A 57,671-nucleotide genomic window follows, 5' to 3' on the forward strand; every position below is an offset into this window, starting at 1 on the left:
CTCTTCATTGGCGTCTTTGGTGCGGCCAATCATCATCTCCTGATCATGCACGCTCATGCGGTTGAGCTGCCTGAGGTTATGCTCCCAGCGCTGAACGAACACGTAGCTGCCGCCCGCGTCCACGCCATCCATGATTACAGCCACCTCGCGACGCGTCTCTTCCCCGGCCGGGTTTTCGGTGCCGTCGACGAAGCCGCTCAAATCGCGCTCTTCCACCCAGCGGAAACCGTGGATCTCTTCCTGCACGTCGATGCTGTCACCAAAGGCCTCAATCGCTGCCTGAGCGACGGAGAAATTCACGTCATGCCGCAGGGAGAGGATATGGATCAGGACGTCATACTGGGTGGCGGGCGCAAGACCTTTGCCATAAGGAATAAAGTCTTTCAGCTCTTCTGCGCCTTCGCCGCCGCTCAGCTGACGCCAGACGGTATTGCCAAAGGCAACCACCGCGCCCAGATGGGCTTCGGAGAATTTGGCCTGAAAGGTGGCCAGTTTATCAACGAAAATTTTGCTGGCCGCGCGCAGGGCATCCACGTCCCCTTTGACGTTGGCTTCAATCCAAATCGCCGCGCGGCAATGTTCTGGCAAAATGCCACTCTGAACCTGAGACATCGCTCCTCCTGAAAAAAAGATGCCACGACAGCGTGGCATTGATGGCGGCTATTATACCTGGATTTCAGCGAGGCGGCTTGCTCAGGCGCAAATTACTGCTTCCAGATAATTTTGCTCACTTTCCACTTTTTCAGGGTGTCGTCAGAGGGCATTAACCCTTCCGGACCGTTCCAGGCACCGCTGAATACATAGCTAATGTGCTGGCTGCCGTCGGCCTTACACTCGACCGCCACACTATCATCCGACGGCACGCTGGCGCAGTGGCCAAACGCTTTCTGGTAGAGCTCGCCAAACGGCGTACCTACCTTCACGCCACCTGAGGTCGGGATCTCTTCATCCATCACCGCAATGCGGTTGACCGTACCTTTATCGCCGTTGATGACCATCGCCACCTTGTCGTCTTTCAACGCTTCGAAATAGCGCACGATGTTGCCGTTCTCGGTTTTCATGCCGCTGCGCAGGCGATAATCACTGCCGATGGCCTCCTGAATGACATCCTGATCCAGCGCCGTCGAGGCGGTGATTTTGCCCACGCCCTGCTCGGTCACTTCCGTTGAGGAGCCAAACCAGTTCCACGGATAGGCCGCAGACCAGTTGATGGATGAGAGCGTGGAACAGCCGGTTAACGCCAGCGGGAGAGCGCATAAAAGTAAACGCAGCGATTTCATTGAGACGTCCTTACGTAATAAATCAACGCTTGTTGGAGTGCAGTATCGGCAAAAAGTGCCGTTTTAATCTGACTCTTGCGTAAAACAGGCGCGTAAACGGGGGTTCGTGACCAGCCACAGCAGCGCGACAATATCCGCCACCACCAGCGCAATCCCGATACCGGAAAGCGGCTCGCCGTACAGCCAGAGCACGGGCTGCCAGACCAGGAGCACAACCTGCGCCAGAATCAACAGCCAGCGAAGCGCGCGCCAGAAGCGCGGGAGGAACTGCCGCCGACCGCTGCACAGGAACGCCAGCACCGCCGGTACACCGGGCAGTAACCCCAGCCAGAACGCATCGTGATCGGGATAAAAGAGATTCAGTAGCGTATCGCCCTGCCCGCGTGACGCGCCAGCCATCACGAACAGCACCCAGGTGCGGGCCTGCAACAGCAGAACGCACCAGAATAAAAAAGGCAGACGCAGACGACCGTGAACATCATAGTCGCCAGGGTGGAACTCAGTACTCTTCATCTTCGATCAGGCGCTTACCCAGCGTCAGTACATCCGCGTGCTCGTAGCCCAGACGTTCATACATGCCCAGCACCACGTCGTTATCTTCCCGCACCATAATCTGGATTTTCGGGCAGCCACGGGCGATCAGTTTCTTTTCCAGACGGTTAAGCAGCGCGTTGGCGATGCCGCGCGCGCGATATTCCGGGTGCACGCCCAGATAGTAGGCCGACCCGCGGTGGCCGTCGTACCCGCCCATTACCGTCCCGACCACCTCGCCGTTGACCTCAGCGACCAGAAACAGACTGACGTCGTGATTCACCTTCCGTTCGATGTCCATTTCCGGATCGTTCCACGGACGCAGCAGATCGCAGCGCTCCCAAAGGGTGATCACCTCTTCGAAATCTTCCTGGCGAAAAACGCGTATCTCCATGGTATTAACCGCCTTTTCGGGTTTAAAAACAGTGATTATGGCGTGAACAGGGCATTTAGCCAATAACCGGGGAAAAACTCGCCAAAATTTGGCATAATGTCACTTTGTCACGTATTGAAATGAAAAGTAAAACAATTCTCAATAAGGAATGTCGTCACGCAAAACGCGATACGATATAACACCAGGACCCCAATTTTTACAATTCAGGCCGCATGAGCACATTCAAACCATTAAAAGCACTCACATCGCGTCGTCAGGTTCTCAAAGCGGGGCTGGCGGCCTTAACGTTAACAGGCATCGCAAAGCAGGCTCAGGCAAAAGAAGAGAGCTCGCTTAAAACCAGTAACGGACACAGCAAGCCGAAAACCAAAAAAGCCGGCGCAAAGCGTCTGGTCATGCTCGATCCGGGCCACGGCGGGATCGACACCGGCGCCATTGGCCGAAACGGGTCGAAAGAAAAACACGTCGTGCTGGCAATTGCAAAAAATGTGCGCGCAATTTTACGCAGCAACGGCATTGACGCCCGCCTGACGCGCACGGGCGACACGTTTATCCCGCTGTACGATCGCGTGGAAATTGCCCATAAGCACGGCGCCGACCTGTTTATGTCCATTCACGCGGATGGCTTCACAAACCCTTCCGCCGCAGGCGCATCGGTGTTCGCCCTCTCCAACCGTGGCGCCAGTAGCGCCATGGCGAAATACCTCTCCGATCGCGAAAACCGGGCGGATGAAGTGGCCGGGAAAAAAGCCACCGACAAAGACCATCTGTTGCAGCAGGTTCTGTTTGATCTCGTGCAGACCGATACCATCAAAAACAGCCTGACGCTCGGCTCGCATATCCTTAAACGGATTAAGCCCGTGCACCGTCTGCACAGTAAAAGCACCGAGCAGGCCGCGTTTGTGGTGCTGAAGTCCCCGTCCATTCCGTCCGTGCTGGTGGAAACCTCGTTCATTACCAACCCGGAAGAGGAGCGTTTACTCGGCACCACGGCGTTTCGTCAGAAGATCGCGAACGCTATCGCCTCCGGGGTCATCAGTTATTTCAACTGGTTCGATAATCAAAAAGCGCACTCCAGGAAACGTTGATGAAACCGAATGCACAGCTGGTTAAAACTTTCCTGATGCAGCTACAGGACGCGATTTGCCAGAAACTGGCCGCCGCAGACGGCGGTGAATTCCAGGAAGACACCTGGCAGCGCGAAGCGGGCGGCGGCGGGCGCAGCCGCGTGCTGCGTAACGGTGGCATTTTTGAACAGGCCGGGGTCAACTTCTCCCACGTCCACGGTGATGCAATGCCGGCGTCCGCCACGGCGCATCGGCCTGAACTGGCGGGCCGCAGCTTCGAGGCGATGGGCGTCTCGCTGGTGGTGCATCCGCATAACCCGTTTGTGCCAACCAGCCACGCCAACGTGCGCTTTTTCATCGCGGAAAAACCGGGGGCCGATCCGGTCTGGTGGTTTGGCGGCGGTTTCGACTTAACGCCTTACTATGGCTTCGAAGAGGACGCCGTGCACTGGCACACCACCGCGCGCGACCTCTGCCTGCCGTTTGGCGAAGACGTTTACCCGAAATACAAAAAGTGGTGCGATGATTATTTCTATCTGAAGCATCGCGACGAGCAACGCGGCATCGGCGGGCTGTTCTTTGACGATCTCAACACGCCGGATTTTGATACCGCGTTCAGCTTTATGCGCGCAGTGGGTGAAGGCTTTACCGATGCCTATCTGCCGATTGTCGAACGCCGCAAAAACACCGACTACGGCGTTCGCGAGCGTGAGTTCCAGCTGTACCGCCGCGGGCGTTACGTGGAGTTTAACCTGGTATGGGATCGCGGGACGCTGTTTGGCCTGCAAACCGGTGGGCGCACGGAGTCCATTCTGATGTCGATGCCGCCGCTGGTGCGCTGGGAATACAGCTTTGAACCCAAAGAAGGCAGCCCGGAGGCTGCCTTGCGTGATTTTATTCGGGTTCGGGACTGGGTGTAACCCCCTCACCCCTGCCCTCTCCCAAAGGGAGGGGGAGTATAAATTCCCTCTCCCTTTGGGAGAGGGTTAGGGTGAGGGTAAAAATTACAGCGGCTGCGTCTGTGCCTCAACCACCGCCAGCGCCACCATGTTGACGATACGACGCACGGAGGCAATCGGCGTTAATACATGTACCGGTTTTGACACCCCCATCAGCACTGGCCCTACGGTCACCCCTTCAGAACTCGACACGCGCAGCAGGTTATAGCTGATACGCGCCGCTTCTACGTTCGGCATAATCAGCACGTTCGCGGAGCCTTTCAGCGGGCTGTCCGGCATACGTTCATTACGAATGCTCTCCACCAGCGCGGCGTCGCCGTGCATCTCGCCGTCGATCATCAGTTCCGGCGCACGCTCGCGCACCAGGTCCAGCGTCTGGCGCATTTTGCACGCCGCCGCGGATTTGGATGACCCGAAGTTAGAATGCGACAGCAGCGCCACTTTCGGCTCGATACCAAAGCGGCGCACGGTTTCCGCCGCCATCACGGTGATTTCCGCCAGTTCGTCCGGGGAAGGATCGTCGTTGACGTAGGTATCGGCGATAAAGGTGTTACCGCTTGGCAGCAGCAGCGCGTTCATTGCGCCGGCAGTATGGACACCCTCGCGATAGCCGAAGATCTCCTGCACCACGCTGAAATGCTCATGGTACTCGCCGATGGTGCCGCAGATCAGCGCATCCGCCTCACCGCGGTGAACCATGATCGCGCCGATCACCGTGGTGTTGCTGATCACCGCCCGCTGCGCCTGCTCCTGGGTGATCCCGCGACGCTTCATGATCGAATAGTATTCGTTCCAGTACTCTTTGAAGCGCGGATCGGATTCGTTATTGACGATCTCAAAGTCGACGCCCGGCTTAATTTGCAGGCCCAGCTTCTGGATACGCATCTCGATCACGCTCGGACGACCAATCAGGATCGGTTTCGCCAGCCCTAAGGTGATCAGCTCCTGCGTGGCGTGCAGCACGCGCGCCTCTTCCCCTTCCGCCAGCACCACGCGCTTCGCGTCAGCGCGCGCCTGGGAGAAGATCGGCTTCATAAACAGGTTGGTTTTGTAGACGAACTCGGTGAGTTTATCGACGTAGGCATCGAAATCTTCAATTGGCCGCGTCGCCACGCCAGAGTCCATCGCCGCTTTGGCCACCGCTGGCGCGATCTTCACGATCAGACGCGGGTCAAATGGTTTAGGGATAATGTAGTCCGGGCCGAAGCTCAGATCCTGATCGCCGTAGGCGGAGGCCACCACTTCGCTCTGCTCGGCGTGCGCCAGCTCTGCGATAGCATGAACGGCGGCGAGCTTCATCTCTTCGTTGATTGCCGTAGCGCCGACGTCCAGCGCACCGCGGAAGATGAACGGGAAGCAGAGCACGTTGTTCACCTGGTTCGGGTAGTCCGAACGTCCGGTACAGATGATCGCGTCTTCACGCACTGCCTTCGCCAGCGGCGGCAGAATTTCCGGCTCCGGGTTCGCCAGGGCCAGGATCATTGGCGCGCGCGCCATCTTCTGCACCATCTCCTGGGTCAGTACTTTCGGGCCTGAACAGCCGAGGAAAATGTCGGCACCTTCAATGACGTCTTCTAGCGTGCGCTTGCCGTCGTCTTCCACCGCATAGGCCGCCTTGGTTTCCGCCATGTTTGGCTCGCGGTCTTTGTAAATCACGCCTTTGGAGTCGCAGACCACGATGTTGTGTTTCTGCATGCCCAGCGCCACCAGCAGGTTCATACAGGCGATGGCCGCGGCGCCAGCGCCGGAGACCACCATGCGCACGTCGGAGAGGTTTTTCTCCACCACACGCAGACCGTTCAGAATGGCGGCGGTACTGATAATCGCCGTGCCGTGCTGGTCGTCATGGAACACGGGAATGTTCATACGCTCGCGCAGCTTCTGCTCGATATAGAAACATTCCGGCGCTTTGATGTCTTCCAGGTTGATGCCGCCGAAGGTCGGCTCCAGCGCCGCCACCACGTTGATGAATTTATCCGGGTCCAGTTCGTCCACTTCGATATCGAAGACGTCGATACCGGCAAATTTCTTAAACAGAACGCCCTTCCCTTCCATCACCGGCTTACCGGCCAGCGCGCCAATGTTCCCTAACCCCAGTACCGCCGTACCGTTAGAGATAACGGCCACCAGGTTGCCACGGGCGGTGTATTTGTACGCTGCCAGCGGATCTTTTTCGATTTCAAGGCACGGGGCAGCTACGCCTGGCGAGTAGGCCAGCGCCAGATCGCGCTGGGTCGCCAGCGGTTTGGTCGGGGATACCTGGATTTTACCCGGAACAGGAAACTCGTGAAAATCGAGAGCGCTTTGTTTTAACTGATCATCCATCTTGTTATTCCTTTCACGTTTCGGTCAAAAAGGGTGATGTTGACGTTCCTATGCACACCCTGGTGTGCCGCATAGTATCGCCGCAGGCAGGCTCCTAAACTTTGAAGGCTGCCAAACTCTCACCATTGCAGAATAAAAATTGTTATCAATTTATAACAGCCATGTTACCCGTCTCAGACAGCAATGCCTCCCCCGTCTGCTATGCTTTTTTGTTAAGTCCATCATGATTTTCTCAGAAGTGTGACCTGACGCACTCGACTAACTCTTTTATTTCCAAGGAGTAATTATGAACCAGCTAGACGGCATCAAACAATTTACCACCGTGGTTGCAGACAGCGGCGACATCGAATCGATTCGTCACTACCAGCCGGAAGACGCGACCACCAACCCCTCGCTGCTGCTCAAGGCGGCCGGTCTTGCGCACTTTAGTCATCTGATTGATGACGCCCTTGCCTACGGCAAACAGCGCGGTAAAACGCAGGAGCAGCAGGTCGCCGAAGCCAGTGACAAGCTGGCGGTCAATATCGGTGCGGAAATTCTTAAAAGCATACCGGGACGCGTCTCCACCGAAGTGGATGCCCGCCTCTCATTCGACCAGGAAAAGAGCATTAGCAAGGCTCGCCGCCTGGTGGAACTCTACCAGGAGCAGGGGATCGATAAATCACGCATCCTGATCAAGCTTGCCTCCACCTGGGAAGGCATCCGCGCGGCGGAAGTGCTGGAGAAAGAGGGGATCAACTGTAACCTGACGCTGCTGTTCTCCTTCGCCCAGGCGCGTGCCTGCGCCGAAGCGGGCGTGTTCCTGATTTCACCGTTTGTCGGGCGTATCTACGACTGGTATCAGGCAAAACAGCCGATGGATCCGTATGTGGTGGACGAAGATCCCGGCGTGAAATCGGTGCGTAATATCTACGATTATTACAAGCAGCACCGCTACGAGACCATCGTGATGGGGGCCAGCTTCCGCCGCACCGAGCAGATCCTCGCGCTCGCGGGCTGCGACCGGCTGACCATCTCCCCTGATCTGCTGAAAAAGCTTCAGGAGAGTGAAGAGACGGTGATCCGCAAGCTGGTGCCAACCTCCACCGTTCTGCCAAAACCAAAACCCATGACCGAAGCGGAATTCCGCTGGGAGCACAATCAGGATCCAATGGCCGTGGAAAAACTGGCGGACGGCATCCGTCAGTTCGCCGTCGACCAGCGCAAACTCGAAGATCTTCTCGCCGCCAAACTTTAACCTTGCCACGGAGTGAACTATGTCTCGTAAAGAGCTCGCCAACGCCATTCGCGCCCTCAGCATGGATGCCGTACAAAAAGCCAATTCCGGCCACCCTGGCGCCCCCATGGGTATGGCTGATATCGCCGAAGTGCTGTGGAACGACTTCCTGAAGCACAACCCTACCGATCCGACCTGGTACGACCGCGACCGTTTTATTCTTTCCAACGGGCACGCCTCGATGCTGCTCTACAGCCTGCTGCACCTTTCCGGCTACGATCTGCCGCTTGAGGAATTAAAAAACTTCCGCCAGCTGCACTCCAAAACGCCGGGCCACCCGGAGATCGGCTATACGCCGGGCGTTGAAACCACTACCGGCCCGCTGGGCCAGGGGCTGGCGAATGCCGTTGGCCTGGCGATTGCCGAACGTACGCTGGCCGCGCAGTTCAACCAGCCCGACCACGAGATTGTCGATCACTATACCTATGTCTTTATGGGCGACGGCTGTCTGATGGAGGGGATCTCTCACGAGGTCTGTTCTCTGGCGGGCACCCTGGGGCTGGGCAAGCTGATTGGCTTCTACGATCACAACGGTATCTCCATTGACGGGGAAACCGAGGGCTGGTTTACCGACGATACGGCGAAACGCTTTGAAGCCTATCACTGGCACGTGGTGCACGAGATCGACGGTCACGATCCAGAGGCGGTGAAAAAAGCGATTCAGGAAGCGCAGAGCGTGAAGGACAAACCGTCTCTGATCATCTGCCGCACCACCATCGGCTTTGGCTCGCCGAACAAAGCGGGCAAAGAGGAGGCGCACGGCGCGGCGCTGGGTGAAGAGGAAGTGGCGCTGACCCGCCAGAAACTGGGCTGGAAACACCCGGCCTTTGAGATCCCAAAAGAGATCTACAAGGCCTGGGATGCTCGCGAAACAGGTGAAAAAGCGCAGCAGGCCTGGAACGAGAAGTTTGCCGCCTACAAAAAAGCGTATCCGGAGCTGGCGGCTGAGTTTACCCGCCGCATGAGCGGCGGCCTGCCGGAAGACTGGGAAGAGAAAACTCATGCGCTGATTGAGAACCTGCAATCCAACCCGGCGAAAATTGCCACCCGTAAGGCATCACAAAACACCCTGAACGCGATTGGCCCAATCCTGCCCGAACTGCTGGGCGGCTCGGCGGATCTGGCGCCAAGTAACCTTACCATCTGGTCCGGCTCTAAATCCCTGAAGGAGGACATTGCCGGGAACTACATCCACTACGGCGTGCGCGAGTTTGGGATGACCGCCATTGCCAACGGCATCGCCCACCATGGCGGCTTCGTGCCGTACACCGCCACCTTCCTGATGTTTGTCGAATATGCCCGTAACGCGGCGCGTATGGCGGCCCTGATGAAGGCGCGGCAAATCATGGTGTACACCCACGACTCTATCGGGCTGGGTGAAGATGGGCCGACGCACCAGGCGGTAGAGCAGCTGGCGAGCCTGCGCTTAACGCCAAACTTCAGCACCTGGCGTCCTTGCGATCAGGTGGAAGCGGCAGTGGGCTGGAAGCTGGCCGTAGAGCGTCATAACGGACCCACGGCGCTGATCCTGTCGCGCCAGAACCTGGCGCAGATCGAGCGCACGCCGGAGCAGGTGAAAAATATCGCCCGCGGCGGGTACATCCTGAAAGACAGCGGCGGCAAGCCAGACGTGATCCTGATCGCCACCGGTTCCGAGGTGGAAATCACGGTAAAAGCGGCGGAGAAACTGACCGCCGAGGGTCACGCGGTGCGCGTGGTTTCACTCCCTTCAACGGATATCTTTGATGCTCAGGATGAGGCGTACCGCGAATCGGTGCTGCCTTCAAACGTCGCGGCGCGCGTGGCGGTTGAAGCTGGCATTGCCGACTACTGGTACAAATACGTGGGCCTGAAAGGGGCAATTGTCGGGATGCATGGTTACGGTGAATCCGCCCCGGCCGACAAGCTGTTCCCATATTTCGGCTTTACCGTTGAGAACGTGGTGGAGAAGGCGCTAAGCGTGCTGTAGTGCTTTTGCCGGGTGACGCTGTCGTTTACCCGGCCTGCGGTTCGAGGCTTTGTAGGCCGGGTAAGGCGTAGCCGCCACCCGGCTTTTTCACACCACTCTTACCCCTGCCGCCATCACCCGCTCCGGCGTTAATAACACACTTTCTCGGGCGTCATCGGTTTCCGCGCAGAGCAACATGCATTCAGATGTTTCACCGCGCATTTTAGCCTTTGCCAGGTTACACAACACCACCACCGTTTTGCCCATCAGCTCCTCTTCCCGGTAATACGGCACCAGGCTGGTGACGGTTTGCAGCATTCTGCCTCCCACCTCTATCTGCGCAATATAGAGCTTGTCCGCATTGGCGTGACGTTTAACGTCAACAATCTTTCCCACGCGGATCTCGAGCTTTGCAAAATCATCGTACGCTACCGTTTCCACTTTTGCCTCCTTGGTAAAATTTTACTAAATACTAGCACGATAACTGGCGAGGGCAACAGGGATGTTATTTACTAAAAATTAATGCATGTCCGAACGCATCCTTTACAATAAGCTATCTCGTGGGGAATAAGGACAAACATGGCAACGCTGAAAGACATCGCGACGGAAGCTGGCGTCTCGCTGGCAACGGTATCCCGGGTTTTAAACGATGACCCGACGCTGAATGTGAAAGAAGAGACGAAACACCGCATTCTGGAGATTGCCGAGAAGCTGGAATACAAAAGCACGACCTCCCGTAAAATGCAGTCTGTCGCTGCCGGTCAGCAACATATTCTGGCGCTCTACAGCTACCAGCAGGAACTGGAGATCAACGACCCTTACTATCTTGCCATTCGCCACGGCATTGAGACGCAGTGCGAAAAACTGGGGGTCGAACTGAGTAACTGCTACGCTAATGCCACCCTGCCGGAGCTGAAAAAGCTCACCGGGGTGTTGATTGTAGGCAAACCCTCCCCTGCGCTTCGACGTGCGGCAATGTCGTTGACCGACAACGTCTGTTTTATCGACTTTCACGAGCCAAGCAGCGAGTACGATTCTGTCGATATTGACCTTTCGCGCATCAGCAAGCAGATAGTGGATTTCTTTATTGCTCAGGGAGTTAAGCGGATTGGCTTTATCGGCGGCGAAGATGAGCCAGGCAAGGCTGATATTCGGGAAGCCGCCTTCGTGGAGTACGGGCTCCTGAAAGGGGTGGTATCGGAACAGGACATCTGGCGCGGCGGTTTTTCCAGCTCGTCCGGTTATGAACTGGCAAAAATCATGCTGGCACAACAGTGCTGGCCTTCCGCCTTGTTCGTGGCCTCCGATTCCATCGCCATCGGGGTGTTACGCGCCATTCACGAAAAAGGGCTGGCGATCCCGGAAGATATTTCACTGATCAGCGTGAACGACATCCCAACCGCCCGCTTTACCTTCCCGCCTCTTTCCACCGTGCGCATTCACTCTGAAATGATGGGCAGCCAGGGCGTTAATCTGCTGCTGGAAAAGGCCCGCGATGGCCGCGCGCTACCGCTTCAGGTCTTTGTCCCGAGCGTACTGAAGCTGCGCGGCACCACCCGCTGATTTCCACCTGTTAACTCTCCCGCCGGGCACGCCCGGCTTTTTTAATTTCGTGATCGAGTTAAAGCAAATCGGTTTTACTGATTTTATTTAGTAAAATATTTACTAAAATCTCCAGCAATGATGTTTTACCCCTACAGGGAGATCACATGAATCGCTGGGAAAATATTCAACTCACGCATGAAAACCGGCTCCCGCCACGTGCGTACTTCTTCTCTTATGACACCGTTTCCCGGGCGCGCACGTTTGCGCGTGAAGCCAGCAGCCACTTTCTGTCGCTAAGCGGAAAGTGGAACTTTCGCTTCTTCACGAACCCGCTGCTTGTCCCGGAAAACTTTACCTCAGAATACATGGCCGACTGGGGCGATATTACCGTGCCGGGCATGTGGCAGATGGAAGGTCACGGTCAGTTGCAGTACACCGACGAAGGCTTTCCTTTCCCGGTGGACGTACCATGGGTGCCGTCAGACAACCCGACCGGGGCATACCAGCGCTGGTTTACGCTTTCTGAAAGCTGGCAAGAGAAACAGACCCTTATCAAGTTTGACGGCGTCGAAACCTATTTCGAAGTCTACGTGAATGGCCGCTATATAGGCTTTAGCAAAGGCAGCCGACTGTCTGCCGAGTTTGATATCAGCGATGCGGTACACAGCGGTCAAAACCTGTTGTGCGTGCGGGTTATGCAGTGGGCAGATTCCACCTACATTGAGGATCAGGACATGTGGTGGACGGCGGGGATATTCCGCGACGTCTACCTGCTGGGAAAATCACTCACGCATGTCCGCGATTTCACGGTTAAAACCACCTTCGACGAGGCATACCGGGATGCCACCCTCTTCTGTCAGCTTGAGCTGGAAAACCTTGCAGCACGCCCTGGCTGTGTTCAACTGGATTATACCCTGTACGACGGCGAGACAGTGCTGCACCAGGGAACAACCGACAACCTGACCGTCAGCGAGCGTGCGGAAACCGCCTTCAGCATTGAGGTGAGGCAACCCCGCCAGTGGTCCGCTGAATCGCCGGATCTTTATCATCTGGTCATGACTTTAAAAGATAACCATGGCCAGACGCTGGAAATCATCCCGCAGCGCATCGGGTTTCGGGATATCAAGGTGAAAGACGGCCTGTTCTACGTTAACAACCGTTATCTGAAGCTGCACGGCGTCAATCGTCATGACAACGATCATCTGAGGGGCCGCGCGGTGGGGATGGATCGCGTGGAGCGCGACCTGATCCTGATGAAGCAGCACAATATCAACTCGGTACGTACCGCCCACTACCCGAACGACCCGCGCTTTTACGAGCTTTGCGACCTGTACGGCCTGTTTGTAATGGCTGAAACGGATGTGGAGTCTCACGGCTTCGCCAACGTCGGCGACCTGAGCCGCATTACGGACGATCCGGTGTGGGAGCCGGTCTACGTTGAGCGCATCGAACGCCATATTCACGCGCAGAAAAATCATCCGTCGATCATCATCTGGTCGCTCGGAAACGAGTCCGGCTACGGCTGTAACATCCGCGCGATGGCCCGTGCGGCAAAAGCGCTGGATGATACTCGCCTGCTTCACTACGAAGAAGATCGCAACGCCGAGGTGGTGGACATTATCTCCACCATGTATACCCGCGTACCGCTGATGAATCTGTTTGGCGAATACCCGCACGCCAAACCGCGCATTATCTGCGAATACGCCCATGCGATGGGCAACGGTCCCGGCGGGTTGACCGAGTATCAGAACGTGTTCGATCGCCACGACTGCATTCAGGGGCATTATGTCTGGGAGTGGTGCGACCACGGTATTCAGAAAACAGACGCCAGCGGCAACATCTGGTACGCCTATGGCGGCGACTTCGGTGATTACCCCAATAATTACAACTTCTGCCTCGACGGGCTGATCTACTCCGATCAAACGCCCGGGCCAGGTTTGCGTGAGTACAAGCAGGTGATCGCCCCGGTCAAACTGCGCTGGCAAAACGGTGAGCTGCACGTTGATAACCGCTTATGGTTCACCAGCCTGGATGATTACACCCTGCTCACGGAGGTGCGTGCGGAAGGTGAAACGCTGCACAGCGAGCCACTGAACATCACCGGGTTGGCCCCCAACAGCTCCCGCAGCGTCAGCCTGCACGTGCCGGAACTGGACGAGCGCGAAGCATTCCTGACTGTACGTATTATCAAAAACAGTCCCACGCGCTACAGCGAGGTCGGGCACGAGATCGCGGTGTATCAGTTCCCGTTAAAAGGCCGCACGGCACGCCCGACACCGTTTATCAACACCAGTGCCACTCCGCTGCGTCTGGAGGAAGATCGCCTGAGCTGCACCGTGACCGGGCATAACTTCCGCGCGAGCTTCTCTAAAGTATCGGGAAAACTCAGCGCCTGGCAGGTGAACGGTGAGGAATACCTTACCCGTGAGCCGAAGATTAACTTCTTCAAGCCCATGATTGATAACCATAAGCAGGAGTATGAAGGGCTGTGGCAGCCGTATCATTTCCAGATCATGCAGGAGCATCTGCGCGGTTTCGAGGTTGAGCAGCATAACGATGCGGTCATCGTCACCACCCGTACCCTGATTGCCCCGCCAGTGTTTGATTTTGGCATGCGCTGTACCTATCGCTGGCGCATCGCCGCCGACGGGCAGATCAACGTTGAGCTATGCGGTGAGCGCTACGGCGAGTACCCACACATTATTCCGTGCATCGGCTTTACGCTTGGCATCAACGGCGGTTTCGATCAGGTGAGCTACTACGGGCGAGGGCCGGGTGAAAACTATCCGGACAGCCAGCAGGCCAGCACCATCGACCTGTGGCACACCACGGTTGATAAGATGTTTGAAAATTATCCGTTCCCGCAAAACAACGGCAACCGTCAGCAGGTGCGCTGGGCCTCCCTCGCGGATCGTCATGGCAGCGGCGTGCTGGTCGTACCGCAACAGCCTCTCCACTTCAGCGCCTGGCACTACACGGCTGAGAATATTCACGCCGCACAGCACTGCAACGAACTGCGCCGCTGCGATGACATCACGCTTAATCTTGACCACCAGGTGCTGGGCTTAGGCTCCAATTCCTGGGGAAGTGAGGTACTGGAGAGCTGGCGCGTCTGGTTCAGTCCGTTCCGCTACGGCTTCACATTGCTCCCGCTCAATGGCGGCCGCATCGCCTCGATGGCGCTGGCACGCCAGCAATTCGGCACCGGTTTCTTCTCCATGGATTTGCACAGCGAGGCAGACAAATGATCGTTCTTGAGAGCCTGGAACAGTTTCAACAGCATTACCGCACGGGTCGCAAATGGCAGCGCTGCTCAGAAGCCATTAACAATATCGATAATATCTCGCCCGGCGTAGCCCATTCGATTGGCGATTCGCTGGCCTACCGTGTGACCAATGATGCCAGCACCGACGCGCTGTTTGTCGGGCATCGCCGCTATTTCGAGGTGCATTACTACCTTCAGGGCGCGCAGAAAATTGAATATGCCGCCAAAGATGCGCTTCAGACAGTGGAGTGCTACCGCGATGAGACCGATCGAGAATACCTGAAAGGCGTGGGTACCACCGAACAGGTGCGCGAGGGGCAGATCGTAATTTGTGAGAACCATGAGGCGTATCGCTTTATCAGCGAGGAGCCGGTCAAAAAAGTCATTCTCAATGTGACCATCGAAGACGGTTATTTCCATAACAAATAAAAAAACGAGCGGTGCCAATGAAGCACCGCTAGCCTCTTACCCGGAGAAACGTTATGTCTGAAACCACCAAACGCAATACCATCGGCAAATTCGGCCTGCTGTCGCTGACCTTTGCCGCCGTGTTTAGTTTTAACAACGTGATCAATAATAATATCGAACTCGGACTTGCCTCCGCGCCGATGTTCTTTTTAGCAACCCTGTTCTATTTTATCCCGTTCTGCTTAATTATCGCTGAGTTTGTCTCGTTGAATAAAAACTCAGAAGCTGGAGTTTATGCCTGGGTAAAAAGTTCACTCGGCGGGCGCTGGGCATTTATTACCGCTTATACATACTGGTTCGTGAATTTATTCTTCTTCACCTCGTTATTACCGCGCGTCATTGCCTATGCCTCTTATGCCTTTCTTGGCTATGAGTACATTCTCACACCATTTGCCACAACGGTGCTAAGTATGGTGCTGTTCGCCTTCTCAACGTGGGTCTCCACCAACGGGGCGAAGATGCTGGGGCCAATTACGTCTGTAACCTCCACGCTGATGCTGCTGCTGACGCTCTCTTACATTCTGCTGGCGGGCGCGGCGCTAATGGGTGGGGTGCAGCCCGCTGATCCGATTACCGTCGACGCGATGATCCCGCATTTTAACTGGGCATTCCTCGGCATTACCACCTGGATATTTATGGCTGCCGGGGGCGCGGAATCCGTCGCGGTGTACGTAAACGATGTGAAAGGCGGTTCGAAATCTTTCGTTAAAGTGATCATCCTGGCGGGGATCTTTATCGGCGTGCTGTACTCCATCTCCTCGGTACTGATCAACGTCTTTATCAGCAGCAAAGCGTTGAAGTTTACCGGGGGTTCGGTGCAGGTGTTCCACGGTCTGGCGGTGTGGTTTGGCCTGCCGGAAGTGTTGATGAACCGTTTCGTCGGTCTGGTTTCCTTTACCGCCATGTTCGGCTCCCTGCTGATGTGGACGGCGACGCCGGTCAAAATCTTTTTCTCGGAGATCCCGACCGGCATTTTTGGTCCGAAAACCGTGGCGCTGAACGAAAACGGCGTACCGGCGCGCGCGGCCTGGATCCAGTATTTGATTGTGATCCCACTGATGATTATCCCGTCCATGGGCTCCAGTACCGCGCAGGAGCTGATGAACACCGTCATCAATATGACCGCTGCGGCCTCCATGTTACCGCCGCTGTTTATTATGCTGGCCTACCTCAACCTGCGTCGTAAGCTCGATCACCTGCCGCGCGATTTCAGGATGGGTTCACGAACCACGGGTATAACCATAGTGTCGATGCTGATTGTTATTTTCGCCATTGGTTTTGTGGCATCCACTTTCCCTACCGGTGCCAATATTCTGACAATTATTTTCTATAACGTCGGTGGCATTGTTTTATTCCTCGGATTTGCCTGGTGGAAATACAGCAAATACGTAAATGGATTATCAAAAGAACAACAAAAAATTGAAGCATCACCTGCCTCGAATATTAACTGAAATAAAAGGCATGGATTTTATCTCATTGGGATGAGTTTATGAAAAGTAAACAAAAAACATTGTGGGCACTCGCTGCCCTCTCTTTCTGCTGCCCTGCTATTGCCGCAGAAGATGCCCGGCCCGCTGAACATGACGATACCAAAACACCGGCAATAACCTCCCCGTCATTTCGTTTTTATGGCGAGATGGGCGTCGGTGGGTATATGGATTTAGAAGGTCAGGATAAACATAAATACAGCGACGGCACTTATATTGAGGGCGGTCTGGAGATGAAACAGGGGAACTGGTTCGGCCTGATTTACGGCGAAGGCTGGACCGTACAGGCGGATCATCAGGGCAACGCCTGGGTGCCCGATCACAGCTGGGGCGGGTTTGAAGGTGGGATTAACCGCTTCTACGGCGGTTACAAAACTGATAACGACACCGAGATCATGCTCAGCCTGCGCCAGGACTCGTCTCTCGATGACCTGCAATGGTGGGGCGATTTTACGCCGGATCTAGGCTATGTGATCCCCAACACCCGCGACATCTTGTACGCACTAAAGGTGCAAAACCTCTCCGGCAACCTGCGCTATAGCGTCACCGCCACGCCAGCGGGTCACCATGACGAAAGCAAGGCCTGGCTGCACTTCGGCAAATACGATCGTTATGACGACAAATATACCTATCCGGCAATGGCGAATGGCTATATTCAGTACGACATCCTGAAAGATGTCACCTGGATGAACGGTCTTGAAATTACCGACGGCACAGGCCAGCTCTTTTTAACAGGCGTTTTGACACCCAACCTGGCGGCACGCGCGTGGCATCATACCGGACGGGCAGATGGACAGAACGTCTCCGGCACGGAGAGCGGATTTATGGTCAGCGCCATGGTGGAAGCCCTGAAAGGCGTTTATCTCTCCACTGCTTACAGCTACGCGAAACATCGTCCGGACGATGCGGCTGAAGAAACTACCTCGTTTATGCAGTTCGGGATCTGGTACGAGTACGGCGGCGGGCGTTTTGCCACCGCTGCCGACAGCCGCTTCTATATGAAAAATGCCTCCGGCGACCCGAGCGATCAGGTCTTCCTGATGCAATACTTCTACTGGTAAAAAGGATCTATCACCATGAAATACGTCCTCACGCCGCTGGCCTGCGCGCTGGCGCTCAGTTTTTCGGCTCACGCCGCCACCGCAACTGACTTCAAAAACGTCATCAACCGTACCGGCGCGCCGCTCTTCATGCAGGATTTCGACTACGACGACCACCAGCGGTTTAATCCCTTTTTTGATATGGGTGCCTGGCATGGGCATTTGCTGCCGGACGGGCCGCAGACCCAGGGCGGATTTCCCGGCGTAGCGCTGCTCACCGAAGAGTACATCAACTTTATGGCGACGAATTTTGATCGCCTGTCCGTTTATCAGAACGGTAAAAAAGTGGATTTCACCCTTGAAGCCTACAGCCTCCCTGGCGCGTTGGTGCAGAAACTGAGCGCCAGGGATGTTCAGATCGTGATGACGCTGCGCTTTGCTTCTGCGCGTACTTCGCTGCTTGAAACCCGTATTACCAGCAAAACGCCGTTGAAGCTGGTGTGGGACGGCGAGCTGCTGGAAAAACTGGAGGCCAAAGAGGGCAAGCCGCGTTCGGATAAAACCATCGACAGCGCATATCCTGATTATCAGCGTAAAATTGTAGCCACGCGCGACGGCCTGAAGGTGACCTTCGGCAAGGTACGCTCTACCTGGGATCTGCTCACCTCCGGCAGTTCCGAATATCAGTTACACCGCTCTCTTCCTGCCGAGACCACCGTTGACGGACATCGCTTTACCAGCCGGGCACAGATTTCCGGCAGCACCACGCTGTACACTACCTACTCCCATCTGCTGAACGCCGATGACGTCGCGCGTGAACAGCCGCAGATCCGCGACATTCTGGCGCGTCCGGCCTACTTTATGGCCGCCTCGCAAGCGCGCTGGGAGAGGTATTTACAAAAAGGGTTAACCAACCCGCACGCGACTCCAGAACAAACGCGCGTGGCGGTGAAAGCCATCGAGACGTTGAACGGTAACTGGCGTTCGCCAGGCGGCGCGGTGCGTTTTAACACGGTGACGCCCTCCGTAACCGGACGCTGGTTCTCCGGCAACCAGACCTGGCCGTGGGACACCTGGAAACAGGCATTTGCCATGGCGCATTTCAACCCGGAGATCGCCAAAGAGAACATCCGCGCGGTCTTCTCCTGGCAGATCAAACCCGACGATCCGGTGCGCCCGCAGGATACCGGATTTGTGCCGGATTTAATCGCCTGGAACCTGAGCCCGGAACGAGGCGGCGACGGCGGTAACTGGAACGAGCGTAACACCAAGCCGAGCCTGGCGGCATGGTCGGTGATGGAGGTGTATAACACCACGCAGGATAAAGCCTGGCTTGCCGAGATGTATCCAAAACTGGTTGCCTATCACGACTGGTGGCTGCGTAACCGCGATCATAACGGCAACGGCGTGCCGGAGTACGGTGCGACGCGTGATAAGGCCCATAACACCGCTACCGGCGAGATGCTGTTCACGGTGAAAAAAGGTGATAAAGAAGAGTCGCTTTCCGGCCTGAATAACTACGCACGGATAATCGATAACGGCCAGTACGACAGCCTGGAGATCCCCGCGCAGGTGGCCGCCTCGTGGGAGTCCGGGCGCGATGATGCCGCCGTATTCGGATTTATCGATAAAGCGCAGCTGGATAAGTACGTTGAAAACGGCGGGAAACGCAGCGACTGGACGGTGAAATTTGCCGAAAACCGGAGTAAAAAAGGCGATCTGTTAGGGTATTCCTTATTACAGGAGTCCGTTGACCAGGCAAGCTATATGTACAGCGACAATCACTATCTGGCGCAGATGGCGAGCCTGCTGGGTAAAGAGCAGGAGGCCAGCCACTATCGCCAGCTGGCAGATAAACTCGCAACCTATATCAACACCTGCATGTTCGATGCGAAAAGCGGGTTTTACTATGACATTCGTATCGAGGATAAGCCGCTGGCGAACGGCTGTGCGGGCAAACCTATCGTCGAGCGTGGTAAAGGGCCGGAAGGCTGGTCTCCGCTGTTTAACGGTGCCGCGACGCAGGAACATGCGGATGCCGTGGTCAAGGTGATGCTGGATCCGAAGGAGTTCAATACCTGGGTACCGCTCGGCACCGCCGCGCTGACAAACCCGGCGTTCGGCGCAGACATATACTGGCGCGGCCGGGTCTGGGTCGATCAGTTCTGGTTTGGACTAAAAGGCATGGAACGTTACGGCTATCGTGAGCAGGCGCAAACCCTCGCCGAAACCTTCTTTAAGCATGCGAAAGGGTTAACCTCGGACGGCCCGATTCAGGAGAACTATAACCCCCTGACCGGAGCACAGCAGGGCGCACCTAACTTCTCCTGGAGCGCGGCGCATTTGTATATGCTGTATAACGACTTTTTCCGTAAGAGCGATCGGTGATGCCCTCGTGCCCGGTGGCGGCTACGCCTTACCGGGCCTACGGTTCTAAAAAGTAGGCCGGGTAAGCGACAGCGCCACCCGGCAAAACCCTACCTTGTGATCCACAGCGTGGGCCAGGCATCTGGCCCATTCCAGTTATCACAGCTTGGCTCTTCCGCGTAGCGTACCAGGCGGAAGCGCTGGCCGTTAAAACGCCAGCGGGTCTGGATCCCACAGTCGCCAATCCCGCGTCCCAGCGCCAGCGTGGTCAGCTCGCGCGTTTTTTCGTCGAAGCTGGCATTCATCAACTCCATGTCGCTACTCTGGCTGGAAGGGGTAAACGGCAGGCGCAATCTCACGCTCCTGGCCGAAAATGGTTTTTTACGCGACACCAGCCACGCCAGGTCGACGGTGTTGTACGCCCCCGCCTCACAGCTGATGATCATCAGCGCTTTGTCATCGGTCAGCGCGGTCACGCGCACTTCACGCCGGTTCGGATCGAGAGAGCACTGGCTGTGGTTCATGCGCCAGGTACCGTAATCCAGCAGATCGTTGAGTTCGTTATGCGTCAGCGGCGTTGGCGTGGGGTTCACCACCGCCACCTTTTTTAATGCCGGCGCAGGCGGCACGCTTAGCGGTGGACTATCCCCTTTTTTAATCCACGCCGTTTCACTTCCGACGCGTTTTTGCTGGGCATCGATAAACAGCAGCGCCGCTTTCAGACCGGCCAGAGAAATTGTCTGCTTCCCCCCGCGCAGGGTCAGCGCCTGCCCTTCCTGAATGGTTTTCAGAAACGTGGTGATGGTGGCCGTATCGTCTGTTTTAAGATGCCAGGGGGCTAACTGCCAGTGTTGCGACGTGAGTTTAAGCGGCACATTGTCGAGCAGCAGGCGCGGGGCGATGTCAGGCTCTTTCACCGGAGGCGCCGAAAGCCCGCCGAGATCGATGCGCAGGCTGGCGTCCGTTTTTGCCCCCGCACTGCGGCTCAGCGTCATGACCAGACCGCGATGCTCGCCGGTATTGCGCGCTACGCAGAAGTTCTGGTTATTGCAGGTCACCTGCCAGTCTGAAAAAGACTGCTGCGCAGGCGCAGCCCACACCAAAGGCGCGGGAAGCACGCAAATGAAGAAGAGAAGATAAACGCAGTAGCGCATGAACGGCACAGCCCCGGAAACGAATAGGTCAATCTGGGGCGTATCTTCGTGCCCTGGGCGGGCTGGCTCAATCGGATTTATCGGATAGATTTATCTGAAATACAACTTATCGCGCTTCCGCCGCCGCATTCATCAGCCCGCTGGTTTGCAGATACTGCAACAGGATCACCGCTTTACCGTCGCGGATCTCACCGCGTTTCACCATGTCGACAGCCTGAGCGAAAGGCATTTCCAGCACTTCAATGTCTTCATCGTCCACGCCGCCGCCCCGGTGCGTGCGCTGAGCATCGGTATATTCCGCAATGAAGAAGTGAACCAGCTCGGTAACCCCGCCAGGGGACATAAACAGCTCAAAGACTTTCTGCACCGCACCCACTTCAAAACCCGTCTCCTCAATGGCTTCTTTGCGGATACACACTTCCGGCTCATCGTCATCAAGCAGACCTGCACAGGTTTCAATCAGACGTCCGTCCGCGTTGCCATTGACCCATGTCGCGATGCGAAACTGGCGGATCAGCACCACGCTTTGCTTTTCACGGTTATACAGCAGGATGGTTGCACCATTGCCCCGGTCGTAGACTTCGCGTTTATGGCGAATGACGTCCCCGTTCTTACGGGTGAGATCGTAAGTGATGTTACGCAGGACAAAGTAATTTTCAGAAAGGATTTTGTCTTTAATAACGGTAATGTTCAGGGACATACGGGCTCCACGGCAAAATGAGTCTGTTTATACTACGCCGTGAAGCCCGCTTTGTCGCCCGTCTGCATTAATGCATGTTGCGCGGCGGCACGCCAAGCCAGTCCATGATCCCCTGCGCGGCATGACGCCCTTCCGCCATCGCGGTGACCACCAGATCCGCACCGCGTACCGCATCACCGCCAGCAAAAATCTGCGGATTCGAGGTCTGGTAGCGATAACGGCTCTCCACGGAGGCCCTGATGCGCCCCCAGTCGTCGGTGTCGACGCCCTGCGCCTGAAGCCACGGCATGGCGTGCGGATTAAAACCAAACGCCATGATCACCGCATCCGCTGGCATGACAAACTCACTGCCCGCCACCGGGACAGGACGACGCCGCCCCTGCGCATCCGGCTCGCCCAGCCTGGTGCGCAGCATCCGGATACCGTTGACCTTCCCGTCGGTATCCAGCGTGAGCTCAACCGGCTGGACATTAAATTCAAACGCCGCGCCCTCTTCTTTCGCGTTTTTAACCTCTTTCTTTGAGCCCGGCATGTTGGCCTCGTCCCGCCGGTAGGCGCAGGTTACTTTCGCCGCGCCATGCCGCAGCGCGGTGCGCACGCAGTCCATCGCCGTATCGCCCCCGCCGAGCACCACCACGTTTAAACCCTGCGTGTCGATAAACGGTTCGTCTGCGGCAGGATCAAGGCCCATCACGTTCCGCGTGTTTGCCACTAAAAACGGCAGCGCGTCGTACACGCCCGGCGCGTCTTCGTGAGGGATACCCGCTTTCATGGAACGATAGGTCCCTACGCCGATGAACAGGGCATCGTAGTCGTTTTGCAATTGGGCCATCGATACGTCTTTTCCCACCTCGCAGTTCAGCTCGAAGCGGATGCCCATCGCGCTGAATATCTCTCTGCGCCGCGCTAACAGGGATTTATCCAGCTTGAAGGCCGGAATACCAAAGGTCAGCAATCCGCCGATTTCCGGATGCCGGTCGTAGACCGTCACGCCGACGCCGCTGCGCACCAGTACGTCGGCGCAGGCCAGCCCTGCCGGACCGGCACCGATGATGGCGACGCGCTTACCGACCGGCTTAACGTGGCTGACGTCCGGCGTCCAGCCCATCGCCAGCGCCCGATCCGAGATATACCGTTCGATATTACCGATGGTTACTGCCCCTGACGCATCCCGCAGGGTGCAGGCGCCTTCACATAATCGATCCTGTGGGCAGACGCGGCCGGTAATTTCCGGTAAACAGTTAGTCTGGTGAGAAAGCTCAGCCGCACCGACGATATCCCCCGCCCCGATCCGCTCAATCCACTGGGGAATGTGGTTATGCAGCGGGCAGGTCCACTCGCAAATGCTGTGCTCGCCACATTTCAGGCACCGGGAAGCCTCGCGCTGCGCCTGTTCCGGGCGAAACGGCAGGTAGATCTCGTTAAAATGGTATGCGCGTGCTTCGGGGCTGAGCTTATCCGGCTCACCGCGCGCCGGGGTGTTTTGCATCTGTTGCCGTTTGGTTTGCGGAGGGGCTGACTGAACCGCCTCGCTGTGCCACGGCAGCGCGTCCAGCCTTGCGCTGCGCTGTCGGCGCTGCTTAACCAGCTTATCCAGTACGGCTGGGGTGGCGAGCGTAAGCACCTCCGCCGGGCAGTTTTCCACGCAGGCCGGGCCTTGCGGCCTTTCCAGGCAGAGGTCGCATTTGTGCGCCGAGGCCTTAACGCTGTCGTTTTCCAGCGGGGCGATCAGCATGTCCATCGTGCCAAACGGACAGGCCACCACGCAGGCTTTACAGCCAATGCATTTTTGTTGATTGACCTGTACGCTGTCGTTGTGTTGCGTGATGGCTCCGTTCGGGCAGCTTTGCGCGCAGGGCGCATTTTCACAGTGGTGGCAGGTCACGGGACTTTTTCGCAAGCCAGAAGTAAGGACCGTAATGCGGGGATGAAAATGGCGCTCGCTCAGCGCGTGCTGTTCCCCGTTGTGCGCCATCACACAGGCGACTTCGCAGGCGCGACAACCGATACACTGCTGAGCATTGGCCATAATAAAACGATTCATAACAACACCTGTTTTTGGTTCAATAACCATATTCTTTCTATTGTTATCGTATTTACCCACAGCGGCATGGCGACGCAATGTTCAAATGCCCAGGAAGCCGAACTATTTCCAGTGAACCTGTGGCAGATCAATTTAATTCAGGAAGCTGATGAGTGACCGTTAAACGCCCCGTATCGGGAAGCCTGGCTCGGGCTTTCTTTTCGATGATTGTCTTGTCCGTTCTGATCAGCGCCATTGCGCTGGTCACACTCGCCAGCAGCCAGCGCGACGCCGAGGCGATTAACATCGCCGGCTCGCTGCGTATGCAGAGCTACCGCCTGGGCTACGAAATGCAGCGCGCCGGCCCATCGCTGGCAGAGCACCGCGCGGTCTGGCAAAAAACGCTGAGCGCGCCTGCGTTGCAGAAGCTAAACCGCTGGTATGTGCCAGAGGACGTCAAACAGCGTTACCAGCAGTTGCACCTTGGCTGGCAGGAGATGGACACGCGCATCGCCAGCGGCGATACCGGATGGTATCAGAACCACATAGAGGATTTCGTGGGCCGGATAGATGCCTTTGTGCTGGCGCTACAGCACTACACCGAACATAAAATTCAGCTGGTGATTTTCATGTCGCTGACGGGCGGCCTGGGCATCCTGCTGCTGGCGGTGGTGACCCTGCGGCGCATCCGCCGTCAGGTTGTGCTGCCGCTGAATAATCTGGTGGCGGCGAGCGAGCGTATCGAACAGGGGCAATTCGACACTCCCGCGCCGGATACTACGCTTCCCAACGAGCTGGGCCAGCTTTCCCGCGCCTTCAACCATATGTCGGCGGAATTACACACCCTGTACCGTTCCCTTGAGCGCTCCGTTGCTGAAAAAACCCGCCACCTGAATGAAGCGCATCAGCAGCTCGAAATGCTGTTCAAATGCTCACAGGCGTTGAATACCGGGCAGATAGACAGCCACTGTTTCCGGCATATTTTGCAGATTGTGCATGACTATACGCAGATGAATTACCTGCAATTGCGCACCAGTGACGACTGGCAGCTTTACGAAGGACAGGAGTCCCCGGGCGAGAAAATGCACAATTTACCGGTGTTAATGCAGGACACCCTGTACGGCGAACTGCGCTGGCAAAGCGCGACCGGGGATGTTCCGCTGCCGCTCATGGAAAGCGTGGCGACGATGCTGGGCCGGGGGCTCTATTTCAATCAGGCGCAGAAACATTATCAGCAGCTGCTGCTGATGGAGGAGCGCGCCACCATCGCGCGCGAGCTGCATGATTCGCTGGCGCAGGTGCTCTCCTATTTGCGTATTCAGCTTACGCTGCTGAAGCATGCCGTGCCGGGCGACAATGCTCCGGCGCAGACCATCATTACGGACTTCTCCCGCGAGCTGAATAACGCCTGGCATCAGCTACGCGAGCTGCTCACCACCTTCCGCCTGACGCTCAATCACGCCAATCTTCCTGCCGCGCTACAGGAGTCTCTCGACGGGTTGCAAAGCCAGACCCGCGCGAAGCTGGTGCTCGACTGCCGTCTCTCATCGCTGGCGCTGGACGCACAAAAACAGGTGCACCTCTTGCAAATTGTGCGTGAGGCAGTGCTGAATGCGATTAAACATGCCGACGCAAGCGAGATTGTGGTCAGCTGCGTCACCACCGCGGACGGCACTCACACGGTCACGATCCGCGACAACGGCATTGGTATCGGCGACGCCAGTGAACCGCCGGGGCATTACGGGCTGAATATCATGCGCGAACGCGCGGGACGGCTCGGCGGGACATTACACTTTTCTCAGCCGCCACAGGGCGGGACACAGGTCAGCGTAACGTTCCGGACGCCTGCGGCGCAGGCTGAAAAATAGCGAGAAAGAAGGCGCGCTGAAAAAAGCGCATGATAATTTACATTATCTCCTTTATTTCTCCACGTTTGACCTGGGCCTTACCGCTAAAGTTAGGCGGGCAATAAACAATAATGACGTGCAGCAAAACGAGGTCACACTTTAATGGCGAATTTTTTCATCGATCGCCCCATTTTTGCCTGGGTGCTTGCAATCCTGTTGTGTCTGACGGGTGTCCTGGCGATTACGTCCCTTCCTGTTGAGCAATACCCTGACCTCGCGCCCCCCAACGTGCGTATCACGGCGAACTACCCTGGCGCCTCGGCACAGACGCTGGAAAATACCGTCACCCAGGTTATCGAGCAGAACATGACGGGTCTCGATAACCTGATGTACATGTCCTCACAGAGCAGCGCCACGGGCCAGGCGACGGTAACCCTGAGCTTTACGGCGGGCACGGATCCGGATGAAGCGGTGCAGCAGGTGCAAAACCAGCTGCAATCGGCCCTGCGTAAACTGCCTCAGGCGGTGCAGAACCAGGGGGTGACCGTGCGTAAAACCGGTGACACCAATATTTTGACCATTGCGTTTGTTTCAACCGATGGCTCAATGGATAAGCAGGACATAGCGGACTACGTCGCCAGTAATATTCAGGACCCGCTCAGCCGTATCAACGGCGTGGGTGATATCGACGCCTACGGCTCGCAGTACTCCATGCGTATCTGGCTGGATCCCAACAAGCTGAACAGCGTGCAGATGACCGCCAAAGATGTCACCGACGCTATCGAATCGCAGAACGCCCAGATTGCCGTGGGGCAGCTCGGCGGTACGCCGTCCGTGGACAACCAGGCGCTTAACGCCACCATCAACTCCCAGTCGCTGCTCCAGACACCTGAACAGTTCCGCAATATCACGCTACGCGTGAATCAGGACGGTTCGGAAGTGCGTCTGGGGGATGTCGCCACCGTGGAGATGGGGGCGGAAAAATATGACTACCTGAGCCGCTTCAACGGCAATGCCGCGTCCGGGCTGGGGGTGAAACTGGCCTCCGGCGCCAACGAAATGGCGACCGCGCAGCGGGTGCTAGAGCGTCTGGATGAGCTGTCGCATTTCTTCCCGCACGGACTGGAGTACAAAGTCGCCTACGAAACCACCTCGTTCGTAAAAGCCTCCATCGAAGATGTGGTGAAAACCCTGCTCGAAGCTATCGCGCTGGTGTTCCTCGTGATGTACCTGTTCCTGCAAAACTTCCGCGCTACGCTGATCCCCACTATTGCGGTGCCGGTGGTGCTGCTGGGTACCTTTGCGGTGCTGTATGCCTTCGGTTACAGCATTAACACCCTGACCATGTTCGCCATGGTGCTGGCCATCGGCCTGCTGGTGGATGATGCCATCGTGGTGGTGGAAAACGTTGAACGCATCATGAGCGAGGAAGGGCTTTCGCCCCGTGAGGCCACGCGCAAATCGATGGGACAGATTCAGGGCGCGCTGGTCGGTATCGCCATGGTGCTGTCGGCGGTATTTATCCCGATGGCGTTTTTTGGCGGCACCACGGGCGCGATTTATCGCCAGTTCTCGATCACCATCGTCTCTGCAATGGTGCTCTCCGTACTGGTGGCGATGATCCTTACCCCTGCCCTGTGCGCGACGCTGCTGAAACCGCTGCATAAGGGCGAACACCACGGTCAAAAAGGCTTCTTCGGCTGGTTTAACCGCATGTTTAACCGCAATGCGGCGCGCTATGAAGCGGGCGTGGGTAAAGTTCTGCACCGCAGCGTACGCTGGATGGTGGTTTATGTCCTGCTGCTCGGCGGCATGGTCTTCCTGTTCCTGCGGCTGCCAACCTCGTTCCTGCCGCTGGAAGATCGCGGCATGTTTATCACCTCCGTACAGTTACCCAGCGGCTCGACCCAGCAGCAGACCCTGAAAGTGGTGCAGAAGGTTGAGAACTACTTCCATACTCAGGAGAAAGACAACGTGGTCTCCGTCTTCTCCACCGTCGGCTCTGGCCCTGGCGGTAACGGGCAGAACGTGGCGCGTATGTTTGTGCGCCTGAAAGACTGGGACCAGCGCGACAGCGATACCGGCTCCTCCTTTGCCATCATTGAGCGTGCAACCAAAGCGTTCAACAAAATCAAGGAAGCGCGCGTTTTCGCCAGCAGCCCGCCCGCCATCAGCGGCCTGGGCAGCTCAGCCGGGTTTGATATGGAGCTTCAGGATCACGCGGGTGCCGGGCATGACGCGTTGATGGCTGCTCGCGACAAGCTGCTGGAGCTGGCCGGGAAAGATCCGCAGCTTACCCGCGTTCGTCATAACGGTCTGGATGACAGCCCTCAGCTACAGGTGGATATTGACCAGCGTAAAGCGCAGGCGCTGGGCGTCTCCATCGACGACATTAACGACACCCTGCAAACGGCATGGGGCTCAAGCTACGTGAATGACTTTATGGATCGCGGCCGCGTGAAGAAGGTCTACGTTCAGTCTGCCGCCAAATACCGCATGCTGCCGGACGATATCAACCGCTGGTATGTGCGCAATAACACCGGCGGCATGGTGCCGTTCTCGGCGTTTGCGACGTCACGCTGGGAGACCGGTTCACCGCGTCTGGAGCGTTATAACGGCTATTCAGCGCTGGAGATTGTCGGTGAAGCCGCGCCGGGCGTCAGTACCGGTACCGCAATGGACATAATGGAAAAACTGGTTCAGCAGTTACCGACCGGCTTTGGTCTGGAATGGACGGCGATGTCCTACCAGGAACGGCTTTCCGGCGCTCAGGCGCCTGCCCTGTATGCCCTTTCGCTGCTGGTGGTGTTCCTCTGCCTGGCGGCGCTGTATGAAAGCTGGTCAGTGCCGTTCTCGGTGATGCTGGTGGTGCCTCTCGGGGTCATCGGCGCGCTGCTGGCAACCTGGATGCGCGGCCTGGAAAATGATGTCTATTTCCAGGTCGGACTCCTCACCGTAATCGGATTGTCGGCGAAAAACGCCATTCTGATCGTCGAATTTGCCAATGAGATGAATGCCAAAGGTCACGAACTGATGGCCGCCACGCTGCACGCCTGTCGTCAGCGCCTGCGTCCGATCCTGATGACCTCTCTGGCGTTTGTGTTTGGCGTCCTGCCGATGGCCACCAGCTCCGGCGCAGGCTCCAGCAGCCAGCACGCGGTGGGAACGGGCGTTATGGGGGGAATGATTTCGGCGACGATTCTGGCTATCTATTTCGTACCGCTGTTTTTTGTGCTGGTACGCCGTCGTTTCCCGCTGAAGGATAAGCCGGAATAACACGTTGAAATAAAAAAGGCGGCTTTACAGGCCGCCTTTTTATTGTGTGATTCTTTCACACTATGGTTATTTTAGTTAATTAAGTGCTCTTGCATTTCTTACCGGAAATTCATTTACGAAGCATGCCTTCGATAAAATCTTTCCAGTTCCCCAGTTCACGTTCAATCATAACAACCTCTCTTATTATTATGTGCATTCTACGAAAACGTATCATCATTGTGAAGCCACTTTAACCGATTGCTGTGATTGAGCCCCGCTGTGCTGGTAGGTTTAGGATCACTATGAGCGTTGTCGGGTAAATTTTATGTGACCTACAGCAATATTTTGAAATAGTCGGAAAAATGACAGCATTTTTAATTTCCCCCTGAGTTTATTGGCAATTTAAACAGGGTGGACAACTATGCTTAAAAGATGAAAGACTATTCAGCTTACAGCTGTTCGTTGAATTATGGAGAATTGTAAATCCCGAAAAATTCCGAATGTGTTATATTCCACTTAAGGATATATCTTCGAAAATATTGAACATTTAATCCACAAAAGAACAAAAGGATTCACTATGGTTGTGATGTACGGCATTAAGAATTGCGACACGATTAAAAAAGCCCGCCGCTGGCTGGAAGCACACAACATCGACTATCGCTTCCACGATTACCGTGCCGACGGGCTTGACCCCGCGTTTCTCCATTCCGCCATCAACGAACTGGGGTGGGAAGCGCTACTGAATACCCGCGGGACCACCTGGCGAAAACTGGATGAATCTCTCCGGGCCACGATCAACGACGCCGACAGCGCAGCCAAACTGATGCTTGAAATGCCGGCAATCATCAAACGCCCATTGCTCTACAAGCCAGGTCAGCCTATGCTGCTGGGTTTCAGTGAAACCCTTTATTCAGATTTATTCGTTGAGGTGTAGTCTATGTCATGCCCGGTCATTGAGCTGACTCAGCAGCTTATTCGCCGTCCTTCCCTTAGCCCGGACGACGCAGGTTGTCAGGCATTAATGATTGAGCGCCTGCGTGCCATCGGTTTTACCGTGGAGCACATGGATTTTGGCGATACGCAGAACTTCTGGGCATGGCGCGGTCAGGGAGAGACGCTGGCGTTTGCCGGACATACTGACGTAGTTCCCGCAGGCGACGCAGACCGCTGGATCAACCCGCCTTTTGAGCCGACCATCCGCGACGGCATGCTTTTCGGACGCGGCGCTGCGGACATGAAAGGTTCTCTGGCTGCGATGGTCGTGGCGGCAGAGCGTTTCGTCGCCCAGCATCCGAACCATAAAAACCGTCTTGCGTTTTTGATTACCTCCGATGAAGAAGCCAGCGCCCACAACGGCACCGTGAAGGTCGTTGAGGCCCTGATGGCGCGCAATGAACGTCTGGACTACTGTCTGGTGGGCGAACCGTCCAGCACCGAAGTGGTGGGCGATGTGGTGAAAAATGGCCGCCGTGGATCCCTGACCTGTAATTTGACTATTCATGGCGTGCAGGGCCACGTTGCCTATCCGCACCTGGCGGATAACCCGGTACACCGCGCCGCGCCGATGCTGAACGAACTGGTAGACATTGAATGGGATAAAGGCAACGAATTTTTCCCGCCAACCAGCATGCAGATAGCCAACATCAAGGCCGGCACCGGCAGCAACAACGTCATTCCCGGCGATCTCTTCGTCCAGTTTAACTTCCGCTTCAGCACCGAACTGACCGACGAGATGATCAAAGCGCGCGTGATTGCGCTGCTCGAGAAATATCAGCTGCGCTATACCCTCGACTGGTGGCTGTCTGGCCAGCCGTTCCTGACGCAGCGCGGTAAACTGGTGGATGCGGTGGTGAACGCCATTGCGCACTATAATGAAATTAAGCCACAGCTGCTGACAACGGGCGGCACGTCTGACGGACGCTTTATCGCCCGCATGGGCGCACAGGTTGTCGAACTGGGTCCGGTTAACGCGACGATTCACAAAATCAATGAATGCGTGAACGCTGCCGATTTACAACTGCTGGCCCGCATGTATCAACGTATTATGGAGCAGCTCGTCGCCTGACGGGTGCTTAAAGAGGATTAGCGAATGGACTGGCTTTCAAAGTACTGGTGGATTCTGGTGTTGGTATTTCTGGTAGGCGTGCTGCTTAACGTGATTAAAGATCTCAAGCGCGTTGACCATAAAAAGTTCCTTGCCAACAAACCGGATCTTCCGCCGCACCGTGATTTTAACGACAAGTGGGACGATGAAGACGACTGGCCGAAGAAGGACCAGAAGAAGTGATCGCTCTGTTTCCCCTCTCCCTAAAGAGAGGGGGACACCTCACAAAAACTCGACGATATCATCGTCATTCGGCTTACCGCCGCTGAGCGCTTCATCAAAGTAGTGTTTCGGTACGGTATAACGCAGATGATCGAGCGCGAACTGCATGCTGCGATCGTCAATGGCATGCCCCAGATCGTCTACGATATCCAGCGTCACATCTCCGCCCTCGCGCATCAGCGTCTCCTGGGCAGCAACCGCATGCGAAAGCTCAATTACCCGGTCTTCCCCCCCATGAATGAGATGGATCGTGGTCTGCGTGGTCGCGCTTTGCGGTAACGTCGCAAAACGCCCGTTAAAGGCAATCACGCGGGACACCAGTCCGGGCTGCGCTTTTACGCTTTCCAGCGACATGATTGAGCCCTGAGAGAAGCCAATCAGCGCCGTTGCGTCGGCGCCTACGCCGCTCTGCTGCTGCCAGTAACGCACGGTATCGATAAAGGCTGGCATAGCGGCATCAATACGCGCCTGACGATTCTCCTCCGTCACGCCCTCGACGGAAAACCACTGCCGCCCGTCCGGACCGCACGGCTCCACGCCGCCGATGCTGACGATCAGCGCGTGTGGGAAAACGGGTGCAAACCAGCTGCCAATCTGTCCCATATTGACGGCATTGTCGCCCACGCCATGAAACAGAAGCAGGAGCTGTTTAGCAGGTGTACCCGGGCTTTGCACAACAAAATGGTCATGTTTCATGGCGATCTCCTTAATTGATAAGCAGGATTTTACGCCTCTGCGGGGTAATGACCATGCCACTTTACTGAAGAACTCATTGAAAAAATTGCCATTGCAAAATGTCGGCTTTCAGCTGCTGGCTACGGGAGTAATCAAGCCTTTCAAGCGCGTGAGCGGTTTCCTCGCGTAGCTTCGCCAGCAACGCTTTGCGCCCGAAATCGTGCGTATTCCCTTCCATTTTCCCCCGCAGCGCCGGAAGTGGCATGTCCACGGCTAACAACAACCGCGTCAGCGCCGCAACCGAAGTTGAAAACGCCCGGTGAGCAAAGGCAAACCCCGCCAGCTCCAGCCAGTCGTCACTATTAAGGGTAGCTTCCCATGCATCCGTCACCGGGATCTTTTCGCCATTCCAGGCCGACAGGACGCGCATATCACGACATAACCGCTGATGCGCCTGTTCGCAGAGCTGATGCCCCGCCTCGCTCAGCGGCAGCAACCCCATCGCCGTATAGCACCCGCTGCTGGCTTCCCGGTGGCTGCCCATTCGCACCAGCACAAACCCGCACTGCCGCCAGAAACGCCACAGCTCGTCGGTATAGCCAAAGCTGACCGAGAGATAATCTTCTCCGCTGGCACTGCGGATCAGCCGCTGGCCGATGCCTTCCCGCTGGCGATGGGGATGAACCGCAATGCGGCTGACGCGTCGGCCTTTCAGCGTCGCCGCGAGCGGCGAGCCGCCGTGCGCTGCCAGCGACTGCGCCACCAGATTTCCACGCGGCCGACGAAAGCCCGCCCAGACTGCGCGGCTAAGTTCAGGGGGTAATCCCCCCTCCTCCACCAGCCAGAGCGCGCCCGCGATCTCCGCGCCCGCCTGAGCAACAGCAAAGTGCTGGCCGGGGGCGTCCATCATCCGGCGTAAATCGAGGGGTGACGTCCGGTAGTGCGCGGCGCAAAGCAGTTCATACACGCCTGCCCCGCGCGTCGGATCGCTCTCCCACATCCCGGGCTCCAGCGACGTTAAACGTACCTCGCCTTCCGGTTTGCGATCGATAAGCGCATCGTCGAACAGCAGCGCGTTCGCCACTATCCGCTCAAGGGGACATCCGGCAGCCCAGCGAACAGGCGTGGATAAGGTATAACGCCGCAGGCCGCTGAACCGGGCGCAGAACTTCAGCAGGAATCCCCTGCCCGTGCCTTCATAACCCTGCACCGTGGTGGTCAGCAACACGCGGGGAAAGCGCGACGCCAGCTTCTCCAGCAGCGGGCCGGGGATGGCGGCCGCCTCATCGACAATCAGCCAGTCAGCTTCTGTTGTGGAGGCCAGCAGCGCATCCGGGGCCATAAAGTGAAAATGTTCCCCGGCGAAACGCGCGATGACATCCGTCGCCCCTTTTGCCGGTGCCGTCACTACTGCACTCCCCTGAATGCCGTTGAGCAACATGCCCGCCAGGGCGGACTTTCCGCGTCCGCGCGGTGCCGTCACGGCGGCCACGCCCGCAGGCATGGTCAGAAGAGCGTCGAGGATCTCAGCTTGCTCGCGCTGCGGTTCACCGCTGGCAGGCTGCCAGGCGGGTAAATCTGGCGTAACGGGAAGGCACAGAGGACGATGTTGATGCCAGACGATGGCATCTGAATCGGCGGCAAGCGTCCGGCAAAAGTGGTGAACAAAGTGCGGGGTGGCGATCGGCTCGGCGCTGTCGCTCCAGCGTAGAGAATCCGCGTCGGGCCTGTTAGCCCAGACGGAGAACGGCGGCACCAGCAGCATCAGAAGGCTTCCGGCGCGCAGGGTCCCGCTGAGGGCGGCGAAGGCCGAGACGTCAAACCCGCGACGCGCGTCAAAAACGGCGTGCAGGTATTCACGTCCCAGCAGGCCGCTGATGGCCTTAGAGGGGTTTTCCTCCAGCCACAGCCAGTCTCCTGGTAACGTATCGCGCAGGATGGTCGCCTGGCTCAACGTCCACGCTTCATCGCCGCTGAGCACCACCAGCCGGCGGTGCCCGGTACGCTGAAGCTGGTTAACCAGCTGTTCAAACCCCAACATCACATAGCTTTGCCGAAGGTATTACACTGCGACGGGTTGCCGCTGTCGAAGCCACGCTTAAACCAGCTGTAGCGCTGCTCTGAGGTGCCATGGGTAAAGCTGTCCGGCACAACGCGCCCCTGGCTCTGCTGCTGCAAGCGATCGTCACCAATCGCCTGTGCGGCATTCAGGGCTTCTTCCAGATCGCCTGTTTCCAGCACGCCCTGCTGCTGCATGCTGTGTCCCCAGACGCCAGCGAAGCAGTCGGCCTGAAGCTCCATGCGTACGGACAGACGATTCACCTCCGCCTGAGAAGCATTCTGCTGCATCTGACGCACTTTAGGCTCAATGCCGAGGAGCTTCTGCACGTGGTGGCCGACTTCATGCGCGATCACGTAGCCCTGGGCAAAATCGCCGTCGGCGCCCAGCTTGCTTTTCATGTCGTCATAGAAGGAGAGATCGATATAGACGGTGCTGTCCGCCGGGCAGTAGAACGGCCCCATAACGGACTGCCCGGTGCCGCAGCCGGTGCGGGTTGCGCCCCGGTACATCACCAGTTTTGGCGGCTGATAAGTCCGCCCCATTTTCTCGAACTGCTGACCCCAGGTATCTTCGGTCGTCGCGAGAATAACGGAAGTAAATTTTGCCGCTTCATCTTCATTCGGGCTGATGGAGCGCTGAGAATACTGCTGCTGTTGCCCGGTTTCACCGGTCATCAAACCGGTCAGGTCGACGCCGTAGTAGCCCGCCACCAGCACGACGACCAGCAGAATAATGCCGCCCTTGCCGCTGGGTAACCGGAAACCTGGCCCGCCCATAGACGGACCACCGCCACCACTGCTGCGTCTGTCTTCTACGTTGTCACTTTCACGACGCCCTTGCCAGCGCATAAACACCTCGAACTATTCCATTTATAATAGCTATGATCGTAGGCGGTTAATGAAAGGATTACCATAGTAAACAAGGATAAGACGCCAAAGGATGCCAACATCCTTTGGCAAATGCGCAGTTTAGTCGAGCTTAACGCCTAAACGGTGAGCAACCGCTTCGTACGCTTCGACCACGCCACCCAGACTCTGGCGGAAACGGTCTTTGTCCATTTTATCCAGCGTCTCTTTGTCCCACAGGCGGCTGCCGTCCGGCGAGAATTCGTCGCCCAGCACCACTTCGCCCTTGTACAGACCGAACTCCAGCTTGAAGTCGACCAGGATCAGGCCCGCGTCATCAAACAGCTTTTTCAGCACGTCATTGGCTTTGTAGGTCAGTTCCTGCATGCGCGCCAGGTTCTCTTTGCTTACCCAGCCGAAGGTTTCGCAGTAGGATTCGTTGACCATCGGGTCGTGCATGGCGTCGTTTTTCAGGAACAGATCGAACAGCGGTGGATTCAGTTCGATACCCTCTTCAATGCCCAGACGCTTCACCAGGGAGCCTGCGGCACGGTTACGGATCACGCACTCAACCGGCACCATATCCAGTTTTTTTACCAGACATTCCGTATCGGACAGCAACGCTTCCATCTGAGTCGGGATACCGGCTTCGGCCAGTTTGGTCATAATGAAGTGGTTGAACTTGTTGTTCACCATGCCCTTACGATCGAACTGCTCAATGCGTGCGCCGTCTCCTGCTGACGTATCATTGCGGAATTCGAGCACCAACAGATCCGGGTTTTCCGTGCTGTATACGGTTTTCGCTTTGCCACGATACAACTCAGCTTGCTTCTGCATCTTCATTACTCCTGGTGTGATGATTTGTATTCAAAACTGGCCATATTATGCCACGCACACGTTTGCGTAGCACGAAAATAAAAAGGGCTGGATTAACCAGCCCTCACTATTATTTGCTGAATGCGGCCTGGAAGGCAGCGACCAGCGCATCGTTCTGCGCCTGGGTCAGCGTGTGTCCTTTCGGATCGATAAATTGCAGGCTGCTGCGGTTATCGAGGTCGCCAACCTGGATTTTGTAGTCACCGGAAGGCAGCTGTGGATCGCTTGCCCCCAGCTCCTGCCAGGCGCTATCAGACAGCGGCTTATAGGTCGCTGTGATGCTGCCCGTTGAACGGGTGCTGTCGGTCACCTTCATGCCCACTTTTTCAAGCGTTGCTGGCAGGCGCTGCCAGGTCTGATTAAACGGCGCACGCACCACCAGCATTGGCAGGCCGGTATCGTCTGCACCGCTCTGCACATCAAACGTTGAACCGTTACGGTTCTGCGCGGCGTTTGCGGCATCGGTAGCGTTTTTATCCAGACCTGCGGCAATCACGTTCAGCATTTCAGTGCTGTAGCGCTGCATGGCGGCCGGATCGGCAACCGGTTTACCTGCCTGCTCAAGATTCAACAGCTTAACGGTAACCGCCTGCTGATAACCCTGCGGCTTAACGGAGACTTGATAACGACCACGATACTGCTGGTCTTCATCGAGACGGTTCCACTCAATCCAGTCGGTGGTTAAGGTCTGGCTGGCGTCGTCGCGTTTATCAATCGTATAGTTTTTCGACTGAATAACGCTCACAACCTGCGGCCACAGCGTGGTACCGCGTGCGCTTTCCACCAGCAGAGAGGCCGTATCACCGGTAAACTGCGTGCGCGCGCCACTCACCAGCGCCAGAGGCTGAGCCGGCGGACGAATATCAAGCGCTTTACCCACCAGGCCACTGCCGTTGGTAACCGGAATATTATAATCACCGTTCTGGATCGGCAGGATCATGCCGGCAGGCGCGTGAAGTTCAGCAAGCGGCGGCGCATCCAGATAGGATTCATCACCGCTCACCTGGCGCTTGTAGCGCGAGTCTGAACTACAGGCAGCGAGGAGCATAACAAGCGAAACACCCGCAACCTTCGCCAGGCGCGACTTCTGTACTGAATAAGCCATCAAATCTCCCTAAACTTTACAGCAAACCGGCATGTTTCAGCGCGCCAGCGACAATTTCACGACCGTGGTCGGTAATCGGTGTCATTGGCAGACGCAGCGTGTCGGTTGCTACAAGCCCCAACTCCTTACATGCCCATTTCACTGGGATCGGATTGGGTTCGACAAATAATTTATTGTGCAACGGCATCAGACGCTGATTAATCACGCGAGCTTCATCAAAGTGACCGGCTGCGGCCAGTTTGCACATGTCAGCCATATCACGCGCCGCCACGTTCGCCGTAACGGAAATCACGCCATTACCACCGAGCTGCATAAAGTCCAGCGCGGTCGCATCATCACCGCTCAACAGGATAAAGTCGTCTGAAACCAGCTCTTTGATCTGATGAACGCGGCTTAAGTTCCCTGTCGCCTCTTTAATCCCGATAATATTTTTTACTTTCGAGAGACGGCCAACGGTTTCCGGCAGCATATCGCAACCGGTACGGGACGGCACATTATACAGAATTTGTGGCAAGTCAGTATGTTCAGCGATGGCTTTGAAATGCTGGAACAAACCTTCCTGAGTAGGACGGTTGTAATAAGGGGTCACCGTCAGGCAGCCGACAATGCCGCTGTCGTTAAAACGCTGAGTCAGGCTAATCGCTTCTGCCGTTGCGTTTGCGCCCGTACCCGCGATGACCGGAATACGCCCGTCCGCCAGTTCCAGGGTCAGCATCACAACGTCGCCGTGCTCTTCGTGGCTCAGCGTAGCGGATTCACCGGTAGTCCCTACCGAAACGATCGCCGAGGTTCCATTGGCGACATGGTAATCAATGAGCTTCTTCATGCTTGACCGGCAGACATTACCTTTTTCATCCATCGGTGTAACAAGCGCGACAATACTTCCCGTGAACATGAGCCATCCTCTGTGCGAACAAGAGCCTCAATGTTACGTTTGGAACTGTAATAAAAGCAAGCGACCTGAGGCTCTCAGGCGGTTGTATGCATGTTTTTTTTATGCTTTCCTTAGGAAGACTTAACCACGCAAAGGAAGAACAGGTTTGACAACCTCATCACAACATTACCTGGTTATCACTGCGCTGGGTGCTGACAGGCCGGGTATCGTGAATACCATCACTCGCCACGTGAGCAGTTGCGGCTGCAACATCGAAGATAGCCGGCTGGCTATGCTTGGCGAAGAGTTCACGTTCATCATGCTGCTTTCCGGAACATGGAATGCCATTACCCTCATCGAATCTACCCTGCCGCTGAAAGGCGCTGAGCTGGATTTACTGATTGTGATGAAGCGCACCACCGCGCGCCCGCGTCCGGCTTTGCCTGCCACGGTCTGGGTACAGGTTGAAGTGCCTGATTCACCTCATCTGATTGAACGTTTTACGGCGCTGTTTGACAGCCATCAGATGAACATTGCCGAACTGGTTTCCCGCACGCAGCCGGGCGATGAAAACGCAATCCCGACGCTGTTTATTCAAATTACCGCACACAGCCCTGCCTCGCAGGATGCGTCAAATATCGAGCAAGCGTTCAAAGCCCTCTGTACAGAATTACATGCGCAAGGCAGTATAAGCGTCGTCGATTATTCGCAGCACGAACAGGATGGAGTTGAGTAATGAACCCACTGAAAGCCGGTGATATCGCACCGAAATTTAGCTTACCGGATCAAGACGGCGAGCAAGTAAATTTGACCGACTTCCAGGGACAGCGTGTTCTGGTCTATTTCTACCCGAAAGCCATGACCCCGGGCTGTACCGTACAGGCCTGCGGTCTACGCGACAACATGGATGAGTTGAAGAAGGTCGGTGTGGAAGTGCTGGGCATCAGCACCGATAAGCCAGAGAAGCTGTCACGCTTTGCGGAAAAAGAGCTGCTGAACTTCACGCTGCTTTCCGATGAAGACCACCAGGTTTGCGAGCAGTTTGGCGTCTGGGGTGAGAAGTCCTTTATGGGCAAAACGTACGACGGTATTCACCGCATCAGCTTCCTGATTGACGCTGACGGTAAAGTTGAGCATGTGTTTGATGATTTCAAAACCAGCAACCACCACGACGTGGTGTTGAAGTGGCTGAAAGAGAACGCGTGATAATTTTAGTGCCGGGTGGCGCTGCGCTTACCCGGCCTACAAGGTAAATGCAAAACGGTAGCATGCGCTACCGTTTTTAGTGTTTGCCCCCTCTCCCCGCGGGAGAGGGTTGGGGTGAGGGCATCAGCCCGCATTAACCTACTTCTCTTCCACCGCTGGCACATCCGGCCACGCGTGGACCACGGCTTTAATCAGCGTCGCCAGCGGAATGGCGAAGAATACCCCCCAGAATCCCCACAGCCCGCCGAAAATCACCACTGACAGGATAATAACCAGTGGATGCAGGTTAACTGCTTCTGAGAACAGCACCGGTACCAGCAGATTTCCGTCCAGTCCCTGAATAATCAGGTATACGGCGAAACAACTCCAGAACTCCGTACCCAGACCAAACTGGAATAGCGCCACCCCCACAACCGGAATGGTCACCACAAACGCGCCGATATACGGGATCAGAACCGAGAATCCGACCAGCACCGCCAGCAGCAGCGAGTAGTTCAGTCCGAAGATCACGAAGCCAATCCAGGTCGCCACGCCCACCACAATCATCTCCAGCACTTTGCCGCGAATGTAGTTGGTGATCTGCTGGTTCATCTCCTGCCAGACCTGACCGGCGAGACCGCGATTGCGCGGCAGCACGCGGCGTACCGCGTTCAGCATCTGCTCTTTATCTTTGACCAGGAAGAACACCATTAGCGGCACGAGAACAAGGTAAACCGCCAGCGTCAGCAGGCCTACCAGCGAGGCCAGAGAGTATTTCACCACCGAGTCACCCATGGTCATGATGCGGGCGCGCATGTTTTCGGCCATCGCATCGATGATCCCGGCGTCCATCAGCGCAGGATAGCGGCGCGGCAGCGTGGCGGCAAAATCAGACAGTTTATTCAGCATGCCGGGCATATCGCGGATCAGGTAGATCCCCTGTTGCCAGGCGATGGGCATCACCACGAAGGACATCAGCAGCAGAATGCCGACAAACAGCACCAGAACAATGCTGGTCGCCCAGCGGCGGGAACAGCCGATATGTTCCAGACGCGCGGTGGGCCACTCCAGCAGATACGCCAGCACAATTGCCACCAGTAGCGGTGCCAGCAGGCCACTAAAGAAGAACAGGATACCGAATCCGGCAACCAGAATGACCAGCAAAGCAATGGCTTCCGGGTCGCTAAACCGACGCCGATACCACTGCATTAACATTTCGAGCATACAACCCTTCCCTGAATCGAATGGCGGGAGTGAGACGGTGAATTGTATCTAACTGTCACAAAAAAGACTTTCCTTTTTGTTTCACTGTCAGGTTTCGCAAAACCCTGATGAATGGGATTTTCTTCATCTCTTAACACGGCTACACTCGCAGAGCAGCGGAGATGAACGTTATGCGGGTTCATCGGTCAAATTAGCACATCCAACATACAGGACAGTGGTTATGTTCAGGCAGTTGAGAAAAACACTGGTTGCGACACTGATTGCCGCCGTGACGGTGGGTCAGGTGTTGCCCGCTTTCGCTGACTCGTCCGATTCATTGCCGGACATGGGCACCACGGCAGGAAGCACGCTCTCCATCGGGCAGGAGATGCAGATGGGTGATTATTACGTACGCCAGTTGCGCGGCAGTGCTCCGCTGATTAACGACCCATTGCTGGTGCAATACATTAACGGCCTGGGGATGCGTCTGGTGGCGCACGCCGACTCGGTAAAAACGCCCTTCCACTTCTATTTAATCAATAACGACGAAATCAACGCCTTCGCTTTCTTTGGCGGGAACGTGGTACTGCATTCGGCGTTGTTCCGTTATTCCGATAACGAAAGCCAGCTGGCGTCCGTCATGGCGCACGAAATTTCGCACGTCACCCAGCGCCATCTGGCGCGTGCGATGGAAGATCAGAAGCGTAACGCCCCGCTAACCTGGGTGGGCGCGCTGGGCTCTATTCTGCTGGCGATGGCCAGCCCGCAGGCCGGGATGGCGGCGCTTACCGGGACGCTGGCGGGGACGCGTCAGGGGATGATCAGCTTTACCCAGCAGAATGAGCAGGAAGCAGACCGCATCGGCATTCAGGTTTTACAGCGTTCCGGCTTTGACCCGCAGGCCATGCCGAGCTTCCTGGAAAAGCTGCTCGACCAGGCACGCTACTCGTCGCGTCCCCCTGAAATTCTGTTGACCCACCCGCTGCCGGAAAGCCGCCTCTCGGATGCGCGTAACCGTGCCAACCAGATGCGTCCGGTCGTGGTGCAGTCTTCGCAGGATTTCTACATGGCCAAAGTGAGAACGCTTGGCATGTACAACTCCGGACGTAATCAGCTCACCAGCGATCTGCTGGACGCGCTGGCGAAAGGCAACGTGCGCGAGAAGAACGCGGCGCAGTATGGCCAGGCGCTCCAGGCGATGGAGGCCAGCAAATACGATGAAGCGCGGAAAGCGCTACAGCCGCTGCTGGCGTCGGCGCCTGACAATCCGTGGTATCTCGACCTCGCCACCGATATCGATCTGGGGCAGAAAAAAGCGACCGATGCGATTAATCGCCTGAAAGGGGCGAAAGATCTTCGTAACAATCCGGTATTGCAGCTTAACCTGGCGAACGCCTACCTACAGGGCGGCCAGCCCGGCGAGGCGGTGACCATTCTGAACCGCTACACCTTTAACAATAAAGACGACCAGAACGGCTGGGAGCTGCTCGCCCAGGCCCAGGGACAACTGGGTAACCGCGATCAGGAGCTGGCCGCGCGTGCGGAAGGTCTGGCGCTGGCGGGTCGCCTCGATCAGGCCATTTCCCTGCTGAGCAGCGCCAGCTCGCAGGTGAAGCTTGGCAGCCTGCAACAGGCCCGCTACGATGCGCGAATCGACCAGCTGCGCGGCCTGCAACAACGCTTTAAGCCGTACGAGAAGATGTAATAAAGGAGAAGTCATGACAGACGCGGTAAAAATTTACCATAACCCTCGCTGCTCCAAGAGCCGCGAGACGCTGAATCTGCTGAAGTCTAACGGCATCGATCCGGAAGTGGTGCTGTATCTGGAGACGCCGCCGGACGCGCAGACTATCCGCCAGCTGCTGAAGATGCTGAACATGGGCAGCGCACGCGACCTGATGCGTCAGAAAGAAGATCTGTATAAGTCGCTCAATCTGAACGATACCAGTCTCACTGAAGATCGGCTGATTCAGGCGATGGTCGACAATCCAAAGCTGATTGAGCGCCCGATTGTGGTGGCGAACGGCAAGGCGCGTATCGGCCGTCCGCCGGAGGACGTGCTCGGGATCGTCTAATCGTTACGCCGCAGCGCTTCCAGAAACGCCTGCGGCGTACGCTCACCCAGCTTTTTCTGCGCTTTCCCCCGGTTGTAAAATTCACACAGTTGAATCAACAGCTCTCCCATCGGTTCACTGTTCACCCGCGGAATGATTTCGCGTAACGGCACGGTGACCTGAAGGGCGAGATAATACTGTGAATGCACTTTTACGGTGACGTTATGCTCCGGCAAGTTCACTTCCAGCCCAAAAGTCTCAACAGATTGAATATCAGCCGGACAGGCAGCCAGCACCTCGTTCGTCCAGCGGGTCAGCAACTGCGGCGATACGCCAGCATAAAGCCGGGCGTTGCACCAGCCGCTGACGGGTTCACGCGCCCAGAGCAGGTGTTGCTCGCCACCGTCGTCCATATGCAGCGACAGCGGCTGATGATGCAGGAGTAGCTTCTGCGGCATGATACCAGCCTTCAGCGCCTTTTTGCCCTGCAACGGCGCCCCCTTTTGTTTTACCGAAGCCGGTTTGAGGTAGCGGTTCAGGGTCGCGCGGGAAACGGCGATCCCGAGTCCGTCATTCACCAGCAGCAGCAGTTCATCCAGCGGTGCCCCGGTGATATCCCGCAGGGCATTTATCAGTGCCGCCTGCTCTTGTCTCAGCGCTTTGTGTATCACTTTTGGCGTTGTGTGGTTATCCGAAACCTGGTCGCGGTTGCGCCAGCGCCTGACGGTGGTGACCGAGATCCCCAGCTCAACGGCAAGTTCCCTGTCGCTTTTATCTGACTGCTGAAGATAACGACGGATACGCGGCGTAGTGGTGGCGTTGGCATGGAGTTTGATTTCCATCGCGTCCCTCTCCTTAACCAATCTTATGAGATTTATATCAGAGCAGCGAATGCTTTGTGACCGATTTCACCTTTCGCTCGCCGCGCTTCACTGATAATCCACAGACATAACATAAACAACACCCCTCAATCTTGTACGGAGTTCACAATGAACAATGTTCTGGGATTTCTTGAAGCAAAACTGATGCCGCTGGCGGCGAAAACGGCCCAGCAGCGTCATCTTGGGGCCATTCGCGGCGCCTACGTGTCATTCATGCCGTTTATTATCGTCGGCTCTATTCTGCTGGTGATCTCCTCCTTCCCGAATCAGGCCTATCAGCAGTTTATGTCTCAGGCCTTTGGTGAGAGCTGGAGTGCAATTATAGAGATCCCGTTTAACGCGGTGTTCTCAACCATGTCGCTGTTTATCAGCTTCCTGGTGGCCTACCGCCTGGCTGAGCATTATGGTGAGGACCGCATCTCCTGCGGCATCCTGGCGCTGGTCGCGTTTCTGATCCTGACGCCTTTTATCAAAGTGGCGGAAAACGGCGGCATTACCGTGATGCCGGTAGAGTGGATTGGCAGCAAAGGGCTGTTCGTGGCGATGATCGGTTCCCTGCTGTGGACGGAACTGTTCTGCTGGCTGAAGCGCAAAAAGCTGGTCATCAAAATGCCGGACGGCGTGCCTCCGGCGGTGCAGGAGTCGTTCGCGGCCCTGATCCCGGCCCTGCTGGTGATGATTCTGGTGCTGCTTATCCGCATCATCTTTGAAAACACCCACTACCACACCATCCACCAGTTTATTTATGAAGTGGTTGCCACCCCGGTACGCCACTACGGCACCTCTTATTTCGGGGCGCTGATGACCGTATTCAGCATCACCATTCTGTGGTCAGTGGGCATTAACTCCGGTTCGATGATCAACGGGATTATTCGCCCGCTGTGGATGGAGAACCAGACCGACAACATCGCTGCGATCCAGGCGGGAACGACGCCGCCGCACATCATCACCGAACAGTTTTTTGACATGATCTGGATGGGTGGCGCGGGCGCCACGCTGTCGCTGGTGATTGCGATGCTGATTTTCGCCCGCAGCAAAAACATGCGCGAAGTCGCGCGCCTCGGTGCGGGCGCGTCGGTGTTTAACATCAACGAACCGATCCTGTTTGGCCTGCCGGTGATCATGAACCCGATCATGCTCATCCCGTTCAATCTGGTGCCGCTGGTGCTGGTCACCGTGCAGTATGCGGCGATGAAAATTGGTGCGGTCGCCGTCACCACCGGGGTGTTTATCCCCTGGACGCTGCCGCCGGTTATTAGCGGCTTTATCGTCACCGGGCACCTGAGCGGCAGCGTGATGCAGCTGATCAACCTGCTGATTGGCGCCATGCTGTACCTGCCTTTCATGCGTATCCTGGATAAACAGTACCGCGCCGCGGAGCTGACTACCGCTACGCAAACCGACACCACCCTTGCAAAACAGGAGTAAAGCATGTGGGGAATTATCGCAACCTGGCGAATGGCGCTTGAAGGCGTCACGGAGTCTGCGTCTGCGCTGGCTGCGGGCAAACCTGTCGCTCCGGCGGTGGTGGATGCCGTCGCCGCCGTCGAGGACTTTCCGTTTTATAAATCTGTCGGCTACGGCGGGCTGCCCACCGAAAACGGCGAGGTGGAGCTGGACGCGGCCTATATGGACGGCGACACGCTGGCGTTCGGCGCCGTGGGCAATCTGGTGGATATCGCCAACCCGGTGCGCGTGGCGCACGCACTCAGCCGCCAGCGCTATAACAGCCTGCTGGTCGGCCAGGGCGCGCGCGAATGGGCGCTGAGCCAGGGCTTTGCCGACAAACCCATGCTCACGGATCGGGCCATGCAGCACTACCGTAAGCGCTGCCGCGAAACGCTGGACAAGGGGTTAAGCCCCTACGACGGACATGACACCGTCGGCATCATCGGCCTCGATAAACAGGGCTCGATGAGCGTCGCCACTTCCACCAGCGGCCTGTTTATGAAAAAACGCGGTCGCCTCGGCGACTCACCCATCATCGGCTCCGGCTTTTACTGCGACAGCGAAACCGGCGCGGCCACCGCCACGGGCGTCGGTGAAGACCTGATGAAGGGCTGTACCAGCTACGAAATCGTTCGCCGGATGGCGCAAGGGATGACGCCGCAGCAGGCGGCGGATTCGGTCGTGTTCGAACTGGAAGACAAACTGATGTCGCGCTTCGGTCGCGCGGGCGATCTCTCCGTAGTGTGCATGAACAGCAAAGGAGAATTTGGCGCCGCGACCAACATCAAAACCTTCTCGTTTGTGGTGGCGACGGCTCGCCAGCCCCTCACCGTTTTCCGTACTGAACGCCTGCGGGAGAAAACGCACTATCACGCGGTAGATGAGGAGTGGATGCAGGCCTATGCCGCGCGGATCCGCGCACCGATTGAGGAGTCATGATGATCACATACCAGTTTATCAACGCGCTTTCAGACGCGAAGCCGCAAAGCCATTTGATTGCGCGCGCTGACAGTTCCCTGTTACCGGAAAGCGCTCTTGTCGCTGAAATGCGCCAGCAGAGCACCGTCGCGGACGCGCGCTTTGGCTGCGCGCCGTTTGCCCGCATCACCCTTTTGCCGGATGCGCTCTGGCATGACGCCCTGACCGAAGGGTTGCTAACCGCTCTGCGACCGCTGCTTGCCGCCCCCGCCAGCGCCGAACTCGTGCTGGACGTGACGGATATTGACGATGTGGTTCTGGCGCAGGTACTGCGTTATCTCTTTAATCAGACGCACAGGCTCAGTGACCTGAAGCTGAAGAAAACGGACGAAGCGCTGCGTCTTACCTGCATCACTGCCCTCTGCCTGCCGGAACAGCAGGCGAAACTGGAGACAACCTTCCGCCAGCAGCAGGCCATTGCGCTCGGCATGGTCGCGGCGCGACGTCTGGCGGATATACCGTCCGACCGCTGCACGCCGCAGTTTGTGGTGGAAGAGGCGCAAAAACTGTGTGCCGCAAGCCCTGCCCTGCGATGTGAGGTGCTGAACGAAAAGGATATTGTTGAGCAGGGGCTGGGGCTACTGCATGCCGTTGGCAAAGGGGCGACCTGCCCGCCGCGTCTGCTGACGATTCATTATGATGGAGTCAACGACGGCCCGGTGCGCTGCTACGTGGGAAAAGGCATTACCTTTGACACCGGCGGCCTGTGGCTGAAGGAAGGCGCGGGCATGTACACCATGAAATATGACATGTGCGGCGCGGCTAACGTGCTCGGGCTAATGCTGACCGTTGCGGAGCTGAAATTACCCGTGCGCATCATGGGCGTGCTGGCGCTGGCGGAAAACGCCATCGGCCCCGACGCCATGCAGCCCGGCACGGTGGCGATGGCCTGCAACGGCACCACCGTTGAAATCAACAATACCGATGCCGAGGGCCGGCTGGTGCTGGCAGACGCTATCGCCTGGGCGAGTCAGCGCCATCCGCAGGCTCACTATATCATTGATATGGCGACCTTAACCGGAGCGGTGGTGAAAGCGCTGGGGTATGAGCTGAGCGGGCTGATGACCCAGGATGAGCCGTTGCGTCAGGCACTGACGCTCGCGGGCAAACGGAGCGGCGACGAGGTGTGGTCCCTGCCGCTGGATGCGCGGCTGAGAAAGCAAACCGACAGCGCGATTGCCGATCTGTGCAACACGCCGACCAACAACGCGGCGATCAGCGCGTCGGCGGCGTGGCTGCTGCACCACTTTTGCCCGCCGACTATTCCGTGGGCACATCTGGATATCAGCGGGACGGCGCTGTGGCGTGAGAACGGCAGAAGCGTGGCGTCGGGAAGACCGATTCCACTGCTGGTGGGGCACTTGTTGGGGGATCTTTAGCCGGGTGGCGGCTGCGCCTTACCCGGCCTACAAGGTATGACGGGTTTTCGTAGGCCCGGTAAGCGCAGCGCCACCGGGCAAAAAACTCAAAGCTTAAGAATATCTTTCACAAACGGAATGGTTAGCTTGCGCTGCGCGGTAATAGACGCGCGATCGAGCTGATCGAGCGTGTCAAACAGCGTGCGCATTTCCCTGTCCAGGCGTTTAAGCAGGAACCGACCCACGTCCTCCGGCAGCTCAAACCCACGCTGCTTAGCGCGCAGCTGAAGTGCCTGGAGTTTGTCTTCATCCGACAGCGGTTGCAGCTTGTAGATTTGCCCCCAGTCCAGACGAGACGCCAGATCCGGCAGCCCCAGATTGAGCTGGCGCGGCGGACGATCGCCGGTGATCAGCAGCCGGGTTTTGCCCGACTCCAGAATGCGGTTGTAGAGGTTAAAGATCGCCATTTCCCACGGTTCGTCCCCCGCCACGCATTCGATATTATCGATGCAGACCAGGGAGAGATGTTCCATGCCCTCCAGCACCTCAGGCACAAACCAGGTGCGTTTATCCAGCGGCACATAGCCTACCGCGTCACCGCGCGCCGAAAGCTCCGCACAGGCGGCATGCAGCAGGTGGCTGCGTCCCGCGCCTTCGCGTGACCAGATATAGATATATCCGCTGTGTTCCTGGCGCAGCACGTTTTGCAGTGCAGCCAGTAAAGAGGGGTTATCACCCGGCCAGAAACTCGCGAAAGTTTCGTCGTCAGGGAGATAAAGTGGCAGAGAGAGCTGTGCCGGTCCGTTCAGAAATACCTCAACCAGAGATCTTACATAAAATCGGAATGGAGTTTAACACGGAACCTGCAAGGAGAGAACCGGGCGATCCTTCGCCCGGCATGACGATCAATGTGGCGCTTTTTCGCTTTCGTCTGCGTCCAGCACCACCTCTTCCGGGCGGATCACCGAGATCAGCTTGAAAATCAGGCTCAGGCCGACGCCGACGATGGTCGCCAGCGCCATACCCTTCAGCTCTGCCGCGCCGATGTGCACCTTCGCGCCGCTCACGCCGATAATCAGGATAACGGAGGTCAGGATCAGGTTCTGCGCCTTGCTGTAATCCACTTTGGATTCAATCAGCACGCGAATACCGGAGGCACCGATCACCCCGTACAGCAGCAGAGAAACGCCGCCCATCACCGGAACCGGGATAATCTGGATCGCCGCCGCCAGTTTACCAACGCAGGAGAGCAGAATGGCGATGATCGCCGCGCCGCCGATAACCCAGGTGCTGTAGACGCGGGTGATCGCCATTACGCCGATATTCTCACCGTAAGTCGTGTTTGGCGTGGAGCCGAAGAAACCAGAGATGATGGTGGAGAAACCGTTGGCAAACATGGAGCGATGCAGGCCCGGGTCGCGGATCAGGTCGCGCTTCACGATGTTCGCCGTCACCACCAGGTGGCCGACGTGCTCAGCAATCACCACCAGCGCGGCAGGCAGAATGGTGAAAATGGCGAACCATTCAAAGCGCGGGGTGTAGAAGGTTGGCAGCGCGAACCAGTGCGCCTCGGCAATCGGGGTGGTATCCACAACGCCCATCACGAAGGAGAGCGCGTAACCCGCCAGCACGCCGATCAGGATCGGGATAATCGCCATAAAGCCGCGGAACAGGACGGAACCGAATACCGTCACGCCCAGCGTCACCAGCGAAATAATAATGGTTTTGGAATCCGGTGACTGACCGTCCGCAGGCAGCAGCCCGGCCATGTTCGCCGCCACGCCCGCCAGCTCCAGGCCGATGACGGCAACGATGGCCCCCATTGCCGCAGGCGGGAACATCACGTCCAGCCAGCCGGTACCGGCTTTCTTCACGATGAAGGAGACCAGGCAGAACAGCACGCCGCACATGATAAAGCCGCCCAGCGCGACCTCATAACCCAGCGGCAGCAACAGCAGAACCGGGGAGATAAACGCGAAGCTCGACCCGAGATAGGCCGGGATTTTGCCTTTACAGATAAAGAGGTAAAGCAGCGTACCGATGCCGTTGAACAGCAGCACGGTAGCCGGGTTAATGTGAAACAGGATTGGCACCAGCACGGTTGCGCCAAACATGGCGAACAGGTGCTGCAAACTAAGCGGGATTGTCTGTAAAAGCGGCGGTCTTTCACTCACCCCGATAGCACGGCGCGTCATAGTGTTTTCCTCTGAGTGTCATTGTTGGTTTTTATTCAAAAAAAAGCCGACTATCAAAGTCGGCTTCTTTATCGTTATTCGATTATTTAGTACCAAAAATCTTATCGCCGGCATCGCCGAGCCCCGGGATGATGTACCCGTGCTCGTTCAGTCCCTGGTCGACAGACGCGGTATAGAGTTCAACGTCCGGGTGCGCTTTTTCCAGCGCCGCGATACCTTCCGGCGCCGCAACCAGCACCAGCACTTTAATGCTGCTGCATCCCGCTTTTTTCAGCAGGTCGATGGTGGCGATCATCGAACCACCGGTCGCCAGCATCGGGTCAACCACCAGCGCCATACGCTCGTCGATGTTAGAGACCAGCTTCTGGAAATACGGGACCGGCTCAAGCGTCTCTTCGTTACGGTAGATACCCACCACGCTGATACGCGCGCTTGGGACGTGCTCCAGCACGCCTTCCATCATGCCCAGACCCGCACGCAGGATTGGCACCACGGTAATTTTCTTACCTTTGATCTGCTCAACCTGCACCGGGCCGTTCCAGCCTTCGATGGTCACTTTTTCCGTTTCCAGATCAGAGGTCGCTTCGTAGGTCAGCAGGCTACCCACTTCAGAAGCCAGTTCGCGAAAACGCTTCGTGCTGATGTCATGCTCACGCATCAGGCCCAACTTGTGTTTAACGAGTGGGTGTTTCACTTCCACAATCTTCATTCTCTTTCTCCTCTGAGGTGGCATCCGCAAAAAAATCGCGGGATTATACCGCTTTTTTCGGATTGCGCCATACCCATCTTGCTTGACGTATATCAAGCAAAGTGATTTAGAGACAAAAAAACCGGAGGCGAAGCTCCGGCTTGGGTGCGGGTTCTGCCCGGTGGCGCTGCGCTTACGCGGGCCTACGTGTAGTGTAGGTCGGGTAAGCGTTAGCGCCACCCGACAATTACAGGTTATCGCCGTTGCTGGCAATCACCTGCTTATACCAATCGAACGATTTCTTCTTGCTGCGGTTCAGCGTGCCGTTACCTTCGTTATCTTTATCGACAAAGATAAAGCCGTAGCGTTTCTTCATCTCGCCGGTGCCGGCAGAGACCAGGTCGATACAGCCCCACGGCGTGTAGCCCATCAGATCTACGCCGTCTTCCACCACCGCTTTTTTCATCTCGCGGATGTGCGCGGAAAGGTAGTCGATGCGGTACTGGTCATTCACCGTGCCGTCGCTCTCCTGCACGTCGATCGCGCCAAAGCCGTTTTCCACAATAAACAGCGGCAGCTGATAGTGATCCCAGAACCAGTTCAGAGAGTAGCGCAGCCCGACAGGATCGATCTGCCAGCCCCAGTCCGATTTCTGCACGTACGGGTTAGAGACCAGGCTCTTACTTTCGTCGTAGTCCAGCTGCGGGTTGTCCGCCGTCGCCTTGGTGGCGAAAGACATGTAGTAGCTGAACCCGATGTAATCCACGCAGCCCTGCGTCAGCGCCACTTTATCTTCTTCGGTAATATCCAGCGCGAAGCCGCGACGTTCAAAGTAGTTGAGCAGGTGCTGCGGATACTTGCCGCGCACGTGAACGTCGGTGAACCAGTAGCGGCGATGCATGGCGTTCATCGCCATCATCATGTCGTCCGGGGCACAGGTCAGCGGATAGATGGGGCACATGGCAATCATGCAGCCGATTTGCAGTGACGGGTTAATCTCGCGCCCCGCCTTCACCGCCAGGGCACTGGCCACCAGCTCATAGTGCGCCGCCTGGAACATCACCGGCTCGCGATCTTCTCCCGGCGCATATTTCAGCCCGGAGTTGGTAAACGGCGCAAAGTCTTCGTGGAAGTTGGCCTGGTTGTTGATCTCGTTAAAGGTCATCCAGTACTTCACTTTATGCTGGTAGCGCTCAAAAACGACCTTCGCGAAGCGAACAAAGAAGTCGATCAGCTTACGGTTGCGCCAGCCGCCGTATTCCGTCACCAGGTGGAAAGGCATCTCGAAGTGGGAAAGCGTGATCACCGGCTCGATGCCGTGCTTCAGGCACTCGTCAAAAAGATCGTCATAGAATTTGAGTCCCGCTTCGTTCGGCTCCAGCTCGTCGCCTTTCGGGAAGATACGCGTCCAGGCGATGGAGGTGCGGAAGCATTTGAACCCCATCTCGGCAAAGAGTTTGATGTCTTCTTTATAGCGGTGATAGAAGTCGATGGCTTCGTGGTTTGGGTAATTTTTCCCCTCCAGCACGCCGTTGGTGATTTCACGCGGTACCCCGTGGGCGCCTGCCGTCATGACATCGGCAACGCTCACGCCCTTGCCGCCCTCTTTCCAGCCGCCTTCGAGCTGGTGCGCCGCAACGGCCCCACCCCACAGAAAACCTGCTTTAAATCCTGACATTCGCTATCCCTCATTCTGCGTTATTTTCTGCAAAAACAGTTACAGAAACCGGTTTCAGTTTGATGATGTGCAAAGGGGATAGCCGTTGCAAGCAGATCGCCGAAACCGGTTTCATTTTCGTGAACAGAGTCAAGTTTGTTGCCCTGGACAGCCCGCACAGAAAAAAAGATCCCCGCGCCGAGAATAGGCTCGCAAACGTTTGCCTGGACTGTTAGAATTGCGCCGATTTTTCTTACTAGCTATGCAATCGCGTGGGGATTTAAGCCGTGACCAACAAAACTTCTCTCAGCTACAAAGATGCCGGTGTTGATATTGACGCAGGTAATGCGCTGGTTGACCGAATCAAAGGTGTGGTGAAAAAAACCCGCCGCCCGGAAGTGATGGGTGGCCTGGGTGGATTCGGCGCACTGTGCGCGCTGCCGCAAAAATATCGTGAACCTGTGCTGGTCTCGGGTACGGATGGTGTCGGTACAAAACTGCGCCTGGCGATGGATCTTAAGCGTCACGATACGATTGGTATCGATCTGGTGGCGATGTGCGTCAACGACCTGGTGGTACAGGGCGCCGAGCCGCTGTTCTTCCTCGATTACTACGCGACCGGCAAGCTGGACGTGGATACCGCAGCCAGCGTCATTAACGGTATCGCCGAAGGCTGCCTGCAATCCGGCTGTGCGCTGGTCGGCGGTGAAACCGCGGAAATGCCTGGCATGTATCACGGTGAAGATTATGACGTCGCAGGCTTCTGCGTCGGCGTGGTAGAAAAATCAGAAATTATCGACGGCAGCAAAGTGGCTGACGGCGATGTGCTGGTTGCGCTGGCCTCCAGCGGTCCGCACTCCAACGGCTACTCTCTGGTGCGTAAAATCCTCGAAGTGAGCGGTTGCGACCCGCTGACCACCGAGCTGGACGGCAAACCGCTGGCCGATCACCTGCTGGCCCCGACCCGCATCTACGTGAAAAACGTGCTGGAGCTGATTGAGAACGTTGACGTGCACGCCATCGCTCACCTCACCGGCGGCGGCTTCTGGGAAAACATTCCGCGCGTGCTGCCGGACAATACCCAGGCGGTGATCGACGCATCCTCATGGCAGTGGCCGTCCGTCTTCAGCTGGCTGCAAACCGCAGGCAACGTGAGCTCTCACGAAATGTACCGCACCTTTAACTGCGGCGTGGGCATGGTTATCGCCCTGCCCGCCAGCGAAGCGGATAAAGCGGTTAAGCTGCTGACAGAAAAAGGTGAAAACGCGTGGAAAATCGGTACGATTAAAGCTTCCGATTCCGAACAGCGTGTGGTCATTGAATGAAAAACATCGTGGTGCTCATTTCCGGCAACGGAAGCAATTTGCAGGCAATCATAGACGCCTGCAAACAGAAGAAAATCAATGGCACCATTCGGGCAGTATTCAGCAACAAGGCCGATGCATTCGGCCTTGAGCGCGCGCGGGAAGCGAACATTCCTGCGCACGCGCTGGAAGCCAGCCAGTTCGCCGGGCGTGAAGCCTTTGACCGTGAGCTGGTGCAGGAGATTGACGCCTACGCACCTGACGTGGTGGTGCTGGCAGGCTACATGCGCATCCTGAGCCCGGCTTTTGTTGCACACTACGCCGGACGACTGCTCAATATCCACCCTTCCCTGCTGCCAAAATACCCCGGTCTGCACACCCATCGTCAGGTGCTGGAGAACGGCGATGAGGAGCATGGTACCTCCGTGCATTTCGTCACCGACGAGCTGGACGGCGGTCCGGTCATTTTGCAGGCAAAAGTACCGGTCTTTGACGGCGACAACGAAGACGACGTGACCGAACGTGTGCAGACGCAGGAACACGCCATTTATCCGCTGGTGGTAAGCTGGTTTGTCGATGGACGTCTGGAGATGCGCAACGGCGCAGCCTGGCTGGACGGCGTGAAGTTGCCCCCGCAGGGTTATGCGGCTGAAGAGTAGTCTGTTTGAATTGCCCGGCGGCGCTTCGCTTGCACGGGCCTACGGTCCCGTAGGTCGTGGTAAGCGCAGCGCCACCCGACACCCCCTCCCCCAACCCTCTAAATTCCCCAACAAAAAAATAACTGTCATACTTTTCTGGCACTGTTGGACATATCGTGGAAATGCTCGCCATAATAAGGACGAGACGGATTTACCACGTCCTGTGATTGAACTGGAGTGTGAGCTGTAATGGGTCAGGAAAAGTTATACATCGAGAAAGAGCTAAGCTGGTTAGCATTCAACGAACGTGTACTTCAGGAAGCGGCCGATAAAAGCAACCCGCTGATTGAACGTATGCGTTTTTTAGGCATCTATTCCAACAATCTGGATGAGTTCTACAAGGTTCGCTTCGCCGAACTGAAACGCCGAATCATCATCAGCGAAGAACAGGGCTTAAACTCCCACTCGCGGCATCTGCTTGGAAAAATCCAGTCTCGCGTCATGAAAGCCGATCAGGAATTTGATGGCCTCTATAACGAGCTGCTGCTGGAAATGGCACGCAACCAAATCTTCCTGATCAACGAACGCCAGCTCTCCGCGAATCAGCAAAACTGGCTGCGCCACTATTTCAAACATTATCTGCGCCAGCACATTACCCCGATTCTGATCAACCGTGAAACCGATCTGGTGCAGTTCCTGAAAGATGATTACACCTATCTGGCGGTAGAAATCATTCGTGGTGAGACCATTAACTACGCGTTGCTGGAAATACCGTCTGATAAAGTCCCACGCTTTGTAAACCTGCCGCCGGAAACCCCGCGCCGGCGTAAGCCGATGATCCTGCTGGATAACATCCTGCGCTACTGCCTGGACGATATCTTCAAAGGCTTCTTCGATTACGACGCGCTCAACGCCTACTCGATGAAGATGACCCGTGACGCCGAGTACGATCTGGTGCATGAGATGGAGGCCAGCATGATGGAGCTGATGTCTTCCAGCCTCAAGCAGCGCCTGACGGCGGAGCCGGTGCGGTTTGTCTATCAACGCGATATGCCGGACGCGATGGTGGAGATGCTGCGCGATAAGCTGACCATCTCCCGCTACGACTCCATTATCCCCGGTGGGCGTTACCACAACTTTAAAGATTTCATTGGCTTCCCGAACGTCGGCAAGGCCAATCTGGTGAACAAACCGCTGCCGCGCCTGCGCCATATCTGGTTCGATAAGTTCCGCAACGGGTTCGACGCCATCCGCGAACGGGATGTGCTGCTCTACTATCCGTATCACACCTTTGAACACGTGCTGGAATTGCTGCGTCAGGCCTCGTTCGATCCGAACGTGCTGGCGATTAAAATCAACATTTATCGCGTGGCGAAAGATTCCCGCATCATCGATGCGATGATCCACGCGGCGCACAACGGCAAGAAAGTGACCGTGGTGGTTGAGCTCCAGGCTCGCTTCGACGAGGAGGCCAACATCCACTGGGCGCGCCGACTGACGGAAGCGGGCGTACACGTCATCTTCTCCGCACCGGGGCTGAAAATTCACGCCAAATTGTTCCTGATCTCCCGTAAGGAGGGCGACGACGTGGTGCGCTACGCCCATATCGGTACCGGGAACTTTAACGAGAAAACCGCGAGAATCTACACCGACTATTCGCTGCTGACTGCCGATGCCCGCATCACCAACGAAGTGCGTCGGGTGTTCAACTTCATTGAGAACCCGTACCGCCCGGTGAGCTTCGATTATCTGCTGGTGTCACCGCAGAACTCACGCCGCCTGCTGTACGATATGATCGACAAAGAGATTGCCAATGCGCAGAACGGCTTGTCGTCCGGCATCACGCTGAAGCTCAACAATCTGGTGGACAAAGGGCTGGTGGACCGCCTGTACGCGGCCTCCAGCTCCGGCGTTCCGGTAAATCTGCTCATTCGCGGCATGTGCTCGCTCATTCCGGAACTGGAAGGCATCAGCGACAATATCCGCGTGATCAGCATTGTGGATCGCTATCTTGAACACGATCGCGTCTATATTTTCGATAACGCCGGTGATAAGCGCGTATACCTCTCGTCCGCCGACTGGATGACGCGTAACATTGATTACCGTATTGAAGTGGCGGCACCGCTGCTGGATCCTCGCCTGAAGCAGCGTATCCTGGACATTATCGAGATCCTGTTCAGCGATACGGTGAAAGCACGTTATATCGACAAAGAACTCAGTAATCGCTATGTACCGCGCGGCAATCGCCGTAAAGTGCGCTCGCAGCTGGCGATTTACGATTACATTAAATCACTTGAGCAATCCGATTAACCTATGCCAATAAACGATAATACCCCACGCCCGCAGGAGTTCGCCGCGGTCGATCTTGGCTCAAACAGTTTCCATATGGTCATCGCCCGCGAGGTGGATGGCGCGATGCAGATCATCGGTCGTCTGAAGCAGCGTGTGCATCTGGCCGATGGACTCGACGCGCGTAACATGCTGAGCGAAGAGGCCATGGAGCGCGGGCTGAACTGTCTGTCGCTGTTCGCAGAACGTTTGCAAGGCTTTTCGCCGTCCAGCGTCTGCATCGTCGGGACGCATACGCTACGCCAGGCGCTGAACGCGCCGGAGTTTCTTAAGCGCGCGGAAAAGGTTATCCCCTACCCGATTGAGATCATCTCCGGTAACGAAGAAGCGCGCCTGATTTTTATGGGCGTGGAGCATACGCAGCCGGAAAAAGGCCGCAAGCTGGTGATTGATATCGGCGGTGGTTCCACGGAACTGGTGATTGGCGAAGACTTCGAGCCGCGTCTGGTGGAAAGCCGCCGTATGGGCTGCGTCAGCTTCGCGCAGATGTATTTCCCGGGCGGCGTCATCACCCGCGAAAACTTCCAGCGCGCGCGCATGGCCGCCGTACAAAAACTGGAAAATCTGGCCTGGCAATACCGTATTCAGGGCTGGAACGTGGCGCTGGGCGCATCGGGTTCGATTAAAGCGGCCCATGAAGTGCTGCTGGCAATGGGTGAAAAAGACGGCTTTATTACGCCTGAGCGCCTGGTGAAACTCACCGAAGAGGTGCTTAAGCATAAGAGCTTCGACGCCCTGAGTCTGCCGGGTCTGTCCGACGAACGTAAAGCCGTGTTCGTACCGGGGCTGGCGATCCTCTGCGGCGTGTTTGACGCGCTGGCGATCAAAGAGCTGCGCCTCTCTGACGGCGCCCTGCGTGAAGGCGTGCTGTATGAGATGGAAGGCCGTTTCCGTCATCAGGATATTCGCAGCCGCACCGCGCAGAGCCTGGCCAACCAGTACAACATTGACCGCGAACAGGCGAAACGGGTGCTCGAAACCACGGTTCAGATGTACGAGCAGTGGGAGGAGCAGAATCCGAAGCTGGCGCATCCGCAGCTGGCCGCGCTGTTGAAATGGGCCGCCATGTTGCACGAGGTGGGGCTGAACATTAACCACAGCGGAATGCATCGCCATTCAGCCTATATTCTGCAAAACAGCGATCTGCCTGGTTTCAACCAGGAGCAGCAAACCATGATGGCGACGCTGGTGCGCTATCACCGCAAAGCCATCAAGCTCGACGATCTGCCGCGCTTTACGTTATTTAAGAAAAAGCAGTTCCTGCCGCTCATTCAGCTGTTGCGCCTGGGCGTGTTGCTCAATAATCAGCGACAGGCAACCACCACGCCGCCGACGCTGAAGCTAAAAACGGATGACTATCACTGGACGCTGAGCTTCCCGCACGACTGGTTTAGCCAGAACGCGCTGGTGCTGCTGGATCTGGAAAAAGAGCAGCAGTATTGGGAAGCGGTCACCGGCTGGCTGTTGAAGATTGAAGAAGAGAGTTCTGAGGCGGCAGCGTAACGGCTCAGGCGCTCTCCTGAGAAGGCTGCGTGTTGAGCAACGTATCAAGCTCAGCCGGCAACCCAATCAAATAGCCCTGCACATAATCGATACCTAGCGCGTGCACCGCGCTACGTATCTCTTCCGTTTCCACATATTCCGCCACCACCAGCATTTTCTTCATCCGGGCCAGATGGCAAATGGAAGCCACAATCTGGTAATCCAGGCTGTTGCTGACAATATTGCGAATAAAACCGCCATCGATTTTGAGAATGTCTGCGTCCACGCTTTTTAACCGCGCATAGCTGGCGTAGCCCGTGCCAAAATCATCAATGGCGATCCGGATGCCCATTTTTTGTAATTTCCTGAGGGTCGACGCCGCCAGATCCGCATGACCAAAGGCGCTGCTTTCGGTCACTTCAAAGATCAGTTGCCACGCTTCAACGGCGTATTTGGCTAACAGGCGGCTCACTTCAAGCGGGAACTGCGCCCTGTAGGCGGTAGAAGGTGCGAGGTTGATCGCAAAGCGCTGGCCCGGCAAACGCTGGCGTTGCTG

Annotated in this window: 49 protein-coding genes (2 of these 49 cut by a window edge); 26 read left to right on the top strand and 23 right to left on the bottom strand. The window is 56.6% G+C overall.

The window, feature by feature from the left end:
- The 4 genes from IM290_RS15825 to IM290_RS15840 all read right to left on the bottom strand — a co-directional run.
- A protein-coding gene (locus IM290_RS15825; RefSeq protein WP_193042339.1) for a Dyp-type peroxidase crosses the window boundary here: on the bottom strand, positions 1-612 show its 5' portion. The gene continues 288 nt to the left of window position 1, outside the view; the window shows 612 of its 900 coding nt (coding positions 1-612); it begins with the start codon at positions 610-612; its stop codon lies off the left edge, out of view.
- Between the two features lie 92 nt (positions 613-704).
- The gene (locus IM290_RS15830; protein ID WP_193042340.1) at positions 705-1,280 is read right to left on the bottom strand and encodes an RpoE-regulated lipoprotein; all 576 of its coding nucleotides are present in this window, start codon (positions 1,278-1,280) and stop codon (positions 705-707) included.
- 63 nt (positions 1,281-1,343) lie between these two features.
- The gene (locus IM290_RS15835) at positions 1,344-1,793 is read right to left on the bottom strand and encodes a DUF2919 domain-containing protein (RefSeq protein ID WP_003861294.1); all 450 of its coding nucleotides are present in this window, start codon (positions 1,791-1,793) and stop codon (positions 1,344-1,346) included.
- Entirely contained in the window at positions 1,780-2,205 is a 426-nt protein-coding gene (locus IM290_RS15840) for a GNAT family acetyltransferase (RefSeq protein WP_003861292.1), read from the bottom strand. The genes IM290_RS15835 and IM290_RS15840 overlap by 14 nt, the downstream gene beginning before the upstream one ends.
- Positions 2,206-2,417: 212 nt before the next feature.
- Here IM290_RS15840 and amiA point away from each other — a divergent pair, with 212 nt between their 5' ends.
- Both amiA and hemF read left to right on the top strand, forming a co-directional pair.
- Positions 2,418-3,293, top strand: a complete 876-nt coding sequence (amiA, locus tag IM290_RS15845; protein ID WP_015572219.1) for an N-acetylmuramoyl-L-alanine amidase AmiA — start codon at positions 2,418-2,420, stop codon at positions 3,291-3,293.
- Positions 3,293-4,192, top strand: a complete 900-nt coding sequence (hemF, locus tag IM290_RS15850; RefSeq protein ID WP_039270221.1) for an oxygen-dependent coproporphyrinogen oxidase — start codon at positions 3,293-3,295, stop codon at positions 4,190-4,192. Before amiA ends, hemF begins: the two co-directional genes overlap by 1 nt.
- A gap of 84 nt (positions 4,193-4,276) precedes the next feature.
- Here the strand turns inward: hemF and maeB are convergent, their stop codons facing one another.
- Positions 4,277-6,556 carry an NADP-dependent oxaloacetate-decarboxylating malate dehydrogenase gene (gene maeB, locus IM290_RS15855; RefSeq protein WP_023295115.1) on the bottom strand — a complete coding sequence of 760 codons (2,280 nt, stop codon included), beginning with the start codon at positions 6,554-6,556 and terminating at the stop codon, positions 4,277-4,279.
- Positions 6,557-6,842: 286 nt separating this feature from the next.
- Between maeB and tal the strand changes: the two genes are divergently transcribed.
- Both tal and tkt read left to right on the top strand, forming a co-directional pair.
- Positions 6,843-7,793 carry a transaldolase gene (gene tal / locus IM290_RS15860; protein ID WP_015572217.1) on the top strand — a complete coding sequence of 317 codons (951 nt, stop codon included), beginning with the start codon at positions 6,843-6,845 and terminating at the stop codon, positions 7,791-7,793.
- A 19-nt stretch (positions 7,794-7,812) separates the two neighbouring features.
- Positions 7,813-9,801: a transketolase gene (gene tkt / locus IM290_RS15865; protein ID WP_023295116.1), complete on the top strand. Its 1,989-nt coding sequence runs from the start codon at positions 7,813-7,815 to the stop codon at positions 9,799-9,801.
- An 87-nt stretch (positions 9,802-9,888) separates the two neighbouring features.
- Here tkt and IM290_RS15870 read toward each other — a convergent pair whose 3' ends face one another.
- Positions 9,889-10,221, bottom strand: a complete 333-nt coding sequence (locus IM290_RS15870; RefSeq protein ID WP_032669414.1) for a tRNA-binding protein — start codon at positions 10,219-10,221, stop codon at positions 9,889-9,891.
- Positions 10,222-10,359: 138 nt separating this feature from the next.
- Here IM290_RS15870 and ebgR point away from each other — a divergent pair, with 138 nt between their 5' ends.
- The 6 genes from ebgR to ygjK all read left to right on the top strand — a co-directional run bounded on the left by ebgR (position 10,360) and on the right by ygjK (position 19,973).
- Positions 10,360-11,343, top strand: coding sequence for a transcriptional regulator EbgR (gene ebgR / locus IM290_RS15875; protein ID WP_163313320.1), 984 nt, complete (start codon positions 10,360-10,362; stop codon positions 11,341-11,343).
- A 146-nt stretch (positions 11,344-11,489) separates the two neighbouring features.
- Positions 11,490-14,573 (top strand): beta-galactosidase subunit alpha, encoded by a 3,084-nt coding sequence (gene ebgA, locus IM290_RS15880; protein WP_193042341.1) that lies wholly within the window; start codon positions 11,490-11,492, stop codon positions 14,571-14,573.
- Positions 14,570-15,019, top strand: coding sequence for a beta-galactosidase subunit beta (locus tag IM290_RS15885; protein WP_015572213.1), 450 nt, complete (start codon positions 14,570-14,572; stop codon positions 15,017-15,019). Before ebgA ends, IM290_RS15885 begins: the two co-directional genes overlap by 4 nt.
- A 53-nt stretch (positions 15,020-15,072) precedes the next feature.
- A complete protein-coding gene (locus IM290_RS15890) occupies positions 15,073-16,509 on the top strand; it encodes an amino acid permease (RefSeq protein ID WP_047062595.1) in 1,437 nt (478 codons plus the stop codon).
- Between the two features lie 38 nt (positions 16,510-16,547).
- On the top strand, positions 16,548-17,606 hold the full coding sequence (ygjJ, locus tag IM290_RS15895) for a protein YgjJ (protein WP_193042342.1): 1,059 nt from the start codon (positions 16,548-16,550) through the stop codon (positions 17,604-17,606).
- Positions 17,607-17,621: 15 nt separating this feature from the next.
- Complete coding sequence (gene ygjK / locus IM290_RS15900; RefSeq protein WP_226876033.1) at positions 17,622-19,973, top strand: alpha-glucosidase; 2,352 nt, start codon at positions 17,622-17,624, stop codon at positions 19,971-19,973.
- Positions 19,974-20,062: 89 nt separating this feature from the next.
- On the opposite strand, the gene IM290_RS15905 is transcribed toward ygjK, so the two are convergent.
- The 3 genes from IM290_RS15905 to aegA all read right to left on the bottom strand — a co-directional run bounded on the left by IM290_RS15905 (position 20,063) and on the right by aegA (position 23,850).
- Positions 20,063-21,106, bottom strand: coding sequence for a DUF1176 domain-containing protein (locus IM290_RS15905; protein ID WP_023295117.1), 1,044 nt, complete (start codon positions 21,104-21,106; stop codon positions 20,063-20,065).
- A gap of 106 nt (positions 21,107-21,212) precedes the next feature.
- The gene (gene nudK / locus IM290_RS15910; protein WP_017692952.1) at positions 21,213-21,806 is read right to left on the bottom strand and encodes a GDP-mannose pyrophosphatase NudK; all 594 of its coding nucleotides are present in this window, start codon (positions 21,804-21,806) and stop codon (positions 21,213-21,215) included.
- A gap of 67 nt (positions 21,807-21,873) precedes the next feature.
- On the bottom strand, positions 21,874-23,850 hold the full coding sequence (gene aegA, locus IM290_RS15915; RefSeq protein WP_063410166.1) for a formate-dependent uric acid utilization protein AegA: 1,977 nt from the start codon (positions 23,848-23,850) through the stop codon (positions 21,874-21,876).
- Positions 23,851-24,002: 152 nt separating this feature from the next.
- Between aegA and narQ the strand changes: the two genes are divergently transcribed.
- The gene (gene narQ, locus IM290_RS15920; RefSeq protein ID WP_045337831.1) at positions 24,003-25,697 is read left to right on the top strand and encodes a nitrate/nitrite two-component system sensor histidine kinase NarQ; all 1,695 of its coding nucleotides are present in this window, start codon (positions 24,003-24,005) and stop codon (positions 25,695-25,697) included.
- A 141-nt stretch (positions 25,698-25,838) separates the two neighbouring features.
- Positions 25,839-28,952 (top strand): multidrug efflux RND transporter permease AcrD, encoded by a 3,114-nt coding sequence (acrD, locus tag IM290_RS15925; protein ID WP_017383494.1) that lies wholly within the window; start codon positions 25,839-25,841, stop codon positions 28,950-28,952.
- Between the two features lie 109 nt (positions 28,953-29,061).
- Here the strand turns inward: acrD and ypfM are convergent, their stop codons facing one another.
- Positions 29,062-29,121 (bottom strand): protein YpfM, encoded by a 60-nt coding sequence (gene ypfM / locus IM290_RS15930; RefSeq protein ID WP_015572204.1) that lies wholly within the window; start codon positions 29,119-29,121, stop codon positions 29,062-29,064.
- 387 nt (positions 29,122-29,508) lie between these two features.
- On the opposite strand from ypfM, the gene IM290_RS15935 reads away from it, so the two are divergent.
- The 3 genes from IM290_RS15935 to IM290_RS15945 are packed head-to-tail and all read left to right on the top strand — an operon-like array spanning position 29,509 to position 31,218.
- On the top strand, positions 29,509-29,865 hold the full coding sequence (locus IM290_RS15935) for an ArsC family reductase (protein WP_193042343.1): 357 nt from the start codon (positions 29,509-29,511) through the stop codon (positions 29,863-29,865).
- A 3-nt stretch (positions 29,866-29,868) separates the two neighbouring features.
- Positions 29,869-30,996, top strand: a complete 1,128-nt coding sequence (dapE, locus tag IM290_RS15940) for a succinyl-diaminopimelate desuccinylase (protein ID WP_193042344.1) — start codon at positions 29,869-29,871, stop codon at positions 30,994-30,996.
- A 24-nt stretch (positions 30,997-31,020) separates the two neighbouring features.
- Entirely contained in the window at positions 31,021-31,218 is a 198-nt protein-coding gene (locus IM290_RS15945; RefSeq protein ID WP_000383991.1) for a YpfN family protein, read from the top strand.
- 39 nt (positions 31,219-31,257) lie between these two features.
- Here IM290_RS15945 and ypfH read toward each other — a convergent pair whose 3' ends face one another.
- The 6 genes from ypfH to dapA all read right to left on the bottom strand — a co-directional run bounded on the left by ypfH (position 31,258) and on the right by dapA (position 37,715).
- Entirely contained in the window at positions 31,258-31,953 is a 696-nt protein-coding gene (gene ypfH, locus IM290_RS15950) for an esterase (protein ID WP_192972288.1), read from the bottom strand.
- Positions 31,954-32,026: 73 nt separating this feature from the next.
- Positions 32,027-33,973 carry a tRNA(Met) cytidine acetyltransferase TmcA gene (locus tag IM290_RS15955; protein ID WP_193042345.1) on the bottom strand — a complete coding sequence of 649 codons (1,947 nt, stop codon included), beginning with the start codon at positions 33,971-33,973 and terminating at the stop codon, positions 32,027-32,029.
- Positions 33,973-34,842, bottom strand: coding sequence for a neutral zinc metallopeptidase (locus tag IM290_RS15960; RefSeq protein ID WP_001303362.1), 870 nt, complete (start codon positions 34,840-34,842; stop codon positions 33,973-33,975). The genes IM290_RS15955 and IM290_RS15960 overlap by 1 nt, the downstream gene beginning before the upstream one ends.
- 120 nt (positions 34,843-34,962) lie before the next feature.
- Positions 34,963-35,676 (bottom strand): phosphoribosylaminoimidazolesuccinocarboxamide synthase, encoded by a 714-nt coding sequence (purC, locus tag IM290_RS15965; RefSeq protein WP_001171626.1) that lies wholly within the window; start codon positions 35,674-35,676, stop codon positions 34,963-34,965.
- Positions 35,677-35,785: 109 nt separating this feature from the next.
- Positions 35,786-36,820 (bottom strand): outer membrane protein assembly factor BamC, encoded by a 1,035-nt coding sequence (gene bamC / locus IM290_RS15970; RefSeq protein WP_006811481.1) that lies wholly within the window; start codon positions 36,818-36,820, stop codon positions 35,786-35,788.
- Positions 36,821-36,836: 16 nt separating this feature from the next.
- Positions 36,837-37,715, bottom strand: coding sequence for a 4-hydroxy-tetrahydrodipicolinate synthase (dapA, locus tag IM290_RS15975; RefSeq protein ID WP_003860542.1), 879 nt, complete (start codon positions 37,713-37,715; stop codon positions 36,837-36,839).
- Between the two features lie 145 nt (positions 37,716-37,860).
- Between dapA and IM290_RS15980 the strand changes: the two genes are divergently transcribed.
- Together IM290_RS15980 and bcp are read left to right on the top strand one after the other, a co-directional pair.
- Positions 37,861-38,430: a glycine cleavage system transcriptional repressor gene (locus tag IM290_RS15980; RefSeq protein WP_000213743.1), complete on the top strand. Its 570-nt coding sequence runs from the start codon at positions 37,861-37,863 to the stop codon at positions 38,428-38,430.
- Positions 38,430-38,900, top strand: coding sequence for a thioredoxin-dependent thiol peroxidase (bcp, locus tag IM290_RS15985; protein ID WP_015572198.1), 471 nt, complete (start codon positions 38,430-38,432; stop codon positions 38,898-38,900). Before IM290_RS15980 ends, bcp begins: the two co-directional genes overlap by 1 nt.
- Positions 38,901-39,038: 138 nt before the next feature.
- On the opposite strand, the gene IM290_RS15990 is transcribed toward bcp, so the two are convergent.
- The gene (locus IM290_RS15990; protein WP_003860546.1) at positions 39,039-40,103 is read right to left on the bottom strand and encodes an AI-2E family transporter; all 1,065 of its coding nucleotides are present in this window, start codon (positions 40,101-40,103) and stop codon (positions 39,039-39,041) included.
- A 220-nt stretch (positions 40,104-40,323) separates the two neighbouring features.
- Between IM290_RS15990 and bepA the strand changes: the two genes are divergently transcribed.
- Complete coding sequence (gene bepA / locus IM290_RS15995) at positions 40,324-41,787, top strand: beta-barrel assembly-enhancing protease (RefSeq protein WP_193042346.1); 1,464 nt, start codon at positions 40,324-40,326, stop codon at positions 41,785-41,787.
- A 13-nt stretch (positions 41,788-41,800) separates the two neighbouring features.
- Positions 41,801-42,157 carry an arsenate reductase (glutaredoxin) gene (arsC, locus tag IM290_RS16000; protein ID WP_003860549.1) on the top strand — a complete coding sequence of 119 codons (357 nt, stop codon included), beginning with the start codon at positions 41,801-41,803 and terminating at the stop codon, positions 42,155-42,157.
- On the opposite strand, the gene IM290_RS16005 is transcribed toward arsC, so the two are convergent.
- Positions 42,154-42,978, bottom strand: a complete 825-nt coding sequence (locus IM290_RS16005) for an XRE family transcriptional regulator (RefSeq protein WP_193042347.1) — start codon at positions 42,976-42,978, stop codon at positions 42,154-42,156. The two genes, arsC and IM290_RS16005, sit on opposite strands and share 4 nt — an antisense overlap.
- Before the next feature lie 147 nt (positions 42,979-43,125).
- Between IM290_RS16005 and celB the strand changes: the two genes are divergently transcribed.
- The 3 genes from celB to IM290_RS16020 are packed head-to-tail and all read left to right on the top strand — an operon-like array spanning position 43,126 to position 46,823.
- Complete coding sequence (celB, locus tag IM290_RS16010; RefSeq protein WP_032619279.1) at positions 43,126-44,445, top strand: PTS cellobiose transporter subunit IIC; 1,320 nt, start codon at positions 43,126-43,128, stop codon at positions 44,443-44,445.
- Positions 44,446-44,448: 3 nt separating this feature from the next.
- Complete coding sequence (locus IM290_RS16015; RefSeq protein WP_193042348.1) at positions 44,449-45,405, top strand: N(4)-(beta-N-acetylglucosaminyl)-L-asparaginase; 957 nt, start codon at positions 44,449-44,451, stop codon at positions 45,403-45,405.
- Positions 45,405-46,823 carry a M17 family metallopeptidase gene (locus IM290_RS16020; protein WP_193042375.1) on the top strand — a complete coding sequence of 473 codons (1,419 nt, stop codon included), beginning with the start codon at positions 45,405-45,407 and terminating at the stop codon, positions 46,821-46,823. The genes IM290_RS16015 and IM290_RS16020 overlap by 1 nt, the downstream gene beginning before the upstream one ends.
- A gap of 86 nt (positions 46,824-46,909) precedes the next feature.
- Here the strand turns inward: IM290_RS16020 and IM290_RS16025 are convergent, their stop codons facing one another.
- The 4 genes from IM290_RS16025 to IM290_RS16040 all read right to left on the bottom strand — a co-directional run bounded on the left by IM290_RS16025 (position 46,910) and on the right by IM290_RS16040 (position 51,363).
- The gene (locus tag IM290_RS16025; protein WP_166792068.1) at positions 46,910-47,611 is read right to left on the bottom strand and encodes a DnaA inactivator Hda; all 702 of its coding nucleotides are present in this window, start codon (positions 47,609-47,611) and stop codon (positions 46,910-46,912) included.
- Between the two features lie 96 nt (positions 47,612-47,707).
- Positions 47,708-48,997 (bottom strand): uracil permease, encoded by a 1,290-nt coding sequence (gene uraA, locus IM290_RS16030; protein WP_017692944.1) that lies wholly within the window; start codon positions 48,995-48,997, stop codon positions 47,708-47,710.
- An 82-nt stretch (positions 48,998-49,079) separates the two neighbouring features.
- The gene (gene upp, locus IM290_RS16035; protein WP_003860560.1) at positions 49,080-49,706 is read right to left on the bottom strand and encodes a uracil phosphoribosyltransferase; all 627 of its coding nucleotides are present in this window, start codon (positions 49,704-49,706) and stop codon (positions 49,080-49,082) included.
- Positions 49,707-49,932: 226 nt separating this feature from the next.
- Positions 49,933-51,363, bottom strand: a complete 1,431-nt coding sequence (locus IM290_RS16040; RefSeq protein WP_015572190.1) for a 6-phospho-beta-glucosidase — start codon at positions 51,361-51,363, stop codon at positions 49,933-49,935.
- A gap of 266 nt (positions 51,364-51,629) precedes the next feature.
- Between IM290_RS16040 and purM the strand changes: the two genes are divergently transcribed.
- The 4 genes from purM to ppx all read left to right on the top strand — a co-directional run bounded on the left by purM (position 51,630) and on the right by ppx (position 57,136).
- A complete protein-coding gene (gene purM / locus IM290_RS16045) occupies positions 51,630-52,667 on the top strand; it encodes a phosphoribosylformylglycinamidine cyclo-ligase (RefSeq protein ID WP_193042349.1) in 1,038 nt (345 codons plus the stop codon).
- The gene (purN, locus tag IM290_RS16050) at positions 52,664-53,305 is read left to right on the top strand and encodes a phosphoribosylglycinamide formyltransferase (RefSeq protein WP_006811493.1); all 642 of its coding nucleotides are present in this window, start codon (positions 52,664-52,666) and stop codon (positions 53,303-53,305) included. The genes purM and purN overlap by 4 nt, the downstream gene beginning before the upstream one ends.
- A gap of 228 nt (positions 53,306-53,533) precedes the next feature.
- Complete coding sequence (gene ppk1 / locus IM290_RS16055; protein ID WP_015572188.1) at positions 53,534-55,594, top strand: polyphosphate kinase 1; 2,061 nt, start codon at positions 53,534-53,536, stop codon at positions 55,592-55,594.
- A gap of 3 nt (positions 55,595-55,597) precedes the next feature.
- A complete protein-coding gene (gene ppx / locus IM290_RS16060) occupies positions 55,598-57,136 on the top strand; it encodes an exopolyphosphatase (RefSeq protein ID WP_003860570.1) in 1,539 nt (512 codons plus the stop codon).
- Positions 57,137-57,140: 4 nt separating this feature from the next.
- Here ppx and IM290_RS16065 read toward each other — a convergent pair whose 3' ends face one another.
- Positions 57,141-57,671 carry the final stretch of an EAL domain-containing protein gene (locus IM290_RS16065; RefSeq protein WP_193042350.1) on the bottom strand. The gene runs 1,710 nt beyond the window's last position, so 531 of the gene's 2,241 nt are visible here — the last part of the coding sequence; the start codon falls outside the window, past its right edge; it ends in the stop codon at positions 57,141-57,143.

This window comes from Enterobacter cloacae complex sp. S1 (assembly GCF_014930525.1).
Taxonomy (GTDB): domain Bacteria; phylum Pseudomonadota; class Gammaproteobacteria; order Enterobacterales; family Enterobacteriaceae; genus Enterobacter; species Enterobacter hormaechei_C.

Excerpts from the sequence above, each read along its gene's own strand:
- IM290_RS15830 (WP_193042340.1), bottom strand. The coding sequence starts at position 1,280 with ATGAAATCGCTGCGTTTACTTTTATGCGCTCTCCCGCTGGCGTTAACC.
- ypfH (WP_192972288.1), bottom strand. The coding sequence starts at position 31,953 with ATGAAACATGACCATTTTGTTGTGCAAAGCCCGGGTACACCTGCTAAA.
- hemF (WP_039270221.1), top strand. The coding sequence starts at position 3,293 with ATGAAACCGAATGCACAGCTGGTTAAAACTTTCCTGATGCAGCTACAG.
- IM290_RS16040 (WP_015572190.1), bottom strand. The coding sequence starts at position 51,363 with ATGTCAGGATTTAAAGCAGGTTTTCTGTGGGGTGGGGCCGTTGCGGCG.
- IM290_RS15835 (WP_003861294.1), bottom strand. The coding sequence starts at position 1,793 with ATGAAGAGTACTGAGTTCCACCCTGGCGACTATGATGTTCACGGTCGT.
- arsC (WP_003860549.1), top strand. The coding sequence starts at position 41,801 with ATGACAGACGCGGTAAAAATTTACCATAACCCTCGCTGCTCCAAGAGC.
- dapE (WP_193042344.1), top strand. The coding sequence starts at position 29,869 with ATGTCATGCCCGGTCATTGAGCTGACTCAGCAGCTTATTCGCCGTCCT.
- IM290_RS16005 (WP_193042347.1), bottom strand. The coding sequence starts at position 42,978 with ATGGAAATCAAACTCCATGCCAACGCCACCACTACGCCGCGTATCCGT.
- ygjK (WP_226876033.1), top strand. The coding sequence starts at position 17,622 with ATGAAATACGTCCTCACGCCGCTGGCCTGCGCGCTGGCGCTCAGTTTT.
- celB (WP_032619279.1), top strand. The coding sequence starts at position 43,126 with ATGAACAATGTTCTGGGATTTCTTGAAGCAAAACTGATGCCGCTGGCG.
- bamC (WP_006811481.1), bottom strand. The coding sequence starts at position 36,820 with ATGGCTTATTCAGTACAGAAGTCGCGCCTGGCGAAGGTTGCGGGTGTT.
- purN (WP_006811493.1), top strand. The coding sequence starts at position 52,664 with ATGAAAAACATCGTGGTGCTCATTTCCGGCAACGGAAGCAATTTGCAG.
- bcp (WP_015572198.1), top strand. The coding sequence starts at position 38,430 with ATGAACCCACTGAAAGCCGGTGATATCGCACCGAAATTTAGCTTACCG.
- tkt (WP_023295116.1), top strand. The coding sequence starts at position 7,813 with ATGTCTCGTAAAGAGCTCGCCAACGCCATTCGCGCCCTCAGCATGGAT.
- ebgA (WP_193042341.1), top strand. The coding sequence starts at position 11,490 with ATGAATCGCTGGGAAAATATTCAACTCACGCATGAAAACCGGCTCCCG.
- IM290_RS16015 (WP_193042348.1), top strand. The coding sequence starts at position 44,449 with ATGTGGGGAATTATCGCAACCTGGCGAATGGCGCTTGAAGGCGTCACG.
- maeB (WP_023295115.1), bottom strand. The coding sequence starts at position 6,556 with ATGGATGATCAGTTAAAACAAAGCGCTCTCGATTTTCACGAGTTTCCT.
- IM290_RS15840 (WP_003861292.1), bottom strand. The coding sequence starts at position 2,205 with ATGGAGATACGCGTTTTTCGCCAGGAAGATTTCGAAGAGGTGATCACC.
- ebgR (WP_163313320.1), top strand. The coding sequence starts at position 10,360 with ATGGCAACGCTGAAAGACATCGCGACGGAAGCTGGCGTCTCGCTGGCA.
- bepA (WP_193042346.1), top strand. The coding sequence starts at position 40,324 with ATGTTCAGGCAGTTGAGAAAAACACTGGTTGCGACACTGATTGCCGCC.
- IM290_RS15885 (WP_015572213.1), top strand. The coding sequence starts at position 14,570 with ATGATCGTTCTTGAGAGCCTGGAACAGTTTCAACAGCATTACCGCACG.
- uraA (WP_017692944.1), bottom strand. The coding sequence starts at position 48,997 with ATGACGCGCCGTGCTATCGGGGTGAGTGAAAGACCGCCGCTTTTACAG.
- IM290_RS15890 (WP_047062595.1), top strand. The coding sequence starts at position 15,073 with ATGTCTGAAACCACCAAACGCAATACCATCGGCAAATTCGGCCTGCTG.
- ppx (WP_003860570.1), top strand. The coding sequence starts at position 55,598 with ATGCCAATAAACGATAATACCCCACGCCCGCAGGAGTTCGCCGCGGTC.
- acrD (WP_017383494.1), top strand. The coding sequence starts at position 25,839 with ATGGCGAATTTTTTCATCGATCGCCCCATTTTTGCCTGGGTGCTTGCA.
- amiA (WP_015572219.1), top strand. The coding sequence starts at position 2,418 with ATGAGCACATTCAAACCATTAAAAGCACTCACATCGCGTCGTCAGGTT.
- IM290_RS15945 (WP_000383991.1), top strand. The coding sequence starts at position 31,021 with ATGGACTGGCTTTCAAAGTACTGGTGGATTCTGGTGTTGGTATTTCTG.
- IM290_RS15955 (WP_193042345.1), bottom strand. The coding sequence starts at position 33,973 with ATGTTGGGGTTTGAACAGCTGGTTAACCAGCTTCAGCGTACCGGGCAC.
- purC (WP_001171626.1), bottom strand. The coding sequence starts at position 35,676 with ATGCAGAAGCAAGCTGAGTTGTATCGTGGCAAAGCGAAAACCGTATAC.
- dapA (WP_003860542.1), bottom strand. The coding sequence starts at position 37,715 with ATGTTCACGGGAAGTATTGTCGCGCTTGTTACACCGATGGATGAAAAA.
- IM290_RS15990 (WP_003860546.1), bottom strand. The coding sequence starts at position 40,103 with ATGCTCGAAATGTTAATGCAGTGGTATCGGCGTCGGTTTAGCGACCCG.
- tal (WP_015572217.1), top strand. The coding sequence starts at position 6,843 with ATGAACCAGCTAGACGGCATCAAACAATTTACCACCGTGGTTGCAGAC.
- aegA (WP_063410166.1), bottom strand. The coding sequence starts at position 23,850 with ATGAATCGTTTTATTATGGCCAATGCTCAGCAGTGTATCGGTTGTCGC.
- IM290_RS16020 (WP_193042375.1), top strand. The coding sequence starts at position 45,405 with ATGATCACATACCAGTTTATCAACGCGCTTTCAGACGCGAAGCCGCAA.
- IM290_RS15935 (WP_193042343.1), top strand. The coding sequence starts at position 29,509 with ATGGTTGTGATGTACGGCATTAAGAATTGCGACACGATTAAAAAAGCC.
- ygjJ (WP_193042342.1), top strand. The coding sequence starts at position 16,548 with ATGAAAAGTAAACAAAAAACATTGTGGGCACTCGCTGCCCTCTCTTTC.
- upp (WP_003860560.1), bottom strand. The coding sequence starts at position 49,706 with ATGAAGATTGTGGAAGTGAAACACCCACTCGTTAAACACAAGTTGGGC.
- ppk1 (WP_015572188.1), top strand. The coding sequence starts at position 53,534 with ATGGGTCAGGAAAAGTTATACATCGAGAAAGAGCTAAGCTGGTTAGCA.
- IM290_RS15960 (WP_001303362.1), bottom strand. The coding sequence starts at position 34,842 with ATGCGCTGGCAAGGGCGTCGTGAAAGTGACAACGTAGAAGACAGACGC.
- IM290_RS15905 (WP_023295117.1), bottom strand. The coding sequence starts at position 21,106 with ATGCGCTACTGCGTTTATCTTCTCTTCTTCATTTGCGTGCTTCCCGCG.
- nudK (WP_017692952.1), bottom strand. The coding sequence starts at position 21,806 with ATGTCCCTGAACATTACCGTTATTAAAGACAAAATCCTTTCTGAAAAT.